Genomic DNA, 48,796 nt, shown 5'->3' on the forward strand with positions numbered 1-48,796 from the left:
CCGCATCTCGCAGGCACCGGGCGAGCGTGACCGCGTCCTCGCAGGCCAAGGAGACTCCTTGTCCCGAGGCGGGCGAGACCGCGTGCGCCGCGTCGCCCACGATCACCATCGGTCCTCGGCTCCAGGTCGGGACGGCCGGGAGGTCGTACTGGTTGCTCAGCTTGAACTCCGCACTCGCTTCGACGATGGCGGCACCGGGGGTGCGATCGACCGCCAGCAGGGCTACCAGCCGCTCACGGAGCCCAGGCGCCCGCAGTTCCCCAGGTGACAGTTCGGCCTTGCTCGGCGGATTGGCGAACCACCAGATCTCGCCGTCCGGGCTGACCGTGTAGCCGAAGAAACAACGCTTGCCCCAGACCATCACGTACGAACCGGGCTCAGCGTCCAGCTCAACTCCCCGGGCGAACCCGCCGGTGTTCCCGAGTCCCGTGTAGCGCGGACCCGGATTGGCCGGATCGATCACCTTTCGGGTCACGGAATGAACGCCGTCTGCTCCCACCAGTACGTCGCCTTCGGCGGTCGTCCCGTCGGCGAACTCGACGACTACCCCACCGCCCGCCACGGGTCGAGCGCCGGTCAGGCGCTTGCCGTGCTCGATCCGGATACCGCGCCGTACGGTCTCCGCGGCCAACCCTCGATACAGGTCGGACCGCCTGATCGTGTGCGTCACCAGTCCGTCGTCGAGGACCGGGCCCATCGCCATCGCACCGAGCTTCTTTCCGGTACCGCTGAAGAAGCTCATCCGGCCGGACGGGAAGCCCGCGTCCAGGACCACCTGGTGCGCGTCGACCACCCGGAGTGCGGCCAGCCCGTTGACGGCGACGCCGAGGTAGATGCCGTGCTCGAGGCCGGCGCTTTCCTGGTAAGCCTCGTAGACAACCGGGTCGAGTCCGGCCTTCTGAGCCGCCAGCGCGACGACTGTGCCGGCCACCCCGGCACCCATGATCAGTACGCGCACTCGGCAGTCTCCGCTCTCGACGATCCCTGCGGAAAGTCTGCGGTCGGAGTGGACTTGGGTACAGATACGTGATCACCTTCTGCACTGTGAAGATCTCATGCGGCCGTTGGGTGACGGACGGCATGAAGGGGGCCTCGTGATCCGCGTTCTGCTGGCCGATGACATGAAGCTCTTCCGGGCCGCGCTCAAGAACCTGCTCGAGAAGCACGACGACTTCGAAGTGGTCGCCGAGGTGTACTGCGGCGACCAGATCGTGCCCATTGCGCTCGAACTGCGGCCGGACGTCGCTGTGATCGACATCGAGATGCCCGGCCAGGACGGACTGGCCGCTGCTGCTGCGCTCCGCGTGCAGTTACCCAGTTGCCGGACGCTGATCCTGACGGCGTTCGGCAGCCCCGCGAACCTGCGCCGGGCGCTGAGTTCCCAGGCCGGCGGTTTCCTCAGCAAGGACGTCTCGCCCGAGGCGCTCGCGGAGGCGATCCGGCAGGTCGCGGCCGGCATCCGGGTGGTGGATCCGAAGGTTGCCGCCGCGGCGCTCACGCTCCCGCCGAACCCGCTGACTCCCCGCGAGGTCGAGGTGCTTCGGTTGGCCGCCGGCGGGGCGGAGGCGAAGCAGATCGCGGTCGACCTGTTCCTCTCGACCGCCACTGTCCGCAACTACCTGAGTTCGATCGCCGCCAAGCTCAACGCGCGCACCCAGGTGGACGCTGTCCGGATCGCCACCGACGCGGGCTGGATCTGACCGAGGAGCTCGGCCGCCGGAATTCTGTGGGCGGGCGCACGTAGGCTGGTCCGCATGCCATCCCCGCGTGTCGCGGAACCGCTCTTGGGAGCCCTCCCGACGGTCTCGCTGAACCTCCCCCGCAAGGCCCCGGTGTTCGCCGAGGAGACCCACACCCAGCTGGTCCGCCGGGCCCGGAAGATGCACAAAGTGCTCACCGACACCTACCCGGACGCCCACTGCGAGCTGGACTTCACCACCCCGCTCGAGTTGCTGGTGGCCACCATCCTGTCGGCCCAGACCACCGACGTCACGGTGAACAAGGTGACTCCTACCCTGTTCGCGAAGTACCCGTCAGCGAGCGCGTACGCCGAGGCCGACCGCGACGAGATGGAAGCGATCCTGAAGCCGACCGGCTTCTTCCGGGCCAAGACCAACAGCGTGATGAAGCTTGGTCAGGCCCTCGTCGACGAGTACGACGGTGTCGTGCCGGGCAAGCTGACCGAGCTGGTGAAGCTCCCGGGCACCGGCCGCAAGACCGCGAACGTCGTCCTCGGTAACGCGTTCGGCGTCCCCGGGATCACCGTCGACACGCACTTCGGCCGTCTGGTCCGCCGGTTCGGCTGGACCGCGGAGGAGGATCCGGTCAAGGTCGAGCACATCATCGGCGACCTGTTCCCGAAGAAGGACTGGACGATGCTGTCGCACCGGCTGATCTTCCACGGCCGCCGTCGCTGCCACGCGAAGAAGCCGGCCTGCGGCGCCTGTCCGATCGCCCAGTGGTGCCCGTCGTTCGGGACCGGCCCGACCGATCCCGAGGTCGCCGCGAAGCTGGTGAAGGTCCCGGCGTGAACCACCCAGCAGGATCGCGTACGACGTCCCGCCACCGGCTACTGGTGTGGGGCGTGGCGCTCGCGGTCCTGCTGACTGCCTGCGGCACCGAGAAACCGGCCGCCGCCCCGTCGGGCAGCCCGAGCTCGGCCGCAGGTGCGGGAAAGCTACCCGACTGTCCGTCCACTCCGTCGAAACCGCCGACGACGGGTGCCCTGCCCGACGTCAGCCTGCGCTGCCTGGGTAGCGGTCCGGACGTCCGGCTCGCCGACCTGCGGGGTCCGCTGGTGATCAACGTCTGGGCGCAGTGGTGCGGTCCGTGCCGCGACGAGGCGCCGTACCTGGCCGCGCTGGCGAAGTCGGGGAAGATCAAGATGCTCGGCATCGACTACGACGACCCGCGGCCGGAGCTGGCGGTGAAGTTCGCGACCGACGAGGGTCTGGCGTATCCGCATGTCGTCGATCAGGACAAGGCGATCCAGCGGGCGTTGAAGGTCGCCGGTCCGCCGCTGACCGCGTTCGTCGACAAGGACGGCGCGGTCGCTTTCGTGCATCGCGGCGTACTCACGTCGCCGCAGCAGCTCAACCAGCTGGTGAAGGACAAGCTGGGGGTGACGCCGTGATGGATGTGGAGATCCCGGCGTGGCTGAAGCCGTTGGCGAAGGCGTCCGACAACGTCGACCCGAATCAGCTGTCCCGATTCCTGCCGCCGGACGATCCCTCGGTCCGGAAGTCCGCCGTACTGATCTTGCTTGCTGATGGCAACGATGGGCCGGAGGTGCTGCTGACCGAGCGGGCCTGGACGTTGCGCAAGCACGCCGGGCAGATGGCGTTCCCCGGTGGCGGCGCCGATCCGGAGGACGGGACCGGTGACGACGGTCTGGTCCGGACCGCATTGCGGGAGGCCGAGGAGGAGACCGGGCTCGACCCGGCCGGCGTCGTACCGTTCGCGATCTGGCCGGCGCTCTGGGTGCCGGTGAGCAACTTCGGTGTGTCGCCGGTGCTGGCCTGGTGGCGGGAGCCGTCACCGGTCGCGGTGGTCGACCCGGCCGAGGTCGCGTCGGTGCACGAGGTGCCGATCAGCGCGCTCGCCGACCCGGCGAACCGGATCAGCTGCCTGCACCCGAGCGGGTTCACCGGCCCGGCGTTCACCATCGGCGACCTCTATATCTGGGGTTTCACCGCCGGTTTGCTGGATAAATTGCTCCTGCTCGGTGGATGGCAGCGCGACTGGGACCCCTCGGTCGTCGTACCGTTGCCCGACCGGCTGGTCGAGGCGGCCTGGCGGAGCGAGGGGCGGCGGCCGGAGGACGTGCGGCGGCTGACCGCCATCGAGCACGACCTCGGCCAGGCGCAAGGTGACAAGTCGGAAGGCACGGAATGAGCTGGCTCGACTGGGCAGTGCTGGGTACTGCGGCATTGGTGGCGATCTCGGGGTACGTCGAGGGCTTCGTGCTCGGGGCCTGCGCCACCGTCGGCCTGCTCGGTGGTGCCGCGATCGGCGTCTGGGGAGTGCCCCGGATCCTGGATCATTTCTCACCGAGCGTGACGGTGTCGTTCGCCGCGCTGGTGCTCGTGGTGGGGCTGGCCGCGCTCGGGCGAATGCTCGGGGCGATGGTCGGCACCAAGGTGCGCAATCGGCTGTCCTGGAAGCCGATCCGGTTCCTGGACGCGCTCGGCGGCGCTGCGCTGGCGGCCGCTTCTGTGCTGATCGTCGCCTGGGTGCTCGGCGTCGCGGTGAGCGGCGCGCGGATCCCGAGCGTGACGTCGGCCGTCCGCGGTTCGCAGGTGCTCGCGAAGGTCGACGACGTCCTGCCGAACAGCGCGGACCGGGCGCTGCAGTCGTTCAACGATGTGGTCAACACCGACCTGTTCCCGCGGTTCCTCGACCCGTTCGTGCCGGAGCGGATCCGCGAGGTCCAGCCGCCGGACAGCGCGATCGCCCGGCAGCAGTCGGTGCGTTTGGCGTACACCCGGATCGCGAAGGTCACCGGGGTCGCCAATTGCTCGCGCGGTCTCGAAGGCAGCGGGTTCGTGTACGCACCGCAGCGCGTGATGACGAATGCGCACGTCGTCGCCGGCGTCAGTTCGCCGCAGGTCGAGCTGAACGGGCAGAAGTACGACGCCAAGGTGGTCGTGTTCGACCCCGAGACCGACATCGCGGTGCTGTACGTGCCGAAGCTGAAACTGGCCCCGCTGACCTTCGACTTCGCCGGTAAGGCGGACGATTCGGCGGTTGTGCTCGGCTACCCGGAGAACGGCCCGTTCGACTCCGAGCCGGCCCGGATCCGCTCCGAGGAACGGCTCCGCGGCCCGGACATCTACGGCGACAAGACGGTCACTCGCGACGCGTTCTCGATCTGGGCCTCGGTCCGCCCCGGCAACTCCGGCGGCCCGCTGCTCTCGCCCAAGGGCACGGTGTACGGCGTTGTCTTCGCGGCCTCCGTCGAGGACAACCGCACCGGCTACGTCCTGACCGCTCAGCAAGTCTCCGACGACGCCCGCGACGGCACCACCGCCACCCAGGATGTCTCCACCCAGTCCTGCACCTGATGCAACATCCCGACGCCGTCGTCGCATTGAGGGAGTGTGACGATGACGACGGAAGCGCTCTCGTTCGACGAGCTCGTGCGGGCGAACGAGCGCCGGCTGCTGAGGCTCGGGCTGATGCTGTCCGGCAGCGCGCACACCGCGGAGGACCTGGTCCAGACCGTCCTCGCCCGGGCTCATCGCAAGTGGGCGCGGATCGTCGAGGTCGAGAGTCCCGAGGCCTATCTGCGGACGATGGTGGTCAACGAGTTCCTCGGCTGGCGCCGGCTGCTGAAGAACCGCGAAGTACCGCTCGCCGAGCCGATCGAGCAGCCGGCCGACGAGGACATCGGCGGCCGCCAGGCGCAACGCGACGCCGCCTGGCGCCTACTCGCCCAACTGCCGCGCAAACAACGCGCTGTCCTGGTCCTGCGGTACTACGAGGACCTCGCCGACAGCGAGATCGCCGAGCTGCTCGGCGTCGCACCTGCCACGGTCCGGTCGAACGCCGCCCGCGCCCTGGCGGCCTTACGAGACACCCTGTCTGCCGAGGAGACCCTGAGATGACCAGGCTGACCGACGACGAGCTCGGCGAGCTCCTCCGCGAAACCTTTACCGGCCAAGAAGAACTGATCGACAAATTGCCCGAGGCAACCAAACGCCGGAGTCGGGTCCCGGTCCTGCTGGCGGCGGCCGCCGTACTCGCGGTCCTCGCCGGAGTCCTGTACGGCGTCCACCGCGTCGGCGCACCGGACCCGGTCGAGCCCGCCGGGACCGCGACCGCACCTGACCACACCGGCCGCGACGCAGAGATCTGGGCGGCCGCCATCGAGACGATCGTCCGGAAGAACGTGCCGAAAAGCGGCTGGACGACGGCGCTTGTGATGGATCTGTCCGACGTCGGGAAGCACCATCTGCGCAAGGGACCGCCGATGTCCCCGCCTCAGCGCCGGCTGATGGCCGCGACTGTGGACCCGACGATCCGGCTCGGGTTCCGCGGTGAGTTCTCGCCGGCCAGTGTGACGTGTCCCAACCATCGAACGGTCGTCCTCCAGGTCAGCGATGTGCTCGAGAAGAGCGGTCACCTGGAGGTGAACGTGGCCATCTTCTACGGCTGCACCCAGACGGACACGGCGAGATACCGAGTCGAGCCCAAGGGCCAGGATTGGGTCGTCACCGCGACGTTGGGTCGGTGGGCGAACTGACGGCGTGCAGCCAGTCCACCACCAGGCTGTTGAAGAGGTCCGGCGCTTCCTCGTGGGGGAAGTGGCCGGCGGGGGTGATGAGTTCGTGGCGGAGGGGGGCCGTGACCAGGCGGGGTGGGGTGGTCGCGGTGGGGGACACGGCCGCGTCCTGGGCTCCGTTGACCTGCAGGACGGGTACGGCGACCGGCGTACGCATCCTCGCTGAGTACTTGCGGCCGTCCGGGCGCAACCGGGATCGGGCGAACCAGCGGTGGTACTCGAGGGCACAGTGCGGCGCCGGCCAGACCTGGAGCGCGGCTCGGTAGCGCCGTGACGCCTCGGCGTCCGGGAAGGTCCCGCCCGGCGCGGCCCAGGCGCGAAGCAAGCGCTCAATGTGGATCCCGTCGTGAGCGAGCAGCCGGCGCTCCGGCAGGATCGGCAACTGGAACCACGCGCTCCGCGTCAACGCCTTCGTCTGCCCGGACCGAGTCAGCAGCAACGGGTGCGGCGCCGACACGGCTGCTAGTCCGCGGACCTGCCGCGGCGCCAATACGGCGGCCGACCAGCCGATGAACCCACCCCATCCGTGCCCGACGATCACTGCGTCCGTCGAACCGAGCGACCGAATCACGCCCGAGACATCGGCCGCCGCCGTGTATGGGTCATAACCACGCGGCGTCTTGTCGCTGGCGCCGTACCCGCGCAGGTCCATCGCCACCGCGCGGTACCCGGCGGCTGCGATCACCGGCAACTGGTGCCGCCAGGCCCACCAGAACTCGGGAAAGCCGTGCAGGAACAGGACGAGTGGGTCGTCCGCCGCGCCACACTCCGCGACGTGGAACCGGGCCCCGTTGGCCGCCACCAGTGAGTGCGACCAGGGGCCGTCGACCAGCAGGTCGACGACACCCGCCGGGCTCAGCGCCGTACGCCCGGCTCAGGCAGCGCCTCGTGATGCTCGTCGCCCCTGCCGAGCGCCTTGAGCGTCTCCTTCGAGGTCTCGATCGTCCGGGTCGGAGCCTTCGCACTCTTCAGCGCCCGCATCCCGATGAACACCAGGATCGCGCCGATCAGCAGGAACGCGCCGGCCACGATCAGGAACGCGATGGCCGGGTGCAGGCCGGCCGCGGTCAGTCCGTACGCCGCGGAGATGCACAGCAAAATGACCGCGAGCAGCGCCAGGAAGCCGGCCGCCGCGAACATCCCGGCTCCGGTCCCGGCCGCGATCGCGGTCTTCTTCAGCTCGGTCTTGGCGAGCTCGACCTCGCTCCGGACCAGGCTGGACAGTTCCTTGCTGGCATTCGCGACGAGCTGGCCGACCGTGGGCTCGTCCCCGTTCTGCCCCATCGACATCGCAACTCCTTCCGTCCGCTCTGACACTACCGTCCGTACCGGCGGGTCAATCGGTGTACGCGCGGTTTCGGCGAGCCAGCAGGAGTGCGGCGATCAACGCGGCGAGCACCGAGGCGACCAGGACCGCCGCCTTCGCGCGCTCGACCTGGGCCTCGTCCGACCCGAACGCGAGCTGCGCGATCAGCAGTGCGACGGTGAATCCGATGCCGGCCAGCACGGACACCGCGCCGACGTCCCGCCAGGCCAGATCGGAGTTCAACTCGGCCCGGGTAAAGCGCGCGGTCAGCCACGATCCACCGAACACGCCGACGGACTTGCCGAGCAGTAGTCCGGCCGCGATGCCGATCGCGACCGGATCCGTCAGCATCTGACGGATAGCGCTCCCGCTCAGCGTCACCCCGGCGGCGAACAACGCGAACACGGGTACGGCGACACCCGCCGACCACGGCCGCAACCGGTGCTCGATCCGCTCGGCCGGAGCATGGTCCTCACCTGGATCCGCGACCACCCGGGTGACCAGCCCGAGGGCGACACCGGCGATCGTCGCGTGGATCCCCGACTCGTGCATGAACCACCACGCACCGATCGCGATCGGCACGTAGAGGAACGGCGTACGTACACGCAGCCGCTGCAGCACGTACCAGGCGGCGATCAGGGCGATCGCGGCGAGCAGATAGAGCAGGTTGAACCCGTGCGAGAAGAACACCGCGATGACCAGGATCGCGCCGAAGTCGTCGACCACCGCGAGCGTCAGCAGGAACGCCCGCAGCGCGCTCGGCAGCGACGACCCGACGATCGCGAGTACGGCGAGCGCGAACGCGATGTCCGTCGCGGTCGGCACCGCCCAGCCGCGCGGCCTCCCGTCGTCGGTCGCCAGGTTGGTGATCAGGTAGATGATTGCCGGGAGCACCATTCCGGCGATCGCGGCGACCACCGGTACGACTGCTTCGTTGAGCTTCGACAGCGTGCCGACGACCAGCTCCCGCTTCAGCTCGACACCGGCCAGGTAGAAGAACAGCGCCAGCGCGCCGTCCGAGGCCCAGGCCTCGACGCTCAGCGGGCCGAGCGACGCCTCACGCAGGTGGTGGTACGCGTCCTGCCACGGCGAGTTCGCCCAGACCAGCGCGACGACGGTGGCCGCGAGCAACAACAGACCGCCGGTCGTCTCCGCCCGCAGCGTGTCGGCGAGGAACGCCCGTTCGCGCCCGAGGATGCGGGGGAACGCGCGCTTCTTCTGCCGAATCCGAGGGTGCTGGCTCATGTCGGCCCTTCGTTTCGGGGTCGGTCGGACGGACGCCGACCAGACTTCCCGGCACACCCAGTAGCGGATTCTACCTGGTGATCGCTGCGGCGAGGCCTTCGAAATCGGGTACGACGAGGTCCGGCGCGAGGAATGCCTTCGGATACGGCGTGTTCCGCCGATCGATGTAGAACCCCTGCAGTCCGGCCCGGCGGGCACCGTCGATGTCCCACGGATGGACCGCGGCCAGCCCCATCCGATCGACGGGCACTCCGCACACCTCAGCGGCGTACCGGTAGGCGTCGGGGTGCGGCTTCCAGCGCTGCGGCGTCGACACATCGAGCCGGTTCTCGAGGAACGGCATGATCCCTGCGTCGGTGAAGACCTTCTCGGACATCGCTACCGAGCCGTTGGTCAGCGTGACGATGCGCACGCCGGCCTCATGGACGCGCCGGAGCCCTGGTTCGACATCGGGATGCAGGGACAGTCGGGTGAACCCGGACAGCACGGTCGCGATCTTCTCGTCGCTCGGCTCGATCCCGGCGGCGACGAGTTGCGCCTCCAGGAGTTCGCGCGCCAGTTCGCGGAAATCGGCGTACGCACCGGCCGCGGTCAGCGCCAGCCCGTCCCGCAGCGTCGCCGCGAACCACGCATCGAGGCTGTGCCGAGGCAGTCCCACCGCCTCGAAATCGTCCCGCAGAGACTCCATGTCCGTGAGCGTCTCGTTGACGTCGAGCAGCAGTACGTCGATCATCACGACTCCTCATATCTTGGATCAGTCGTTCCAAGATATGATGCTGGGTATGCCGGATGTCAAACACTTCGACGAGGCCGAGGCACTCGCCACCGTCGAGCAGTTGTTCTGGCGCCGCGGGAGTGCGGCGACCGGGATCCAGGACGTGGTCGCGGCGACCGGGCTGAGCCGGTCGAGCCTCTACAACGCGTTCGGCGGCAAGGACGACCTGTATGCGGCGGCGGCCCGGCGGTACCTCGAGCACCGGTCCCGGCCGATGTTCGACCAGTTGGCCGCGGACGGGCGGGGGATGGCGGCGGTGGCCGCGTTCTTCGACCGGTTGCTGCGGCTGCGGTTGTCGGGCGAGTACGCCGGCTGGGGTTGCATGATGTCGAACGCGAACGCCGAGAACCCGCCGGACGCCGTACGGGCGGTCCTCGCCGAGCATCACGCCGTACTGCGGGATTCATTGGCCGCCGCGCTGAAGGTTGCTCAGAGCAACGAGGAGCTGCGTTCCGGGGTCGAGGTCGAGGGTGCGGCGGAGATGCTGACCCTGCTCGCGTACGCGGTGAACCTGCGCTCGCGGTCGGGCGCGACGCGGGCGCAGTTGCGGTCCGCGATCACCGCGGCACTGGCTGCGCTGGCTAGCTGATCCAGACTCGCGGATCCGGTCCCTTCGGGACGATGCCGGTCGGGTTGATGTTGTCGTGCGTGACGTAGTAGTGCCGCTTGATCTGGTCGAAGTCGACCGTGTCGCCGAATCCCGGGAGCTGGTACAGCCGGCGCGCGTACGCCCAGAGGTTGGGGAACTCGGTCAGCTTCTGCCGGTTGGCCTTGAAGTGCCCGTGGTACACCGCGTCGAAGCGGACCAGCGTCGTGAACAGCCGGATGTCCACCTCACGAAGCGTGTCGCCGAGCAGGTACTCACGGTCTGCGAGGCGCTCCTCGAGTACGTCGAGCCTCGCGAACAGGGCGTCGTACGCCTCCTCGTAGGCCTCCTGGCTGGTCGCGAAGCCGCAGCGGTAGACGCCGTTGTTCACGTCGCGGTAGATCTCGTCGATCAGTTGGTCCATCTCGGCGCGGTCGGCCGGGATCAACTGCGGTGCGCCGGGCTTGTGGAAGTCGGTCCACTCGGTGGAGAGGTCGAGCGTGATCTGCGGGTAGTCGTTGGTGACCACCTCGCCGGTCAGCGTGTCGACGATCGCGGGCACGGTCACGCGTCCGTCGTACGCCGGATCGGTGCGCAGGTACGCCTCGGAGAGGAAGCTGATGCCGAGCACCGGATCGCGGCCGTCCGGGTCGAGGGTGAACCGCCAGCCGCGCTCGTCGCGGATCGGGTCGACGATCGCCAGGCTGATCGCGTCCTCCAGACCGAGCAGCCGGCGCACGATGACGGACCGGTGCGCCCACGGGCAGGCCAGGCTCACCACCAGCCGGTACCGCCCCGGCTCGACCGGCCAACGGCCCTGGTCGTCCGGACCCTCGCCGGGCGCCGAACTCGAGTCCCGGCTGATCCGGCCGGTGAATCGGTTGCCCTGCCGCTTCCACTCGCCGGCCGTCGACGTCTCCTGCACGAACTGTCCGGGGGTCATAACGATAAAACTACCTCCGCTGACAATTGGCTGAGCCTGTGGATCGTCACTGGCCGTAAGGCGGCAACGGACGTTACAGTCGGGCTGACAAGGTCGTTCGTGACGATGCGGTCGCGGGCGCCTTGCGCGGTAAGAAACACCGCGGCCCGCGTTCCCCGGCAACCGGTTTGCCGGGCAGATTCCCAGGGATACTGACCTCATGGCCCGCCCACGGAACAACCCAGGCGACCTCGCCGAGCTCCCCACCGAGCTGCGGACGGATCGTCCGAAGGGTGACCAGATTCGCGAGATTCTGGAGAACCTCACCCGCTCGCTGGCCGTCGGCACCGTGCTGCCGTCCGAGCGCGTCCTCGCCGAGCGCTTCGGCGTGGCGCGGATGACGGTGCGTCAGGAAGTGGACCGGGTCGTGGCCGAGGGCCTGGCCAACCGGCGCCCGGGCGGCGGCACCTTCGTCGCCGAGCCGCGCCCGTCCCGGATGCTGGCGTCGTCGTTCAGCCAGGACATGATCAACCGCGGCATCCACCCCGGCGCCAAGGTGCTCGAGCACCGCGTCGGCGCCGCCGACGAGGACCTCGCCCGCGAGCTCGAGGAACCGATCGGCACCCCCGTCCTGCACCTGGTCCGCCTCCGCACCGCCGACGGCGACCCGATGGCGATCGAACGCACCACCCTCTCCCTGCAGCGCTACCCCGGCCTCGACGAGATCGACTTCGCCGAGAAGTCGCTGTACGCCGAGCTCTCCACCCGGTACGGCGTAACCCTGGGCATGGTCTCCGCCTCCATCGTCGCCGCCCCACCCGAGCCCGGCGACGCCGAACTCCTCGAGATCGACAAGTCCACCCCCTGCCTGATCATCACCTCGGCCCCTCGAACGGCCGCCGACCAGGTGATCGAATTCGGCCGCTCCATCTACCGCTCAGACCGCTACGACATAACCGTCGCCTACCGCGCCACCTGAGCGTTTGCTGGGGCTACACGTTCAGGCTGCGTAGGACGTTGGGGGTTTGGCCTCGGTCTGAGAGGCGGGTGACGACTTCTACGGTGAGGGCTTGGAGGAGCATGGCGCCGATCATGGTGGAGGTGGCGCCGGTGGGTTCGGGGGTGTTGGGGACGGTGATCATGGCGTCGCCGGGTACGCCGCAGTTGTCGATGACGACGTCTGCCGTTTCGAAGAGGCGTTGGCCGCTGGGGGCGCGGGATGTGGTCGACGAAGAGTGCGCCATCGACGTCAGAGCGATCACCTGCGCGCCCCGTTCGCGGGCGCCGAGGGCGAACTCGACGGGTACGGCGTTCCGGCCGGAGTTCGATGCGATCAGTACGACATCGCCGGACTCCAGCTGATTGATCTCCAGCAGGACCGAGGCCAGTCCGGGGAGCCGCTCGAGGAGCGAGCTCTTTTGCAAGCCCTCGTGGAGCATGAGTCCTGGTTCGAGGATCGCGCGTACGTCGGCCAGTCCGCCGGCGCGCCCGTACACCTCCTCGGCCAGCGCGTGGCTGTGTCCGGTCCCGAACACCCAGAACCGCTTCCCGCCGGCGAGCGCATCCGCGACCAACCCCGCCGCCACCCGGATCGCTCCCAGTTGCGTCTCGGCCGCCTGGTGCGCGACTGCCAACGCCTTCCCCAAGTACTCCTCAGCCCCAGCCATGCCAGAAACCTATCGCCCGGCCGCCGTACGCCGCGAGACACCCATCTAGACCACTACCCCTGACATGCACGGGATCGCTTTGCGGAACATTTCTGCCAGCAGGTGCGAATTTGTTTCCGCAAAGAGCGCCTAGGCGACCACTCCGATCGCCGCGCGATGGTGGGCCGGGTGGTCTACCTCGTCGACGAGGGCGATCGCGAGGTCGGCGTACGAAATCACCTCATGAGCATCCGCCGGCGCGACCCGGTACGTACCTTTCCGGGCGGGATCGGCGTGATCGAAGTCCCCGGTCGGCGCGATCGAGACCCAGTCGAGCGACGAGGCCGCGAATACCTCCAGCGCCGCTTGATGCGCCAGGAAGAACGACCGGTACTCCGACGGATAGCCCTCGGTGTCCATCAGCAAGGTCCCATCGGCGGTCGGCAGGATCGATGCCAGTCCGACCCACACCAGCCGGTTCACGCCGGCCTTCGACAAGCCGTCGACCAGCGCCCGCGCCGCCGCCGGGAAGAACACGGCCGGGTCGGTCCCGCCGTCGTACACCGCCGCGACCACCGCGTCCTGACCGCTCGCCAGCTCGGCGATCCGATCCGCATCAGTCACGTCCCCGACGACCAACTCGCCGCCCGCCGTACGTGCGACCTGGATGACCTCGTGACCGCGAGTCAGTGCTTCCGACACCGCCGCGCGGCCGGCTCGGCCGTGGGCTCCGATTATCAGGATCTTGCTCACTGCAACCTCCTTGGAATGGGTATGGCGACGGTAGGAGGGAGCGTGGTTACCGATTGGATACCGTGGTGGGTATGGAGGCGCTCCGAGCGGATATGTTCGAGGAGATCTGCCCGTCGTCGCTGCTGCCGTTCCGGATCGGCGGCGACAAGTGGGCGGGCATGGTGCTGCGCTGTCTGGAGGACGGTCCACGCCGGTACTCCGAGTTGCGGGTGCCGCTGGCCCGGATCAGTCCGAAGATGCTGACCCAGTCGCTGCGGTCGCTGGAGCGAGACGGGTTCATCCGGCGGACGGAGTACGCCGAGCCGGTACGGCGGGTCACGTACGAGCTGACCGGCCTCGGCCGCAGCCTGCTCGAACCGCTGCGGACATTCTGCAGCTGGGCCGAGGAGCACTGGGACGAGCTCCTGGATGCGCGCGAATCGTAGGTCGCACCAACGTTGCTGTCGGCGACAGAACCGGCGACGAGGACCCGTGACCGCTTAGACTGCGCGAGTGGACGAGCAGACACCGACCGCCCTGACTCAGTTGCCGAGCTGGTTGCTGACCCAGAGCGCGGCCCAGGCGCAACGAATCGTCACCGAGCGGTTCGCCGCCGGAGGTGCGCGTACGTACCACTTCCGGTTGCTGGCGACGCTGGTCGAGTTCGGGCCGGCCAGTCAGGCGGCACTCGGGCGGCGCAGCTCCATCGACCGGAGCGATGTGGTTGCCGCGCTCAACGAACTGGAGAGCGACGGGTACGTCGAACGGAGCCCGGACCCGGCCGATGCCCGCCGCAACATCATCACGATCACGACCGCCGGGAAGCGGCAGCACAAGCGGCTGACGAACCTGGTCGGCAAGGCGCAGGAGGAGATCTTCGCGCCGCTGTCGGCTACGGACCGTGCCCGCCTGGCGACGATCCTCGGCAAGCTACTGACCTACCACCAGGAGCAGTAGACCGGGCCAGAGCTGTAGGCCGGGTCGGAACAGTAGGCCGGGTCAGATCGGCAGCTGGGCGCGGGCGGCCCGCTGGGTACGGCGGACGCGCAGTTCGCGGGCGTGGACGCGGCGGCGGGCGGCCCGGGAGATCTTCCGGCCTTCTTCGGCCAGTGGCGTCGGCGTCTGGGCGGTCGGCTGCATCGGGTTCACATGAGGTCCGATGCACGGTCCACACGGATGGTTCCGTCGTACGACGGATTGTCTGTCCGCCGGACCCGGAATCCGCCCTGTTCGGCGCAGATTCGAAACGACTCGGCGATACCCCGGTTCCGTGGCAGGGTGAGCGTTGGTAGAAAGGTAGCCGGGCGCTCCAGCGCGCCGAAGCCAGCGATGAGGAGTCGTCGACGTGACGAATGCAGAGCCACCCCAGGCCGGAGCCCAGCCAGAGTCAGAGTCAGGGGCCCAGTCAGAGGCACTGTCGAACCTGATGCACGAGGAGCGCCGATTCGATCCGCCCGCCGAGCTCGCGGCGAACGCGAACCTCAAGGCCGACGCCTACGACCGCGCCGCGGCCGACTTCGAGGGGTTCTGGGCCGAGCAGGCGAAGCGGCTGACCTGGGCCGTCGAGCCGACCGAGACGCTCGACTGGAGCAATGCCCCGTTCGCCAAGTGGTACGCCGACGGCAAGCTGAACGCGGCGTACAACTGTGTGGACCGGCACGTCGAGAACGGTCTCGGCGACAAGGTCGCGTACTACTTCGAGGGTGAGCCCGGCGACACCCGCGAGATCACGTACGCCCAGCTCAAGGACGAGGTCAGCAAGGCCGCCAACGCGCTGCTCGAGCTGAACGTCAAGCCCGGTGACATCGTCGCGATCTACATGCCGATGATCCCCGAGACCGTGGTCGCGATGCTCGCCTGCGCCCGGATCGGTGCCCCGCACACGGTGATCTTCGGCGGCTTCTCGGCCGAGGCGCTGAAGGACCGGATCCTGGACTGCGACGCCCGCGTCGTGATCACCTCCGACGGCGGTTACCGCCGCGGTGCGCCGGCCGCGCTGAAGCCGGCTGTGGACGCCGCGCTGGTGGACTGCCCCGACGTGCGCAACGTGCTCGTCGTGAAGCGCACCGGCCAGGAGACCGAGATGGCCGACGGCCGCGACCTCTGGTGGGAGGACTTCGTCGGCAAGCAGTCGACCGAGCACACGCCGGAGGCGTTCGACGCCGAGCACCCGCTGTACGTGATGTACACGTCGGGCAGCACGGGCAAGCCGAAGGGCATCCTGCACACCACCGGCGGCTATCTCGTCGGTACGTCGTACACGCAGTGGGGCGTCTTCGACCTCAAGCCGGACACCGACGTCTACTGGACCGCCGCCGACATCGGCTGGGTCACCGGACACAGCTACATCGTGTACGGCGCCCTTGCGAACGCGACCACCTCGGTCCTGTACGAAGGCACTCCGGACACCCCGCACCAGGGTCGCTGGTGGGAGATCGTGCAGAAGTACAAGGTGTCGATCCTGTACTGCGCGCCGACCGCGATCCGCACGTTCATGAAGTGGGGTAAGGAGATCCCGGAGAAGTTCGACCTGTCGACGCTCCGGGTGATCGGGTCGGTCGGCGAGCCGATCAACCCGGAGGCCTACATCTGGTACCGGGAGAACATCGGCGGGAACAAGGCGCCGGTCGTCGACACCTGGTGGCAGACCGAGACCGGCATGCACATGATCTCGCCGCTGCCGGGCGTGACGTCCGGCAAGCCGGGTGCCGCGATGAAGGCGATCCCGGGTGTCAGCGTGGATGTCGTCGACGACGCGGGCAAGTCGGTGCCGGACGGCTCCGGCGGTTACCTGGTGATCACCAAGCCCTGGCCGGCGATGCTGCGCACGCTGTGGGGTGACGACCAGCGCTTCAAGGACACGTACTGGTCGCGCTGGCCGGGCGTGTACTTCGCGGGCGACGGTGCCAAGAAGGACGAGGACGGCGACATCTGGCTGCTCGGCCGGGTCGACGACGTGATGAACGTGTCGGGTCACCGGTTGTCGACGACCGAGATCGAGTCCGCGCTGGTGTCGCACCCGAAGGTGGCCGAGGCCGCTGTCGTCGGCGCCTCCGACCCGACCACCGGGCAGGCGATCGCGGCGTTCGTGATCCTGCGGTCCGAGGCCGGCGACGGCGGACCGGACGTCGTACAGGAGCTTCGCAACCACGTCGCGAAGGAGATCGGCCCGATCGCGAAGCCGCGCCAGATCATGGTCGTCTCGGAGCTCCCGAAAACCCGGTCGGGCAAGATCATGCGCCGCCTCCTCCGGGACGTCGCCGAGAACCGCGAGGTCGGTGATGTCACCACCCTCGCCGACTCCACCGTGATGGATCTGATCAAGACCAACCTGGAAGCAGGCAAGTCCGAGGACTGACCCGCGTCCTGAACAGAAGGCCTCCGGAGGTGTGCTCCGGGGGCCTTCTGCTGTTCCGGGCGGAAACTGCACAGAAGTCTTTGCAAACAGCTCTTTGCAAAGATATGTTGTGGTTATGGCTTCGTCCGCGATCACTCCGTCCGCCGGTGGGCTCCGCGCGCTGTCGCACCCGACCCGGCTGAAAATGCTGATGCTGCTCCGGCTCGAGGGGCCGGCGACGGCGACCCAGTTGGCGCAGCAGCTCAAGCTCAACACCGGTGCTGCGTCGTACCACCTGCGGCAGTTGGCCGAGCACGGCTTCATCGCCGAGGACACCGAGCGGGGCGACGCCCGGGACCGTTGGTGGAAGGCGGCGCACGAGAGCACTCGGGCCGATCTCAGGTCCCGTACGACCGAGGAGGAGGCGGAGAGCGCCGAGGCTTACCTGCATACCGTCGCGCTGCTGTACACCGAGACGCTGATGCAGCACGTCGAGGAACGCCGGTACCTCCCCGAGCAGTGGCAGGACGCGAGCACGATCAGCGACTGGCACCTGCGGCTGACGCCGAAGCGCGCCGAGCAGCTGACCGACGCGCTGGCGAAGGTGATCGAAGACTGGCACGAGGAAGGCGACGACGGCGAGGACACAGCCGGCAGTGGCTATTTCGTGGTCAACCTGAACGCGTTCCCACGCCCGGGCACCGTCGTCCTCGAGGGAGAGGACGAATGAGCACCCCGGACACCCGCCTCGCCGATCAGCCCGCCGGACAGTCGGGCGCCGGGCGGCGGGTCCCGCTCTACGGTTGGCTGACTGCGCAGGCGATCTCGCTGCTCGGCACTCGGGTTTCGATGATCGCGATTCCGTGGCTGGTGCTGACCACCACCGGATCCCCGACGCGGACCGGACTCGTCGCGTTCGCCGAGATCACCCCGATGGTGCTGCTGAAGGCGTTCGGCGGGCCGTTGGTCGACCGGGTCGGGCCGCGCCGGATGGCGATCACCGCTGACATGCTTTCGTTCCTCGTCGTCGGGCTCATCCCGCTGCTGCATCACACGGGTGCACTCACGTTCCCGATCCTGCTCGTCCTGGTCGCGGCCGCCGGCGCACTTCGTGGTCCGGGTGACGCGGCAACCACGGCTCTGATCCCGGCCCTCGTCGAGCGGGCCGACGTACCGTACGAGCGGGCGACCGGCCTCTCCTCAGCTATCGAACGCGGCGCGACAATGATCGGCGCTGCCATCGCGGGCGGCCTGGTCGCCACCGTCGGCGCCGCGAACGCCGTCGCCGTCGACGCGGTCTCGTTCGCAGTGTGCGCCGTCGTACTCGTCTTCACGACACGCAGCCTGACGGACCAAGTCCGCGGCCTGACGGACCAGGTCCGCAGCCGGCCGGAGGCGGTCGAGCCAGTCGCCGCCGAGTCGTTCGACGCGGTCGAGGCGGTCGCCGCCGGACCGCGGTCGCCCGACGGTGAGCGCTCGTCGTATGTTGCGGAGTTGCGGGATGGGTGGCGGTTCCTTCGTGGTGACGCCGTACTGATGAGCTTGTGCGTGATGGTGGCTGTGACCAACCTGCTCGACATGGCGTGGTCCGGGGTTCTGCTGCCGGTCTGGGCGCGTGACTCCGGCGCGGGGGTTGGCGCGGTCGGCTTGGTCTTCGCGGTCTGGGGCGGCGCGTCGATGCTCGGCTCGGTCGTGGCTGCGGCGTACGGGACCCGCCTGCCACGGTTCGCGACGTACCTGGTCGCCTTCCTGATCACCGGTCTGCCGAGATTCATCCTGTTCGCGGTGGGCGCCCCGGTGTGGGCGATCCTCGCGATGTGCGTGATCGGCGGAGTCTCGTCCGGCTTCCTGAACCCCGTGCTGGGCGCCGTGCAGTTCGAGCGCATCCCGCGCGCGATGGTCGGCCGCGTCACGGCTCTGACGAGCTCCCTGGCCTGGTCACTGATGCCACTGGGCGCGGTCCTGGGTGGCGTGCTGGTCAGCGGCATCGGCCTGGCCCCGGCGCACCTGGTAGTCGGCTTCGCCTACTTCGCCGCAACCATGGCCCCGGCCCTCATCCCCAGCTTCCGCGGCATGAACCGCCAAACCCGCACCCCCGAATCAGTACCCGCCTAGTCGAGGAACGACGGCAGTGACTCGAGGGTCGTGACGCCGGCCGGCGGGAACTCGTACTGCGGACCGATCGGTCCTTCCTCGGCCCTGCGGAGATAGCGGTTGATGAATTGCTGGGTGTTATCAAGGACGGTCGCGCACTGAGCAGGCGTCAACTGTCCGTCGCGGACCGCGTCGGCCAGCTCGTCCAGATCCAAGAGTTGATAGCGATCCACCGCAGGCGGGATCAGGAAGTCGACGTACACGTCATGGACGACGAGGCCCGCGTCGGTGTGCTCGATCTCGACCAGGTCGACGTACCACCAACCTTCGATCGCACCCTCGAAGACCGCGGGCTTGGTCAGCTGGACACCCTCGTCGAGCAGCAGGTAACTGCGATCAACGGTCGGCCGCCCGGCCACCTGGTACCTCGGCAGAATCCGCACGTCATAAGCGACAACCTCCCCGATCTGCCGTCCGGGACACCACTGCCCACTGCGGTGAAGTACCTGAACTTTCTCGGTGGCGGCCATGCCCGCAGGTTATAAGGTCGTGCACCCGGCGGGGGCTTACCTTCGTACCCATGACGGCTGTGCTTGCGATCATTCATGCCGGGCTGGCCGCTGCGTGGGTTGGCGGGATGGCCTACTCGTTGTTCGTGGTTCAGCCCAAGTTGAAGCGGTACTTCGGGGCGGATCAGGATGGTCGCGAGCAGCTGACCGCAGTGATTGCCTCAGGCAACCGGTGGAAGGTGATCGGGCTGATCGGCGCGATCGCGGTCACCGGCTTGGCGATGCTGGCGATCGACAGCGATCACTGGTGGATCCATGCGGTCAAAGGTGTTCTGTTGCTGATCGCGAGCGGCATCTTCTGGTACGTCTCCTGGCGGCACTGGCCGCAGCGGGTCTTCGCGACCGCGGCCGAACTCCCGGCGCTTCAGCGCAGGTTGATCATCCTCGCCACGACGATGCTCGGTCTCGCCGGACTGGCGTTCGCGCTCGGCGTTGTCGCCGTACACCTCTGAGCTTGAGAGGTTGCTCACGGAAGCGAGCGCTTGTGTCACTCTCCGCGAGAAATACATTGGAGTGGAATGTATCTCGGGAGAGGAGACCGTATGTGTGGCATCACCGGGTGGGTGGCCTACCGGCATGACCTCGACGAGGAGCGCGAGGTCGTCGATGCGATGACCGAGACGATGTCCTGCCGCGGACCGGATGCGAGAGGGACCTGGTACGCGCGGCACGTCGCGCTCGGGCATCGCAGACTCGCGGTCATCGACCTTCCGGGCGGCGAGCAGCCGATGACGACCGAGGTCGAGCACGACGGGCGGACGGTCACCCTCGGGATGGTCTACAGCGGTGAGGTCTACAACTACACCGAGCTGCGTGATGAGCTTCGCCGCCGCGGGCATTCGTTCACGACCGACTCGGACACCGAGGTCGTACTGCGCGCGTATCTCGAGTGGGGTACGGCGTTCGCCGAACGGCTGAACGGGATGTACGCGCTGGCCATCTGGGACCCGCGGACCGAGACCCTGGTGATGGTCCGCGACCGGATGGGCATCAAGCCGTTCTTCTACTACCCGACCGCGGACGGGGTGCTGTTCGGCTCAGAACCGAAGGCGATCCTGGCGAATCCCGCCGTACCGGCCGTTGTCGAGGCGGACGGGCTGCGGGAGCTGTTCACGATGTCGAAGACGCCCGGCAGGTCGTTGTGGGCCGGGATGTTCGAGGTCGAGCCGGGCACCGTCGTGACGGTCGATCGGGCCGGCGTGCACCGCAGTACGTACTGGCGGCTCGAGACCAAGCAGCACGTCGACGACCGGGGTACGTCGATCGCGCACATCCGCGAGCTGCTCGACGACATCACCCGCCGGCAGCTGGTGGCCGACGTACCGCGGTGTGTTCTGTTGTCCGGTGGGCTCGACTCCAGCGCGATCACCGCGCTCGCGGCCGGTCAGCTGGCGGAGGACGGCCGGAAGGTCCGCAGCTTCTCGGTCGACTTCGTCGGCCAGGAAGAGAACTTCCAGCCGTCCGAGCTCCGCGGTACGCCGGACACGCCGTACGTGCACGACGTCGCCGACCTGGTGCACTCGCAGCACTCGGACATCGTGCTGGACAACGCGACCCTCACCGATCCGGAGATCCGGCGGAAGGTGGTCCGGGCGAACGACGCGCCGCTCGGCGGTGACATCTTCAACTCGCTGTACCTGCTGTTCTCGGCGATCCGGGAGCAGTCGACCGTCGCGTTGTCGGGCGAGTCGGCGGACGAAGTGTTCGGCGGGTACCTGTGGTTCCACGACGCCGAGGTGCGGAACCGGGCGATGTTCCCGTGGATCGCGTACATGGCGTCGCGTCGGCAGACCGGGCAGGTCCACGTGCTCCGCAAGGAGATCCTGAAGCGGCTCGATCTCGGCGGTCACCTGCGCGAGCAGTACGCCGCGGCCGTGAGCGAGGTCGAGCGGCTCGAGGGGGAGTCCGACGAGGAGTGGGCGATGCGGAAGGTCTGCTATCTCCACCTGACCCGGATGGTGCGGATCCTGCTCGACCGCAAGGACCGGATGAGCATGGCGGTCGGGCTGGAGGTCCGGGTCCCGTTCTGCGACCACCGGCTGGTCGAGTACGTCTACAACACGCCGTGGTCGCTGAAGACGTTCGACGGGTACGAGAAGAGTCTGTTGCGGGCGGCGACCCGCGACGTACTGCCCCAGTCGGTGGTGGATCGGCGCAAGTCGCCGTACCCGCAGACGCAGGATCCGGCGTACGTCGAGGCGCTGGCAGATCAGGTCCGTGGTCTGCTCGCCGACCGCCATCCGGTCTTCGAACTGGTCGATCGGAAGGGCGTCGAGCGGCTGACGGAACGGCGCGTCGTCAGCTGGAACAGACCCTGTCGCTGGCGACCTGGCTGGACCTGTATCACCCCGATATCAGAGTTCCGCGGTAGGCGATGTTTGGTGCCCTGTGCCAGGATGGCGCTTCCCGACGGAGGTGATCACCTTGGCGCAGGAGGCATTGCAACTCCTGGTCAGCATGCACCGGATCGTCAGGCATCTGCGCCGGAGCAGGACCACGACGCTCCTGCACCCGACGCAGTTCCTGGCGCTGATGCTGATCGCCGACGAGCAACCGATCCGGATCGGCGAGATCGCCGCGCGGGTCCCGTGCTCCCAGCCCACCGCGACCACGACGGTCGCGACGCTTGAGCAGGCAGGCTTGGTACGCCGGGAGCCGGACCCGGTCGATGGCCGGGCCACTGCCGTCGTCCTTACCGAGGCCGGCGCGTCCACCGTCGAGGCGTCTGGCCGCCAGGCCGCCGACGAACTCGCCATCCTCCTCAGCCGCCTCGACGAACCCGACCGGGCTCTGGTCCTCAAGGCCGGCGAAGCTCTGTCCCGCATTACTGACGGCCTCTAACTCAGTCCGGGTACGACGGTCACGGTGTACGGCGGTGTTCCCGGGGCGACGTCGAGTTGGCTGTTGACCCACAGGAGCCGGCCGTGGTCGCGGGCGATCGTCGTCGGTGTCGCGCCTGCTGCACCGGGGCTGGAGTCCGCGATCAGGGTCGCCTTTGTGAGGTCGTGGTTCAGGACCGCTAGCCTGGTGACGTACTTGCCGCCGCCGGCGTTGTAGACGGCGTACAGCTTGTGTCCTTCGAGCAGGTAGCCGTCGCCGGACAGGATGCCGTTGGACACGTCCAGGACGCGGACTTCCTTGGTACGTAGGTCGATTCGGTACGTGACGTCCTGGCCCTGCTCGCCGACCAGGAGGACGCGGCCGTCGGTCACGATGCCGTTGAGGTAGTACGGCGTGGGCTGGATCTGGGCGCGGGTGATCCAGGGTTCGAGCTCGCCGAGACCGTCGTGGGTGAGCGGTGCTCGCCAGATCTGGTTGTGGGTCGAGTCGGTGACGTAGACGGCGTCGCGGGTGATCGTGAAATCGTTCAGATACGAGCCGTCCGCGGCCTTTCGGACAGCGAGTAGTCGGCCGCGAGCGTCGTACAGGAAGAGCTTGGAGGTGTTCGCGCCGGCGATGAGGACGCGGCCCCAGCGGTCGACGTGGATGCCTGTCGCGGAGGTGCGGCCATCGCTTCCGGCGGGAAGAAATTGGCTGAGGCGGGATGAGTGGGTGGTGCCGCGGTAGACGGCGCCGGTGCCGACGCTCGTGACGTACATCGTGCCGCTGGGCGTCACCGCGATCCCCTCGAGGGTCTCGCCGGGGGTGGTCGAGACGACGTACTGCGTCGGTCGATGGACGGCTCCGGCCTCTGCGACTGCCGGTGTCGTGGCTAGGACCAGGGCGGTGAGGACTGCCAGACGTTTCATCGGGTCAGGTTGCGAGGGTGCGACTTCCTATCGCGACGGGATTCGGCCTGGACCGAAGAGGTCTGCCGGGATGAGCTCCCAGCCGTCACAATCGAGAGATGATCCGGGTCCATTTCACCGCGGCAGACCTCGGCCGGGTCACGTTCCGCACCGAACCGCAGCCGCTCTGGGAGGCGGTGCTCGCGGCCCGCGCGCTGGGTGCCCGATCGATGTCGCCGGTTGCCCGGCGTTGGCGGCGTACGGCGGCACCTCGGGTGCAGGGCTCGATGCGCCCACTGTTCAAATTGATCTCGCCGACCGGGATGTTCCCGGACTTCCTGCTCCCGGAGACGTCGGGGGACGGACTCGACCCGGCAATCGAGGCGCTGATGGACACGCCGGCCGAGGTCATCCGCGCCGAACTCGAGCCATGGCTACCGCCCGGGATCGACCGCTACATGCAAGGCCTCCTCGACGGCCGCGCCGGATCCCGGCGTGCGCTGGGCGTCGCGGTCCGCGATTTCCACCAGCAGGTCCTGATCCCGTCGTCGGCCGAACTCAACAGCCGCTACGGCGCAGACCTAGGAATCCGCACCCACGCCCTCCTCCACGGCGGCCTCGACACCCTCCTCTCCGCCCTACACCCCGACATAACCTGGGCCACCCCAACCCTCACCACCCACGGCCCCCTCGATCTCCCTCAGGTTGATATCCAGCTAGGCGGTCGCGGACTGGAGCTCTATCCGTCACCCCTGACCTCCAGCTGTCTGTTCCTGGATGTCCCGGACCGTCGCCCTGTCCTCGTCTACCCCTCCGCCGAACTCCCCACCGCCGACCCAGCCGCCACCACCGACTCCGAGACCGCGGATGCCCTGGCGGACCTGCTCGGCCGCACGAGAGCCGCCGTACTCCGAGCCCTCACCCACCCCGCCACCACAACCCAACTAGCCCGCCGCGTAGGCATCTCCCTCGCCTCCACCTCCGACCACACCCGAGTCCTCCGCGCCGCCGGCCTAATCACCACCCACCGAACCCAAGGCACCGCCCTCCACTCCCTAACCCCCACAGCCCACCCCTTCCTAACCAGGGCATCCGGGGGCATCCCGGGGCAGATCGCAAATTCACGCCGCACCACCAAAGAATCCGGCTACAGTTGATCTTGCCGAGGGACAGGAGTCCCCCGGAAGTGAACCCGGCAGCCCTCCGGACGGTGGACGAGCCGGGTTTCGCGCTGTCAGAGCTCCCTCAACTGACAGAACGGCGCGACCGCCGCCTTCCAAGCGCCTCCTCGGATCCAACTCCAGGCGATGGCGTCCGGGATCCAGAGCAGCGGGTCCGACTTGGCGACGAGCACATCCCAGCGCAACGATTCGTGACAGCCGAAACGCCGTGCGGCCTCGCGGAGGCAGCGGCGGTCGTGCTCGTACGTCGACTCGTCCCGCTCGACTACAAGCCGCTCGGCGGAGTCCGCACTGTCCCGGACGATGGCCTCGAGGCAGCGTCGACGAGCCCCGTGAGTGTTCTGAGCGACGACGTAGATGTCGACCAGCAGGTGAAAGTCGGTCAAGAGTTTGAGGATCCGCTTGCGTCGCTGCACGCTCTCGTTGCGGAAGTGCAGACGTTCCTGGCCTGGTAGCAGAAGTCCTCTCAGTGCCTTGCGATGAACGGCGACCTCGCCCGCTGGGCAGCGTGCGGCAGCCATCAGAAAGCCCTTGGATTTGATCTCGTCGACGAATACGTGGATTGGCATTTCCCCGCCTTGTTGGGTGGCAAGGGTCGAGCTTCACACGTGCGAGGACTGGGTGGCGGGTGTGACGCCGGGGCAGATCGGGGCAGTGTGGGGCAGATCAGGAAGAGCGTCAGACGCCCGTAAAACAAGGGGTTATGGTGGTGTTGCCGTGGGACTGGAGTCTTGCGGAAGTTGGCTGGGTAGCTCACCGGACGGTGGACGAGCTTGGTCCGCGAATGGCGGAGCCGCCGGAGGGGTGAGTCCTCCGGCGGCTCCGTTGTTGTTAGTTGCGGTTGATGGTGAAGGTGCTGGTGGTGTTGTGGATGTCTTCGGCGTTGTTGGTGAGGGTTAGGTTGTTGAAGGTTACGGAGCCTACGGCTGGGCCTTGGCCGGGTTCGGGGAGTTCGTTGGCCCAGAGGCCGAAGCCGGACTTGGCGTCGAAGGCGTCGCCGGATTTGCGGGCTCCGGAGATCGTCGTGTTGGTGAAGACGGTGTCCGCGACCGGGAACTGCGGCTGGCCGCCGACGTAGTTGGTCTGGAACATGATTCCGCTGTACGTCGGATCGACCACATCGAGATCATTCACGCGAATCCCCTGGAAGATCTTCGAGGCCGAGAAGATCCACACCGCGGGGAAGGCCTGGTTGCCCCAGAAATGCCCACCGGACCGCACCACCGAAGCATTCTCGAAGACCGTCGGCGGTGTCGCCCCGAATCCGTTCATCGGAATGCCGAAGTCCAGGGAACTGATGGTGATCCCGGGATAGGTGAGCATGTCCGCGGCGTACAGGTTGCGGAAGATGTTGTTCGTCCCGCCGTACACCGCGAAGCCGGCGGCCCGCCAGGTCAGCGCGGCCGACAGGTTCTCGAAGACGTTGTCCCGGACTTCTCCACCACCGTTGTCGGTGGCGTTGAAGAGCGCGAAACTGTCGTCGCCGGTGGACCGGGCGTCGTTGTTGCTGACCGTGTTGCCGGACGAGCCGTTGGTCATGTTGATGCCGTCGGCAAACGTGTCGCGGATCCGCGAGTTCTTGATCGTCGACGTGTCGGTGTTGGAACCCCAGTACATGCAGACCATGTGCTCGACCCAGATGTTGTCGATGGTCATGTTCGCCGTACCCGAGAAGTCGAAGACCTTCCCAGGACCGTCGATTCGCGAGGTGTAGTTGCCGAAGTACGCGAACCCGCTGAACGTCGATCCGTTCGCCGACGCCTCGGACCGGAATCCGATGTCGGTGTTGTCCTGCGTGGTCGGCGCGTGGAACCGGGTGAACCAAGGTCCGGCGCCGACGATCTTGATCGCCTTGCCGTACACCTGGAACTTCGACGACGTGTCGTAGTCACCGGCCGGCAGGTAGACACCCTGCAGCGTGCTGTCCTGCCGCACCTTGTCGAGCGCGTTCTGCACGTCCTGCTGGCTGAACCCGGCCGGCGTGACGAATCCCGTGCCAGGGTTGGCGATCGGCGTCGCCGCTTCGGTGTCAACGAAGTCGATCGTGTAGGTCAGGCTGTTCGACGGATCCTTCTGCAGCCGGATCTTGGTCCCGGCCGGGTAGGTCTGGTCGAGCATCAGGTTGGCCTCGTCGTAGATGTGCCGCGCGGGTCCCGACCCCGGCGAGTTGTTCGGCGAGGCTTCCGCGCCGTACAGCCAGGCGTACTTCGAGGTCAGCGGCAACGTCTTGGCGAAGGTGCCGTTGACGTACACGCTGATCGACGAGGTCTGGCCGTCGCCGCCCGACGCGTCCGGCATCGAGAACCGGGTGACGAGCGTGTTCGTGCTGGCCCGCGTGGTGAACTCGACGTACGAGCCGTTGGAGCCGAGCGTGACCGCGCGACGTCCGGACGCCTCACCGGCCAGGTCGCCGATGGTGCGGTTCGGACCGATGACGGATGCACCGCCGCCGACCGCGGCGTCCTCGGCCTCCTGGTGGTCGTACGGCATGTTCGCGCCGCGGCCCACGAAGAACGGCCGTTCACTGGTGTTGTTGGTCCGCTTCACCGGCAGCTCGTTCGTGTCGTCCGCGAGGACAACCTTCACGGAGTAGCGGCCGTTGGCAGCCGTCCAGTTGCCGAGAGCAACAGCCGGAGTCGTCGCACCGGCGGCGATCGACCCGTTGTAGCTACCGGTTAGCGTCGTGACCACGGACGATCCGTTCAGAACCGTGAGCGTGATCCCGTGCGCACCAGACGCCGAGGCGACACTGCCCTGGTTCTTGATCGCGACCGAGAAGGCGACCGAGTTACCGGCCGACGGGTTGCCCGGCGTCCAGTTCACCGCCGACGCGATCAGGTCCGAGCTCGCCACCGGTGTCACCACGAGAGGCCCGGAAGCGTTCGCGCTGTTGTTGCCGTCGTTCTGCTCGATCACCGAGTTGGCCTCGTCGACCTTCGCGCTGAGCGTGTAGCTGCCCGCGTCCCGGGCACCGATGGACGCGCTGACTGTCGTCGACGCGCCGGCTGCGAGTGCGCCGACAGGCGCCGTACCGACCTTGGTGGCACCGAGGTAGAAGTTGACGTCGGTCGCCGTGGAGGCCGCCGTACCGCCGTTGTTGACTGTCGCGCGGACCGTGATTGTGTCGGTCTCGACCGGTGCGGTCGGGGTCCAGGACACGTTCGAGAGCGTGAGGTCCGGGTTCGGCGCCGGTACTCCGAGCACCTGCAGCTCGGCGACCTGTCCGGCCGGTGCACCGGTGTTCCCGGTGAAGTTCAGCCGTACGTCGGCCACCCGCGCGCTGACCGGGATCGTCACGCTGTTGCCGCTCGACGGGTTGAAGTCGTAGCCGGCCGACGGAACGATCGTGGTGAAGGTCGAGGAGCTCTGCTCCCGGCCGAGGATCGAGAACGTCTGCGTCCGCGGTCCCCAGGCCGCGTCCGGGTTGAGCCGGATCACGATCGAGCTGAGGTCTGCGTTCGCGCCGAGTTGCGTGGTCAGCGTGGCCGGGTTGGCGTTGCCCTCCCAGTACGTCGTCACGTCGTCGTCGTTCGCGTTGGCCGGCACGTAGGTGAACGTGTACCCGGACGCGGTGATCGGCTTGTGCAGTGCGAGGTTGCTGCCCGGGCCGCCGCTGCCGTTCCGGGTGACCGTGTTGCTGTTCGGCGATTGGTTGCCAGCAGCATCCTTCGCGCGGACGAAGTACGCCACGGACACGTTGGCCGACTGGTTGTCGGTGTACGTGAGCACGTTGCCGGCCACGCTGGTCCGGAGCTGTCCGTTCGCGTAGACGTCGTACCCGGTGACCCCGACGTTGTCGGTCGAAGCGCTCCAGGTGAGTTTGATCTGCCCGGCGCCGGGCTCGGTGAAGGCCAGGTTGCCCGGGGCGGTGGGAGCCTGACCGTCACCGGTCGCCGGCCCGTAGACCTCGAGCTCGGACAGTTGCCCAGCCGGCCAGCCGGTGTTTGCAGTGATCCGGACCCGGACGTACCGCATGGTGGCGGTGCCGTAGTTGACGGTCACGGTGTTGTTCGGCGGGCTGAATGTGCGTGCCGCGGAAGCAGACAGGTCGGTGAAGTTCTGCCCGTCGGTGCTGCCCTGGACCGCGAGGGTCTGGTCGCGGGCGCCCCAGTTGGCGGTCGGCAGCTTGAGGACGACCTGGTTGGTCGCGACCGAGGAGCCGAGGTCGACCTGGACCCACTGCGGGAACGCGTTGTTCGCGCTCTCCCAGTAGCTGCCCTGGTTGCCGTCGGTCACGTTCGACGCGGCGTAGTTCTGGGTGCTGCTACTGGCCGAGGCGGTCTTGCCGGCGGCGAGGTTGGTTCCGGCGAGTACGGCGGCCGACGCGGTGCCGGCCCCCGTCGGGTGGATGAGTGGGCTCGCTGCGAGCGCCAGGCTCGCAGCGAGCAAGGCGACCGGCAGCCGCCATTTCGGGATACGCATGGCCTCTCCTGGTGGGCGGGTGATGAGGAGGCAGGGGTAGCAAGCGCCACGCGAAGGTCCGGAACTTTCTCTACTTTGCTCATTTCTTGCGCGACGCTGGCTCATTGTTACGGCACGACTACGCGAGCGTCAACGGTTCATGACGCAGAAAGGGCCGACTCGCGGTCTGCGAGCCGGCCCTTCGGGAGTTGCGTCAGTGCTTGCCGGGACCCTCCGCGCCCGCGCCGGTGAGCGCGCGAACCGAGAGCTCGTTGTAGCGGGTCTCGCTCGACCGGTCCCGGCCGAGGAACGTGCCGAGGACGCCGAACAGGAAGCCCAGCGGGATCGACACGATGCCCGGGTTCGACAGCGGGAACCAGGCGAAGTCGGCGCCGGTGATCATCGACGTCGGCTTGCCGGACACCACCGGCGAGAACACCACGAGTACGACGGCCGAGATCAGCCCGCCGTAGATGCTCCAGACCGCGCCGGAGGTGTTGAACCGCCTCCAGAACAGGTTGAACAGCAGCGCCGGCAGGTTCGCCGAGGCGGCGACCGCGAAGGCCAGCGCGACCAGGAACGCGATGTTCAGCTTCTGCGCCGGGATGGCCAAGGCGATCGCGACCGCGCCGATCCCGATGGCCGCGAACCGGGCCACCCGCAGCTCGCTCTTCTCGCTCGGCTTGGTCTTGGCGATGACGTTCGCGTACAGGTCGTGCGCGAACGACGACGCCGAGGTCAGCGTCAGACCGGCCACCACCGCGAGGATCGTCGCGAAGGCGACCGCCGCGATCAGCGCGAGCAGGATCGCTCCGCCGACCGACCCGGCCCCGCCGCCGACGGACTCCGCCAGCAGCGGCGACGCCACATTGCCCTTCGACTCAGCCACCGCCGAACCCTTGCCGGTGTTCAGCAGTGCAGCCGCACCGAACCCGAGCGCCAGCGTCATCAGGTAGAACACGCCGATCAGCCCGATCGCCCACTGCACCGATCGCCGAGCGGATCGCGAGTCCGGCACGGTGTAGAAGCGGATCAGGATGTGCGGCAGACCCGCCGTACCGAGGACGAGCGCGAGGCCGAGGGACAGGAAGTCGATCTGGCCGGTGAGGTCCTTGCCGTACAGCAGGCCGGGCTGCAGGAACGACTCGCCGTGGCCGGACTTCGTCGCCGCCGAGCCGAGCAGGTCGGAGATGTTGAAGTGGAACTTCAGCAGCACCAGGAAGGTGATCACGACCGTGCCGGCCATCAGCAGCACGGCCTTGACGATCTGCACCCAGGTGGTGCCTCTCATGCCGCCGACCGTCACGTAGACGATCATCAGCGCGCCGACCAGGATGATGACGGCCGCCTTCACGCCCTCGCTCTTCACCCCGAGCAGCAGGCCGACGAGCGATCCGGCGCCGACCATCTGGGCCAGCAGGTAGAAGATCGAGACCACGATCGTGGAGGTCGCGGCCGCGGTCCGGACCGGCCGCTGCTTCATCCGGAACGCGAGCTGGTCCGCCATCGTGAACCGGCCCGAGTTCCGCAGCAGCTCGGCGACCAGCAGCAGCGCCACCAGCCAGGCCACCAGGAACCCGATCGAGTACAGGAAGCCGTCGTACCCGTAGAGGGCGATCTGGCCGGAGATACCGAGGAACGACGCCGCGGACATGTAGTCACCGGCAACCGCCAGGCCGTTCTGCGCGCCGGTGAACGAGCGCCCGCCGGCGTAGTAGTCGGCCGCGGTCTTGTTCTGCCGGGACGCCCACCAGGTGATGTACAGCGTGACGGCAACGACCGCGGTGAACAGCGAGATGGTCAGCGCCCGGTTGCCGGGCTCAGTCGCGAGCGGGATCAGAAGCGTGTTCACCGGCGGCGCTCCCTCTTGTACTTCGCGTTCAGGCCGTGGGCCAGCGGATCGAGCCTCCGGTTGGCGAACCGGCCGTACACGGCGGCGATCACGAACGTGGACACGAACTGCAGCAGGCCGAAGATCAGCGCCACGTTGATGTGGCTGCCGCCCAATCGGTGACTCATGAAGCCGCGGGCCCAGTTGTTGCAGGCGACGTACGCCAGGTACCACGCCATGAAGGCGATCGTCCACGGTACGACGAAGTTCTTGTACCGCCGTTTGAGCTCGGTGAAGTCGGCCGCGTCGTGCACCGCCTCATAGGCGCGGGCGTCTCGCTCGCGCACCACTTCCTGGTCCATGAGTTCCCCTTTTTTGGACTAGAACCAGGTGCACGTTAGCCGGAAGTCGCCTGTTTGTGACCCTTAGGGCGTGTCCGACACTCCAGCGCCTACTGCGCGGCACTCGGCACGGCACCTCGCCGCACGGGTGCAAAGGCCACGATGCTCCGCATCGAGACCTTCGCCCCCGCACGCCGATGCACCGCACCGAGCACCTGCTCGCTACGGCGCTGGAGTGTCGGACACGCCCTACCGCAACCAAAACGTTTCTAGAGATGCGGTGCTACCGGCGCGTCGAGGGTACGGCGGTAGTTGGCGAACTCGCTCGGGTGAGCCCGGAAGCAGTCGGTGAAGTACGGCATCCGCAACGCCTCCGGCGGCCGGGCGGTGTGCTCGTAGATCAGCTCGATCTGGTCCAGGACCTGGTCACGCCGGGTGTCCTTGAGTACGGCGACCCGCGAGTGCGACTGGGCCAACTGCCGTAGGCCCTCCCGATTCAGGTCGTGCCAGTGCCGGAACCGGGACGACTCGGGCGGTGTGAACAGGTTCGACTGGTCGAGGATCGGCACCGGGTCGAACCGGTCGCTGCCACGGACGTCGTCGCCCTGGATCACCTGGAAGATCCGGCGCACCCAGGGGACCACGGTGTCCGCGTTGTTCCAGAGCAGGCCCAGTACGCCGTCAGGCCGCAGTACCCGGGCGATCTCCGGCAGGGCCCGGGCGTGGTCGAACCAGTGGAACGCCTGCCCGACGATGACCGCGTCGACCGAGGCGTGCGCCAGCGGAATCGACTCCGCGGCGCCGACCATCGTGTCGATCCCGGAACGGCGCCGGCAGACCTCGAGCATCTCCTGCGACGGGTCGACCGCGATCACGTCATGGCCGAGCCCGGCCGCGACCGCGGCGAGCTTGCCGGTGCCGGCGCCCAGATCGAGGACCTGCAGCCCGCGGCCCGGTCCGAGGATCCAGCTCAGCGCCTCGACCGGGAACGTCGGCCGGCCCAGGTCGTACGCGCCCGCGACGGCGCCGAACGACTTCGCCCGCGCGGCATCAGCGCCGTTCACCGGGGCGTCGCCGGACTCCGCAGCTGGATCATTGGTGGTCATCACGGTAAATCATGCCTTAGTACCCCGTGAGCGGACCGTTACTCGCCGAGCTTCTTCTGCTCGATGTGCGCGTTGAGCGTGGCCAGCTCCGGATGCGCGTCCAGGATCGCGACCAGCTCGGCGCAACCGAGCCGGGTCGCGTCGTACTCCTCGATCAGGGCGTCGAGCAACTTCCAGTCGTCCGCGGTGTCCAGCGTGAGCCGGTACTGCGCTGCGTTTTTGGAATGTGGGCCGCCGGACCACGGGAGGTTCAGCAGCCGCATCTCGCCGGACCGGTTCTGGTGCAGATACGGCGTCACGTGCTCCCGGTCCGCCTTGAGCGTGGCCTTCGCCTCCGCGTCGTACAACCGGGCGGTGGAGAAGATCTCGAAGTCCATGCCGCGCGGGTAGGTGCGCTCCAGGCAGTTCGAGATGTAGAGGTCGGGGTCGTTCTCGGCCCGCCACCGATCGACGCCCGCGGCAACGATCTCCGGGTCGATCAGCGGGCAGTCCGACGTCACCCGGACGATCGCGTCCAGCTCGTGCTCGCGGGCAGCCCCGGCGAACCGGCTGAGTACGTCGTCCTCGCTGCCGCGGAAGACCGGGATGCCGTCCTCCTTGCAGACCTGCACGACGAGGTCGTCGTGGAAGTTCGTCGTGGTCGCGACGATCACCGGCAGGCCGGTGCGGCTCAGCCGGTCGAGATGGTGCTCGAGGTACGAACGGCCGGCGACACTCAGCAGCACCTTGGCCGGCAACCTCGTGCTGGTCACCCGGACCTGGGTGATGATGCCAATCTTCAGCTGTTCCATCGGAACATCTCCCGGATCTCGGCCGGACCTGCGACGTGGTCGACGCCTAGCTCGGTATCGGTGAACTCACGGGCGACCGCGAGCGGGACGTACGGCTGGTCCAGCTCCGGCCACAGCCGCTTGATCCGCGCCTGGCCGCCGAACGACGGGTGCTCGTTCTCCAGCACCATGGGATCACCGTAAACCCCGGGCTGCAGCCCGAGCGAGGCGCCGTACAGGACCGCGGAGCTGAGCCGGTTGGAGGCGACCCGCTCGTGCTTGCGCAGTTCGCGGAGCTGTTTGACCAGGAACTTCTCGTCGGTCTTGCGCCAATGCAGGCCGCGGTAGCCGTGCGTGATGACCCGGAAGCCGGCGCCGGCGTAGACCTTGCGGATGGCCGGCTGCTGGTACTCGTTCCAGTACAGGCAGACGGTCACCGGGCCGGTCTCGTGCTCGTTGATCGAGGCAACGATCCGGCCGTGGTCGCCGAGCACGTGCTGGCCTTCCCAGCCGTGGAACGGGTAGAAAATGGTGCCCTTGGCCCGTTTCGCCGGTGTCGCGAGCTCCGGGTGCACCTTGAGCAAGTACAGCCAGACCGACCCGATCACCGAATAGTTGCGCAGGCCGAGTGCATGGCCACGCCGGCGAACGCTGTCGGACCAGACGAACTTGGGCATCCCGGGCGCGAAGTTCGTGCCGTGTGCGAACCCGTCCAGGATGTTCCACCCGTGCTGGAGGTAGCCCCAGATCCGCGGTGGTTTCGAGAGTCCGGCGTACGTCGCCATGATGTTGGCGTGCCCGTAGAAGTGGTTGGCGTGGTGCATCAGCGACGTACCTTCCGCAGGACTCGTTTGAGTCGGCGGCGGATGACGCGGGCCGGGTTGAGGACGCCGTGGCCGACGCGGTACGGGAGCGAACGGCGGATGCCGCTGACCGTGCCCTCGAAGAGAATCGCGCGGGCGCTGGCGTGGGCCAGCTCGTCGGCGAGGCGGGCGACGGTGGTCAGCTGCTCGGCGCTGCCGCGCGGGCGGACCACCTCGTCCGGCCTGAACTCCTGCTCCGGCACGGTGATCCCGGCCATCGACGCGAGCCGTGCCGTCAGTGCGTGCGGGTCGGCGGCCGCGGGCCATGGTTGCCGCGAGCCACTTTCCAGCGCCCGCTTGGCGAACCGCGCCAGGTGCTCGACGACATCCAGCTCCTGCTCCGCCCCGAACAGCCGGTACGACGACCCGTCGAGAATCACGTTGTCCGGCGAACCAGCGCCACCGGTCCCCAGCCAGGCCACGTAGTCAGGGATGATCCGCCGAAGCGTCGCCTGATCGTCCGAGCGCAGGGCTGCCAACAGGTACTCCTCGAGGAGTACGCCGTTCCCGGTCGGGACACTGCCCTCGGGCAGCACCTCGGGTGAGTCGGTGCCGATGACGAAGTACCAAGCCGGCGCCAGCTCGAAGGCCATCCCCGCTTCGGCGGCGTCCAGGACCAAGCGGTAGGGATCCATCAGCACGGGACCGTCGTTGCGTGCGGCAACAGCTCGTGCGGCGACAACGCCCGCGAAACCGTCGACGGTGCTCAGCGCAACATCCGCCTGCACAAGTGAGGGGAAGACCGCATAGGTGGCACCGAGACCGACGTTTCGGAGGGCGGTGTGGAGGGGCTTGAGACCGGTCGGCGCGCGGTCCGTGACAGCGCGGCCCCAGTCCTCGTCGCGCGGAAGAGCTGCGGTGATGTCCGGCTGGATCAGGCGCTGGAAGCCGAAAGCGTTCTCGGCGCCGAGTAGGAGACGGCCGCCTGGCGCGAGGCGGCTGTAGAGACTGTCGAGTGCCTCGGACCAGGTGAAGTCCGCCGTGTCCGGCCCGACGAGTCGATCGATGCCGTCCAGCGCGACCACCACGTCGTACGTCTCGTCCACCGCGAAGCGGTCGAGGGATCCGCAGATGACCTGGCCTTTGGTGTCGTGCAGGAGTTCGGCGAGCTCTTCGGCGTCCGGGGCGGAGCGCAGGAGCAGGTCCACCGACGTCACCCGGTCGGCGACAGCGGTGACGACATCGACGGCGTGCGGGCCGGCGATCAGGACGGAGTCCTCCGGGTGGACGGTGGCGGCCAGGAGTGCGATCGCGGCGGGTCCGGCAGCCGCGGGGCGGGCGTCGCCCGGGTGCAGATCCGACCAGTTCAGCATCTCTCCGCCGATCAGATTCGATCGGGTCACGTCCATTACGTTAGCCAACCAGTCTCAGTAGGGTCTCGATCACCCGGTCGGCGTCACTGTCGGTGAGGTCCGGGAAGAGCGGGAGGGACAGTTCTTCGGCGTAGAACTGTTCGGCGTTCGGGCAGAGGCCGCGTTTGTAGCCCTGGCGTGCGAAGACCGGATGCCAGTAGACGGGGATGTAGTTGACCTGCACCCCGATGCCGGCGGCTCGCAGGCCTTCGAAGACCTCGCGCCGGCGGCCGCCGAGGATGCGGATCGGGTACAGGTGCCACATCGGATCGACGCCGTCTCGCTGCACCGGCGTACGCAGGCCGTCGACCCCGGCGAACGCCGCGTTGTAGCGCGCAGTGATCTCGGCCCGGCGTCGTTTGAACTCCGCCATCCGAGTCAGCTGGGACAGACCGAGCGCCGCACCGAGATCGGTCAGCCGGTAGTTGACGCCGTACTCGTGCACCTCTTGGTGCCACGGTCCCTCGTCGGCGAGCTCGAACCTCGAAGGATCGCGGACCAACCCGATGAAGTGAAACTCGTGCGCGCGCTGTGCGATCGCAAGGTCCTTGCAGACGACCGCGCCGCCCTCGCCGGTGGTCAGATTCTTGGTCGGGAAGAACGACATCGTGGTCACGTCCGCGAGATCCCCGACCGGCCGTCCGTCCGCCGTACCGCCGACCGAGTGGGCCGCGTCGGCCAGCGTCCGGGCGCCGACCCGGTCGGCGAGCGGTTGCAGTACGTCGTACTCCGCTGCCTGGCCGGCGTAGTCGACGGCGGCGATCACCTTCGTCCGCTCGGTCATCACCGCCTCGACCGCGGCCGGGTCGATCAGCGCGGTGTCCTCGTCAACGTCCGCGAACACGACCGTCGCCCCGAGGATCGCAGCGCAGGAAGCCGTTGCGACAAAGGTCATCGGCGTGGTGACGATCTCGTCACCGGGGCCGACTCCGAGCGCGGCGTACGCGATGTGCAAGGCGGCGGTGCCCGACGTACAACTGACCGCGCGGTGCCCGCCCGCCAACTCCGAGATCGCATTCTCGAACGCGGTGACCGCAGGCCCGGTGGTCAGCCAGTCACCCCGCAGTACGGCGGTGACCGCCTCGATGTCCTGCTCGGAGATGGATTGGCGTCCGTACGGCAGCACGGTCAGACGTCGCTCTCGAGGATCTTGCGGATCTCCTCGATCGAGTACCACTGGTCGTTGGTGTCGGACGCGTAGTGGAAGTTCTCCGCGACCGGCTGACCGCCGGCCGGCGGCTGGTAGCCCCAGGAGGCCAGGTCGGGCTGCAGGACGAACCGGTTGCCGAGGGACAGCGCGCGGCGGCCTTCCTCCGGGCTGATCATCTCCTCGTGCAGCTTCTCGCCCGGGCGCAGGCCGACGTCGTGCATGGTCGCGCCGGGTGCGATCGCCTCGGCCAGGTCGGTGACCTTCATCGACGCGATCCGCGGCACGTACAGCTCGCCGCCGGTCATCAGGTCGAACGAGTCGACCACGAACTCGACCGCCTCCGGCAACGTGATCAGGAACCGGGTGCAGCGCAGGTCGGTGATCGGCAGCGACTGGCCGGCCGCGTGCAGCGCGCGGAACTTCGGGATGATCGAGCCCCGGCTGCCCATCACGTTGCCGTACCGGACGACGCTGAACCGGGTGTCGTACGCCGCCGCGTAGTGGTTGCCGTTGATGAACAACTTGTCCGCGGTCAGCTTGGTCGCGCCGTACAGGTTGATCGGGCTGGACGCCTTGTCGGTGGACAGCGCGACGACTCGCTTCACACCGCAGTCGATGGCTGCCTCGATGACGTTCTGCGAGCCGATCACGTTGGTCTGGACGAACTCCCACGGGTTGTACTCACCGCTGTCGACCTGCTTCAGCGCGGCCGCGTGGACGACGTAGTCGACCCGGTGCATGGCCCGCAGCAGCCGGGAGCGGTCGCGGACGTCGCCGAGGAAGAACCGCAGCCGCGGGTCGTCGCCGAACAGCTGGCGGACCTCCCACTGCTTCAGCTCATCGCGGCTGAAGACGATCAGCCGGCGCGGATTCAGCTGATCCAGCGCATGCCGTACGAACGTCCGCCCGAACGACCCGGTGCCGCCGGTGACGAGGATGTCGGAGCCGGTGAGGATTGACACTCGAGCGGAACCCTTCTGACGGACAGTTCCGAACTGCACACACGCGGTACGGACCTCGAAACAATAGCTGCCCCGTGAGCGGACTCTTCAATCCACTGTCTCAACGCGGCGTGATCAAACGTACGCTCTGGGGCGTGAAGCGTGTTGGGGTGCGATGTGACGTGGGGCCGGCCCGGGGGATCGGGCACGTGATGCGCTGCCTGGCGCTGGCCGAGGAGGTACGGCGGCGCGACGTCGAGCTGGTCTTCGTCTGCGACGCGCACGCCGTGCCGTGGGCGGCCGGCCAGATCGCGGCTCGCGGCATCGCCGTACATCCCGCGGTCTGGACACCTGCTGAACACGTCGAGGTCTTCGAGCGGCTCGACCTCGACGCGGTCGTCTTCGACTCCTACGACCTGGATGCAGCGGTCTACTCGGCCGTCCGGGCAGCCGGTCTGCAGACGCTCGCGATCGTCGACGGCGACTTCCGGGGTGCCGAGGCGGATGTGCTGGTCGACCAGAACCTCGCTGCCGAGCTCGACGAGCCGGAGCTGCCGCCGGACTCGGTCCGCCTGGCGGGTCTGCCGTACGTGATGATTCGCGACGAGATCCTCGATCACCGTCCGACGGAGCCGCCTGCTGCGTGGCAGACCGCCGTACCCAAGGTGTTCGCGTTCTTCGGCGGTACGGACGCCTTCGGTGCCGGTCCGCACGTCGCGCGTGCTCTGGCCGCGACCGGGCTGCCATTCGAAGCCACTGTGGTCGCGCCGGGACCCGACCTCGCCACACAGATCGCGGCAGTCGAACTGCAACCGCATCAGCAGCTGCAGGTCATCGGACCGACCGACAAGCTCGCCGCCGAGGTCCGTGCTGCCGACCTGACCATCAGTGCGTCGGGAACGTCGACGTGGGAACTGCTCTGCCTAGGCGCGACGACGGGGCTCGTGTGTGTGGTCGACAACCAGGTCATGGGCTACGAGCGCGCCGTCGGCACCGGCGCCGCGGCCGGCCTCGGCTTGCTGAGCGAGCTGACCGTCGATCCCTCGTCTGCGGTCCCGACCCTCAAGCGACTGCTCACCGATCCGGATGAGCGCGTCTCGCTGGCGCGAGCCGGCTGGGAGTTGGTCGACGGCAGGGGGCGCGAGCGAGTCGCCGACGCCCTCCTCCAGCTCATCTGATCTCGTAGATCGTCGCGTCCATCGTGGCGTGGCGGAGGCGGACGAAGTTGCGGAGGGCCGGTGAGACGGTGCCGGCGCGGTTGTCGGCGTACAGCCAGCGCACTCCGGCCTTGCGGAGGCGCTCGATTGCCGCGAGGGATGGAGCCTTGAAGGCCGTGTCGTTGGCGGCGAGCTTCGCGCTGTCCCAGTACGGGATGAGGCTCGGGTTGCCACCACTCGTGAGGGCGATCCGGTTGGCCTGGTTGGAGTACGACCAGCCCTCGATCAGGACCGGTCGCTCGGACAGGGCGGCTAGCCAGAAGTGCCGACTGTCGCAGACGCCGGCGCTCTGGATGATGCAGTGTGCGTTGGTCGCGATCAGGTCGCCGGGCGCGGTGTTTCGCCGGAGCCACTGTGCCGCGCCTGCCTCCGCTGCCGTCGCGCCGCCGCGGAACGGATGGGCGAAGACCAGGTTCGACGCCTTGACGGAGATGAACGCCTGCAAGGGCACCAGCGTCGCGCCGATCATGCACGCCGCCACGGCTCCACCGAGCAGCGCCACGAAGAAGCTGCCCGGTCGCCGCGCCAGCTTCCAGACCACGGCCACCAGCAGCCCAACCGCCACCACGGCACCGACCGTCCACAGCCAGGGACCCTTGATGCCACGTAGGTCGGCTGACTGCCATCGAGCGATCGCCATCGCCACCAGACCGAGCAGCCCTGCCGATCCCACCAGCACGACAGCTCGCCGATCGCCGAGTCGCCCGACCAGATTGGCCAGTCCGACCGCCGCGAGTACGGCGATGACCGGGAACGACGTACGCAGGAAATAGAGCTGACTGACCCCAGACTGCGTCGTCAGCAACGTGCCCAGCAATCCCGCGACCGCGACGCCGGCCAGGAACACCGCACCGGTGTCGCGCCACCTCCGGCCGAGGAAGAACAGCCCGGACGCGGCCAGTGTCCAACTCAGCAAGGTCGTTGCCCCCGACAACAACTGTGCGTGCGGATTCGACACCAGCATCGGGTACGGCGCCAACTGGACGAACGTCTCGAACGGCTTGATCTCCGTCCCCCACGTACTGCCGCCGAAGATCGTGATCAACGCGGCCACGAACACCGCCAGCGACAACAGCCCGCCGTAGAACGCAGGCCGCGTACTCCGCCGTGCCAAGCCCAACTGCAGAAACGCGAACGCGAACCCGACTCCCACAACCGGCAGGATCGTCGACTTCGACCCAGCCGCGACCAGCGCGAGCAGGACCAGCAACACCCACCGGCTACGTGGTCTGCCATCAGATCGCAACAGATCCACCGCCACCACGCAGAGCGCCAGCGCGATCAGTACGCCGAGGTTCTGCGTCGGACTCAGGTACGCCGCCACCGCGGTGGACACTCCGCCCAGTCCGGCGCCGGCCAACGGCTGGACGGCCCCACCGAGCCCAGCGATGAACACAGCGAGCGGCCCGGCCCAGGTAGCACCCGACTCCGCCGTCCGCGCCAATCTGGTAGCCAGCGCGAACACCAGTCCGCACCCCGCGAGGAACAGCGGCAGCCAGCTCAGTGAGTGGATCAGATCGGTCAGATCGATCCGCGTACCCCACTGCGTCGCAGCCGTCGCCTGGTGGAAGAACGTGTGGTACTTCATCGGCTCGCCACCGAGCCAGAACGTCGAGATCGGTACGTCGTACTTCGCACTCGCGGCCAGCGCCTGCTGGAACGCCAGGTCCGGGTAAGCCCGCAGCGGATCGGTGTACGCCGGCAGGAACTGCCCCGGGCCACGCCGGTACACGATCAGCAGCACGACCGCGGTCGAGGCCGCGAGCAACCAAGCCTGCAGTGGTCGCAACGGCTGCTCGACCCGCCGCCAGACTCGCGCCCGGGCGTCACTGTCCACGAACGCGACCACCAGCACCACCGGCGCCCACACCCACGACCAGGCCTGCAGACCGATCGACGCAGCGGCCAGGTAGACCACAACCTGCCCCGCCGTCCCGACTGCGAACCCAGCGGACAGGTCCTCCACCAGATTGCGCCCGTACCCGCCGATCAGCCGCCACAGCGCGAACCCGGGCAGCGCGACCACGACCCCGGTGAACAGCACGAACCGGACCAGCTCGAAGAGCGTCGCATGCAACGCGAGCAGGACGACCGCCAGCAGCACGACCGAGAGCCCGGCGACCAACCCGGAAAGAGTGGGCCCCGCAGTACGCGGCCCCCGCCGCCTCGCTCTCGCGCGCATGTCGTAACACTAATGTGAAATCCGTCGCGCCACGAATGCAACATGTCACTACCAGTGAGACCCCGGAGCGTATCTCCGGCCGCACGCCTGGTAACACCGTCGCCACAGTGATGCTTTAAGCTCGTCGGCCTATGAGTTGGTACGACGCGCTCGAGGCCGGTGAACTCACCGTGCGCCCGTCCGTGGATGCGGCGAAGCGGTTCGGAGTTTCCATCGACCGGATGTCCGTGTCCGCCTCTGCCGGTACGCCGCTGGCCGAAGTGCTGACCGCGGTCGAAAGATCGACCGCCGACGTCGTCGTACTGCGCTACCCGGCCCGCGAGACCACCTGGTTCGCCGCGCTGGCGAGCGGCCCGCGGCAGGCGCTACTGGCGGACACCGTCATGTACTGGTCGCTGCCGACCGGCAAGGGTCGTCGTCCCGCGCCACTGGCCGGATTCAGCACCCAGCTCGAGCCGGAGGTCGACGACGATCTCGTGGACGACCTGGTCGCGGACGTCTTCGGCGACTCCGGCAACCACTACTGCGCCAACCCGATCTTCGACCGGACCCTCGCCCTGGCCGGTCGGCAGGAGTGGGCGCGACGACGGATCGCTGAGGCGGGTGCCGTCGTACTGCGTGGTCCGGACCGGAGGGTGCTCGCGCTGGCGGCGATCGAACAGCAGCGCTCGTGGACCGAGATCCAGCTCGCCGGCGTCGTACCGGCCGAGCAGGGGCGTGGACGGTACGGCCACCTGCTGGCCGCGGTCGAGGACGCGTGCACGAGCCGGCGGCTGGTCGTCTCGACGCAGGCCCACCAGACCGGAATTCAGCGGATCTGGGCGCGGTACGGGTTCGAACCCGTGCATAACCTCCTGACGGTCCACCTCGTTGCCGCTACGTAAGACGTACGAGTGTGCTGGGGGCCCACTAGTAGCTGACCGCGAGGAGGGAACACCGTAGTGACGCCGCGGTTGAGCGTGGTGGTGCCCTTCTACGGCGTCGGCGAGTATCTCGGAGACTGCCTGGAATCGATCGCCGCACAGGCCTGGACCGATTTCGAGGCGATCCTGGTCGACGACGGCTCCCCGGACGACAGTGCTGTCGTCGCGAAGCAGTTCTGTGCCCGGGACCAACGGTTCCGGTTGATCCAGCAGGACAACGCCGGGCCTGGTCCGGCTCGGGACGCGGGCATCCGCGAGGCGACGGGTGAGTACCTGGCGTTCGTCGACGGCGACGACCTGGTCTCGCGGTACGGGTTCGCGGCCCTGGTCCGGACCCTGGACCGAACCGGTTCAGACTTCGCCGGCGGCAACGCACGGCGGTTCAACAACAGCTTCGGCGTACGGCCGTCGTGGCTGCACAAGCAGCCGTTCGCCCGGGTCCGGCACGCGACGCACGTGACGGAGTTCCCCGATCTCGTGCTGGACCGGATGCTCTGGAACAAGGTGTACCGCCGGTCGTTCTGGACCGAGTACGGCTACACCTTCCCGCCGATCCGGTACGAGGACTACCCGGTCGCGCTCAAGGCGCACCTGGACGCGGTGACCGTAGACACGATCACGCAGGCCGTCTACTACTGGCGCGAGCGCGAGTCCGGCGAGTCGATCACCCAGCAGAAGTTCCAGCTCGGCAACATCCGCGACCGGGTCACCTCGGCCGGGATGGTGATCGACCTGGTCGAGGACGCCGTACCGGTCGTTCGCCGGCGGACCCACGCACACCTGGCCCAGATCGACGTACTCACGCTGATGTCCGCGTTCGGCACGGTCCCGGTCGAGGAAGAGCAGCACTTGGTCGACCTGTCCCGCGAGCTGCTCGATCGGCTCGACGGCGACGTACTGGCGGCCACCCACCGGTACGACCGCATCCAGCACGCTGCCCTCCGCGCGGGTGATGTCGACCTGCTCCGTCGGCTTGCGGACTTCCGCAACTCCGGTGGACTCCGCGGCGGCGCCCGGGCCGTTCCGCGCGGCAAGCGGTCGCGGCAGCTCGACAACAACTACCCCGGTCAGGGTGAGGGCATCGTATCGCGGGCGCTGTACCGGCTCCGCGACCAGGACCTGACGCTCGCGACGAGTGTGCGCGGGGTGGTCTGGGTCGACGGCAAGCTGTCGGTCAAGGGCACCGCGGAGATCCGCCATCTGGAGACAGAGCGGGCGTCGGGTCTGCAGATCGCGCTGGTCGTCGACGACACGTCGCATCCCCTCGAGGTACGCCGGTACGACGCTTTGGACCTGCACGGAGACAAGTCGCTGGTCGGATTCGAAGTACTGCTGGACCGGGAGCTACTCAGTCAATGCACGGGCGCTCCTGCGCATTTCGAAGTACGGATGCGGTCGGGGCGGCGGGATCGCAAGGGCATGCTCGGTGGTCAAGGGCCGGGGAGTCCCGGTTGGGCGCCTGGTGCGTGGATCGACGAGGACAGGTGGATCCAGCCTGGGCCGGGTAAGTACGGGTGGTTCTCGTTGCGGTTGCTGACCGATCCGTGCCGGTTGACCGCCGTCGAGCAGACCGACGACGAGCTGGTGCTGCGCGGGCGGGCGTCGTTCGACGAGCCGGAGTTGTTCCTCAGCCGGCCGGTTGTCGGTGGTGAGGAAGAGGTGCCGCTGGAGGTCGACGGGCGTGACTTCACCGCCCGCCTGCCGATCCGGGACATCGTCGCCGCGGCGAATCACGACGATCCCTTCGGCCAGCGGACGACGCGCGTGTTCCGGGTCCGCGGTCCCGAGCAGCAGCAGCGGGTGCTGCTGTGGACGGCCGGCGATGCGGCCGTATCCCGGGCCGTTGACGATCGGGTTGTCACGCTGACCCGATCGACCGGTGGGTACGTGAACCTGCACGAGTCGCCGATCCGGACCACCGCGACCCGGTCTGTTGCTGATGGCAACTTGTTGGTGGTGTGCGGTTCGGAGGGCGAAGACGTCAGCTTCAGTTGGCGGCGGTACCTGGCCGATTCCGACGACCACCTCGACGTGGCCTGCCGTCGTACCCTGTCCGCCGACGGGTGGTCGGCGGTGGTCGAGGTGGACTCGCTGATCCCGGTGACCGCGGTGAAGATCTCGGTCGATCCGCTGGCCGCGCTCGCCGACTGGATCCTGTTCGCGACCTCGGTCGACGGCGTCGCGCACGCCGTACAGTGCGAGCCGTTCCTCTGCAGCCGGTTGCCGTTAGCAATCACCCAGGGCGCGCATGCGCTCGCCGTCCGACCACATGCCGGCACTCTGCACGTGGAGGTGCGCTGATGCATCATCACAACCATTACTACGGTCAAACCCACATCCTCTCGCGGTACGCCGGGTTCGACTTCGACCACCCGCCGCGGCTGCGGGGATACCTGCAGCACGGCTGGAACATCGGCTGCGGCTGGAACCCGGTGCACGAGTTCTACGACGGCGCCTGGCGGTTCACCTGGAGCGATGCGCCGCGGCGTCGCGGGCACGCGCTCGGCCGGCGGAACTACCACAGCATCGGCGCGCCGTTCCTCTACCTGATGGAGCTGGAGGAGGAGAAGGAGCCGGTCGAGCGCGAGGGCACGCTCTGGTTCCTGTTCCACGGGTGGGAGGGCGGCAAGATCCACGGCGACCACCAGCGGCTGGTCGACGAGATCCGCGAGACCGAGCCCGGTCCGGTCACGTTCAGCCTGTACTACACGGAGTACGACCGTCCCGAGGTGCGCGGGTTCTACGAGGACGCCGGCTTCCGGGTGGTGTCGTTCGGACGACGCGGCTTCTCCTACGAGGGGACCGATCGGCGCTTCCTGTTCAAGCAGCTCGCCGAGATGCGCAAGCACAAGCGGGTCGCGGCCAACCGGCTGTCGACCGCGGTCTTCTACGGCATCGCGGCCGGCTGCGAACCGGCGGTGTACGGCGACCCAATGGAGATGGACGGCGAGAACCCGTTGTTCGGCGGTCAGAGCCGGATCGAGCGGCTGTGGCCGGAGATGCTCGGTCCGTCGATCGACCTGGAGGCCGCGCGAGCGACCACGGACCTCGAGCTCGGGAAGCCCTGGATGATGCCGGCCGCGGAACTGCGAAGCCTGTTCGATTGGAGAGAGCGTGTCTGAGTTGGCTTCTGGGGTCCAGGTGGTCCGCGGCGAGATGCAGCCGTGGTCCGATCAGGCCACGCCACATCCTGCCCTGGCGGCACTGCTGACCGACGTCGTCCCGGCCAACCGGCGGACGCTGATCCTCGGGCCGCACGCGCCACAGCAGATCGAGTCGGTACTGGCGCACTCCGCCGACGTGACGATCCTGGTTCGGTCGGTCGCGGACGCACAGCAGCTTGGTGAGGACTTCGGTCCGTGTCTGCAGGTGATCGCCGGTGCGCTGGACGGTCTGCAGGGCGAGCCGTACGACGTGATCATCGCGACGGACGGGCTCGACCGGGTGCTCGGGTACGACAGCTCGGATCTGTCCTGGACCGAGCGTTTGGGCGCGCTGGCTGGACTGGCCGCGCCGGATGCGGTTGTCGTTCTCGCGCTGGAGAACGAGTTCTCCTTGCTGAACCTCCTCGACAGCCGTCCTGCGGACGAGCGCCACGGGGATGACGAGTGGCGTCCGTTGCACGATGACCCGACTCGTCCGGTCTCTGTCGACCAGTTGAAGGCTGCGTTGCCTTGGCGGGCCGAGGTGTACGCCGACTTTGGATCGCGCACCTTCGTCCGGGCCGACGTTGCCGCTGCGGCGCGGCCGGGTGAACTGCCGACCCGCCTGGCCACGGCTGCGTTGGAGAGTGTCGACGTACCGCTGCTCTCGCCTGCGGCTGAAGGCGTGGATTCTGCTTGCCGTGCTGGGCTTTTGGGCTCGATCCCCACTGGCTGGGTTGCGATTGCCGGCGCCGGTGCGACCCGCGACGTCTATACCCAAACCGGCGAGGCGGTGCTCACGGCGGACCAGAACTTGACCGGCTGGGATGTCACGATCACTGGCGATGCCACACCTGCTTTCGATCCCGCAGTCGTCCCCACCACGGTCCCGTCGGGTGTCTCGGTTGAGACCGTGCTCTTCCGCCTCGCTGCTGCTGAGGATGTGCCTGCCTTCCGCAAGTTGGCCGCGGACCTCGGCGAGTGGGCGACGACGTCGCGCGTGATCCTTCGTTGGGACGACGTGATCTTCGACGGTGAATCCTTCGCGTACGGCGTTTCGCCGTGGGTGACCGAGGAGCCGGTCGATAAGGAAGATCTCCTGGCAGCGGCTTGGTCCCGATTCCAGGACCGGCTGATCGGCCAGCACCGGCGGCACCCGTGGCCGCCGTGGATGCTCGGCGACGACCTCGTCTCCGCGTGGCTCGGCATGTCCGGGATCGAGCCGCCCGAGCAGCTCCAGGCCACCTCGCCCGACACCGCCCCGGCCGCCGCCGTACAGGTTGCCCGCGGCAAGGAGTTGGCCGCCGCGCTGGGTGTTCTGCTCGAGACTCGCACGGACACCGTCGACGTACGCACGGCGTTGGCGGAGGCGGAAGAGGCCAAGCAGGAGCTGTTCGAGCTGAAGGGGCACGTCTACGGCCTCGAGCGCACGCTCGGCTTCCGCAACAAGGCGATGAAGACGCGCGAGAACCGGATCCGCGAGCTGCGCGGCCAGCTGCAGCGGCTGACCACCGCGCACGAGCGGATCCGCGGATCCCGTACGTACGCCGTCTCGCGAGTCATCTTCCACGCGGCCCAGGTCCGCAAGCCGAAGACCGTTGCCCGTAAGGTCGCCCGCCGGATCCGGAAGCGATGAAACCGCCGCGCCTGAGTGTGGTGGTGCCGTTCTACAACGTCGGCGCATACATCGGGGACTGCCTCGACTCGATCCGGCGGCAGACCTGGACCGATTTCGAAGCGATCCTGGTCGACGACGGTTCGCCGGACGACAGTGCTGTGGTGGCGAAGGAGTTCTGCGCGCGCGATCCACGGTTCCGGATCGTCGAGCAGGACAACGCCGGGCTCGGTCCGGCGCGCAACACTGGTCTCGAACAGGCGTCGGGGGAGTACGTCACGTTCGTCGACAGCGATGACCTGGTCACCCGGCACGGGTTCGGGCTGCTGATCAAGGCGCTCGACCAGACCGGCTCGGACTTCGCCGGCGGCAACGCGCGGCGGTTCAACAACAGTTACGGCGTACGGCCGTCGTGGTTGCATGGGCAGACGTTCACGGTCGATCGGCTCGCGACGCACATCTCGGAGACACCGCAGCTGGTGCTGGACCGGATGGTGTGGAACAAGGTGTACCGGCGCTCGTTCTGGGACGAATACGGCTACCGCTTCCCGGCGATCCGGTACGAGGACTACCCGGTCACCCTCAAGGCGCACCTCGACGCGGTCACCGTCGACACGATCGCTGCGCCGGTCTACTACTGGCGCGAGCGCGAGTCGGGTGACTCGATCACTCAGCAGAAGTTCCAGCTCGCGAACATCCGCGACCGTGTCGTCTCGGCCGGCCTCGTACTCGACGAGATCGAGGACGCGATGCCGGAGATCCGGCACCGGGTCCACGCGCACTTCCGCCAGATCGACCTGCACGCGATCCTGTCGGCCTTCGGCACGGTTCCGCCGGAAGAAGAGCAGCATCTGGTCGAGCTCAGCACCGAACTGCTCGACCGGCTGGATGACGCCGTACTCGCTACCTCGCCGCGTCTCGCTCAGTTGCAGTTCGACGCCGTCCGAGCGGGCGACGCTGAGCTGTTGCGCATGATCGCCGTCGATCCCGCTGCTGTTGAGGAACAGTTGCCGATCGCAAAGACTGACCTCACGCTGGCGACCAGCGTGCGTGAGGTTGCCTGGATCGACGGTGAGCTGTCGGTACGGGGTACCGCCGAGATCCGGCATCTGCAATCGAAGCCGTCGAGTCTCCGGATCGGTCTCGTGATCGCGGGCCGGCATTACAGCCTTCCGGTACGGCGGTATCCGGCGACGGATCTCCGCGGCTCGCAGAGTTTGGTCGGGTTCGAGGCTCGCGTCAGCAAGGAACTGCTCGCTAAGTGTCCGGCTGGTCCGTCGCACTTCGACGTACGGCTGCGGGTCGGGGGGATCCGGCGGCGGGACCTGCTGCGTGGACAGAAGGCGGGAAGCCCGGGATGGCCTGCGGGGAGGTGGCTCGACGGGACCAGTTGGATTCAGCCTGGTCCGGGTAAGGACGGGGCGTTCGCCGTACGGCGGTTGTCCGATCCGTGCCGGTTGACCTCGGTCGAGCAGACGCCGGACGCGTTGGTGCTGCACGGGCGGTCGTCGTTTGACGATCCGACGTTGTTCGTCAGCCGGCCGTTGTCCGGTGGTGAGGTCGCGTTGCCGCTCGAGGTGCACGGCCGAGACTTCACCGCGCGGCTGCCGATCCGGCCGATCCTCGAGGAGATCAACCCGGACGATCCGTTCAGCCAGCGCACGACGCGCGCCTTTCGGATGCGTGGGCCGGAAGGCCAGGAGCAGGTGCTGCTGTGGACTGCGGGCGAGCGGTTGGTCTCACACGCCGAGGGCGGTCGGGTCGTGATGCTGACCCGGTCGACGGGCGGCTACGTCAACCTGCACGAGTCCCCGATCCGGATGACCGCGACCGCAGCCGTTGCCGCTGGCAACATGTTGGTCGTGCGCGGCCCGGACTGGGGCGACGTCTCCTTCAGTTGGCGGCGGTACCTGCCCGACTCCGACGACCACGTCGACGTCCCATGCCGCCGTACCGTCTCAGACGACGGCTGGGCAGCCGTGGTCGAGATGGCCGCACTGGAGCCGGCCGACTGGATCCTCTTTGCCACCGCGCTCGACGGCACCACCCACGCCGTCCAATGCGAGCCCTTCCTCTCCACCCGCCTACCCCTGACAATCACCCGCAACCCCCACACCCTCGCCATCCGCCCCCGAGCCGGCACCCTCCACCTCGAAGTCACCTAGGCGAGTCCGTCGCCCCCGCCGCCTCCGCGCAGACCCCGAAGGACGTGCCGGACGGCGTACTGGCGCAGCTCGGTTCGGACGTTTGAGGGGTCAACCCCTGAGTCGGCCGGTTGCGGAACCAGATTCTGGGCGGCCAACCGTCCAACTCGGGGGTTGACCCCCGAGACGAACGGCGGGGATCGGGGGAGTCGCCGGCGGGACGGAGCCAGGTGGATGGCCATCGTGGCGGCCGGATGCGAACCTGCGTCACTCACCAACCCCGCCCTCAGCTCCCCACCGAGCCCGCCCGAGCGCGACCCCCACGGCTACGCGGACCTTGATGAGTGACCCAGGTCCGCCCACGGGGCGATCCGGCCGCCCGCGCCGTCCATCTCGGCGCAGCCCAGCGCCGC

General features: G+C 68.1%; 46 protein-coding genes (1 of these 46 only partly in view). 24 read left to right on the plus strand and 22 right to left on the minus strand.

The window, feature by feature from the left end:
* Positions 1–958, minus strand: the 5' portion of a protein-coding gene (locus EV650_RS26050; RefSeq protein WP_202874911.1) for an FAD-dependent oxidoreductase. Its footprint begins 218 nt before the window's first position; the window shows 958 of its 1,176 coding nt (coding positions 1–958); it begins with the start codon at positions 956–958; the stop codon falls past the left edge of the window.
* 136 nt (positions 959–1,094) lie between these two features.
* Here EV650_RS26050 and EV650_RS26055 point away from each other — a divergent pair, with 136 nt between their 5' ends.
* The 7 genes from EV650_RS26055 to EV650_RS26085 are packed head-to-tail and all read left to right on the plus strand — an operon-like array spanning position 1,095 to position 6,244.
* The gene (locus EV650_RS26055) at positions 1,095–1,700 is read left to right on the plus strand and encodes a response regulator transcription factor (protein WP_134121623.1); all 606 of its coding nucleotides are present in this window, start codon (positions 1,095–1,097) and stop codon (positions 1,698–1,700) included.
* A gap of 54 nt (positions 1,701–1,754) precedes the next feature.
* Positions 1,755–2,531 carry an endonuclease III gene (gene nth / locus EV650_RS26060; protein WP_134121624.1) on the plus strand — a complete coding sequence of 259 codons (777 nt, stop codon included), beginning with the start codon at positions 1,755–1,757 and terminating at the stop codon, positions 2,529–2,531.
* Complete coding sequence (locus tag EV650_RS26065) at positions 2,528–3,133, plus strand: TlpA family protein disulfide reductase (protein ID WP_238174454.1); 606 nt, start codon at positions 2,528–2,530, stop codon at positions 3,131–3,133. Before nth ends, EV650_RS26065 begins: the two co-directional genes overlap by 4 nt.
* On the plus strand, positions 3,133–3,894 hold the full coding sequence (locus EV650_RS26070) for an NUDIX hydrolase (RefSeq protein WP_134122684.1): 762 nt from the start codon (positions 3,133–3,135) through the stop codon (positions 3,892–3,894). Before EV650_RS26065 ends, EV650_RS26070 begins: the two co-directional genes overlap by 1 nt.
* A complete protein-coding gene (locus EV650_RS26075) occupies positions 3,891–5,063 on the plus strand; it encodes a MarP family serine protease (protein WP_134121625.1) in 1,173 nt (390 codons plus the stop codon). Before EV650_RS26070 ends, EV650_RS26075 begins: the two co-directional genes overlap by 4 nt.
* 42 nt (positions 5,064–5,105) lie before the next feature.
* The gene (locus EV650_RS26080) at positions 5,106–5,606 is read left to right on the plus strand and encodes a SigE family RNA polymerase sigma factor (protein ID WP_134121626.1); all 501 of its coding nucleotides are present in this window, start codon (positions 5,106–5,108) and stop codon (positions 5,604–5,606) included.
* Positions 5,603–6,244 (plus strand): hypothetical protein, encoded by a 642-nt coding sequence (locus tag EV650_RS26085; RefSeq protein ID WP_134121627.1) that lies wholly within the window; start codon positions 5,603–5,605, stop codon positions 6,242–6,244. The genes EV650_RS26080 and EV650_RS26085 overlap by 4 nt, the downstream gene beginning before the upstream one ends.
* On the opposite strand, the gene EV650_RS26090 is transcribed toward EV650_RS26085, so the two are convergent.
* From EV650_RS26090 to EV650_RS26105, 4 genes are all read right to left on the minus strand, one after another.
* Complete coding sequence (locus EV650_RS26090) at positions 6,213–7,085, minus strand: alpha/beta fold hydrolase (protein WP_134121628.1); 873 nt, start codon at positions 7,083–7,085, stop codon at positions 6,213–6,215. The genes EV650_RS26085 and EV650_RS26090 overlap by 32 nt on opposite strands.
* A 53-nt stretch (positions 7,086–7,138) precedes the next feature.
* Entirely contained in the window at positions 7,139–7,573 is a 435-nt protein-coding gene (locus EV650_RS26095) for a phage holin family protein (protein ID WP_134121629.1), read from the minus strand.
* A gap of 46 nt (positions 7,574–7,619) precedes the next feature.
* A complete protein-coding gene (gene nhaA, locus EV650_RS26100) occupies positions 7,620–8,834 on the minus strand; it encodes a Na+/H+ antiporter NhaA (RefSeq protein WP_134121630.1) in 1,215 nt (404 codons plus the stop codon).
* Positions 8,835–8,904: 70 nt separating this feature from the next.
* The gene (locus EV650_RS26105; RefSeq protein ID WP_134121631.1) at positions 8,905–9,567 is read right to left on the minus strand and encodes a haloacid dehalogenase type II; all 663 of its coding nucleotides are present in this window, start codon (positions 9,565–9,567) and stop codon (positions 8,905–8,907) included.
* 49 nt (positions 9,568–9,616) lie between these two features.
* On the opposite strand from EV650_RS26105, the gene EV650_RS26110 reads away from it, so the two are divergent.
* Positions 9,617–10,198 (plus strand): TetR/AcrR family transcriptional regulator, encoded by a 582-nt coding sequence (locus EV650_RS26110; protein WP_134121632.1) that lies wholly within the window; start codon positions 9,617–9,619, stop codon positions 10,196–10,198.
* On the opposite strand, the gene EV650_RS26115 is transcribed toward EV650_RS26110, so the two are convergent.
* The gene (locus tag EV650_RS26115; protein WP_134121633.1) at positions 10,191–11,138 is read right to left on the minus strand and encodes a glutathione S-transferase family protein; all 948 of its coding nucleotides are present in this window, start codon (positions 11,136–11,138) and stop codon (positions 10,191–10,193) included. The two genes, EV650_RS26110 and EV650_RS26115, sit on opposite strands and share 8 nt — an antisense overlap.
* A 199-nt stretch (positions 11,139–11,337) precedes the next feature.
* Between EV650_RS26115 and EV650_RS26120 the strand changes: the two genes are divergently transcribed.
* On the plus strand, positions 11,338–12,096 hold the full coding sequence (locus EV650_RS26120) for a GntR family transcriptional regulator (RefSeq protein WP_134121634.1): 759 nt from the start codon (positions 11,338–11,340) through the stop codon (positions 12,094–12,096).
* A gap of 13 nt (positions 12,097–12,109) precedes the next feature.
* Here EV650_RS26120 and EV650_RS26125 read toward each other — a convergent pair whose 3' ends face one another.
* Positions 12,110–12,784 (minus strand): SIS domain-containing protein, encoded by a 675-nt coding sequence (locus tag EV650_RS26125; RefSeq protein ID WP_134121635.1) that lies wholly within the window; start codon positions 12,782–12,784, stop codon positions 12,110–12,112.
* Between the two features lie 129 nt (positions 12,785–12,913).
* Entirely contained in the window at positions 12,914–13,516 is a 603-nt protein-coding gene (locus EV650_RS26130; protein ID WP_134121636.1) for an NAD(P)-dependent oxidoreductase, read from the minus strand.
* A 71-nt stretch (positions 13,517–13,587) separates the two neighbouring features.
* Here EV650_RS26130 and EV650_RS26135 point away from each other — a divergent pair, with 71 nt between their 5' ends.
* The gene (locus EV650_RS26135) at positions 13,588–13,941 is read left to right on the plus strand and encodes a winged helix-turn-helix transcriptional regulator (protein ID WP_134121637.1); all 354 of its coding nucleotides are present in this window, start codon (positions 13,588–13,590) and stop codon (positions 13,939–13,941) included.
* Positions 13,942–14,008: 67 nt separating this feature from the next.
* Complete coding sequence (locus EV650_RS26140) at positions 14,009–14,452, plus strand: MarR family winged helix-turn-helix transcriptional regulator (protein ID WP_134121638.1); 444 nt, start codon at positions 14,009–14,011, stop codon at positions 14,450–14,452.
* A gap of 42 nt (positions 14,453–14,494) precedes the next feature.
* Here the strand turns inward: EV650_RS26140 and EV650_RS40455 are convergent, their stop codons facing one another.
* Complete coding sequence (locus tag EV650_RS40455) at positions 14,495–14,635, minus strand: hypothetical protein (RefSeq protein ID WP_166678273.1); 141 nt, start codon at positions 14,633–14,635, stop codon at positions 14,495–14,497.
* A gap of 286 nt (positions 14,636–14,921) precedes the next feature.
* Between EV650_RS40455 and acs the strand changes: the two genes are divergently transcribed.
* The 3 genes from acs to EV650_RS26155 all read left to right on the plus strand — a co-directional run bounded on the left by acs (position 14,922) and on the right by EV650_RS26155 (position 18,947).
* Positions 14,922–16,853 carry an acetate--CoA ligase gene (gene acs, locus EV650_RS26145; RefSeq protein ID WP_134121639.1) on the plus strand — a complete coding sequence of 644 codons (1,932 nt, stop codon included), beginning with the start codon at positions 14,922–14,924 and terminating at the stop codon, positions 16,851–16,853.
* 115 nt (positions 16,854–16,968) lie between these two features.
* A complete protein-coding gene (locus EV650_RS26150) occupies positions 16,969–17,562 on the plus strand; it encodes a winged helix-turn-helix domain-containing protein (RefSeq protein ID WP_134121640.1) in 594 nt (197 codons plus the stop codon).
* Complete coding sequence (locus tag EV650_RS26155) at positions 17,559–18,947, plus strand: MFS transporter (protein WP_134121641.1); 1,389 nt, start codon at positions 17,559–17,561, stop codon at positions 18,945–18,947. Before EV650_RS26150 ends, EV650_RS26155 begins: the two co-directional genes overlap by 4 nt.
* Here the strand turns inward: EV650_RS26155 and EV650_RS26160 are convergent.
* Positions 18,944–19,456: a DUF402 domain-containing protein gene (locus EV650_RS26160; RefSeq protein ID WP_134121642.1), complete on the minus strand. Its 513-nt coding sequence runs from the start codon at positions 19,454–19,456 to the stop codon at positions 18,944–18,946. The genes EV650_RS26155 and EV650_RS26160 overlap by 4 nt on opposite strands.
* A 50-nt stretch (positions 19,457–19,506) precedes the next feature.
* Here EV650_RS26160 and EV650_RS26165 point away from each other — a divergent pair, with 50 nt between their 5' ends.
* From EV650_RS26165 to EV650_RS26175, 3 genes are all read left to right on the plus strand, one after another.
* Positions 19,507–19,947 carry a hypothetical protein gene (locus tag EV650_RS26165; RefSeq protein WP_134121643.1) on the plus strand — a complete coding sequence of 147 codons (441 nt, stop codon included), beginning with the start codon at positions 19,507–19,509 and terminating at the stop codon, positions 19,945–19,947.
* A 90-nt stretch (positions 19,948–20,037) separates the two neighbouring features.
* Positions 20,038–22,125: an asparagine synthase (glutamine-hydrolyzing) gene (gene asnB / locus EV650_RS41155; protein WP_238174455.1), complete on the plus strand. Its 2,088-nt coding sequence runs from the start codon at positions 20,038–20,040 to the stop codon at positions 22,123–22,125.
* Positions 22,028–22,336 (plus strand): MarR family winged helix-turn-helix transcriptional regulator, encoded by a 309-nt coding sequence (locus EV650_RS26175; RefSeq protein ID WP_238174456.1) that lies wholly within the window; start codon positions 22,028–22,030, stop codon positions 22,334–22,336. The genes asnB and EV650_RS26175 overlap by 98 nt, the downstream gene beginning before the upstream one ends.
* Here the strand turns inward: EV650_RS26175 and EV650_RS26180 are convergent.
* Positions 22,333–23,244, minus strand: a complete 912-nt coding sequence (locus tag EV650_RS26180) for an SMP-30/gluconolactonase/LRE family protein (RefSeq protein WP_134121644.1) — start codon at positions 23,242–23,244, stop codon at positions 22,333–22,335. The genes EV650_RS26175 and EV650_RS26180 overlap by 4 nt on opposite strands.
* A 98-nt stretch (positions 23,245–23,342) precedes the next feature.
* Between EV650_RS26180 and EV650_RS26185 the strand changes: the two genes are divergently transcribed.
* Complete coding sequence (locus EV650_RS26185) at positions 23,343–24,380, plus strand: ArsR/SmtB family transcription factor (RefSeq protein ID WP_134121645.1); 1,038 nt, start codon at positions 23,343–23,345, stop codon at positions 24,378–24,380.
* Between the two features lie 77 nt (positions 24,381–24,457).
* On the opposite strand, the gene EV650_RS26190 is transcribed toward EV650_RS26185, so the two are convergent.
* The 10 genes from EV650_RS26190 to pseB form a co-directional block, all read right to left on the minus strand.
* The gene (locus EV650_RS26190) at positions 24,458–24,973 is read right to left on the minus strand and encodes a hypothetical protein (protein WP_134121646.1); all 516 of its coding nucleotides are present in this window, start codon (positions 24,971–24,973) and stop codon (positions 24,458–24,460) included.
* A gap of 262 nt (positions 24,974–25,235) precedes the next feature.
* On the minus strand, positions 25,236–28,826 hold the full coding sequence (locus EV650_RS26195) for a discoidin domain-containing protein (RefSeq protein WP_134121647.1): 3,591 nt from the start codon (positions 28,824–28,826) through the stop codon (positions 25,236–25,238).
* Positions 28,827–29,019: 193 nt separating this feature from the next.
* A complete protein-coding gene (locus EV650_RS26200; protein WP_134121648.1) occupies positions 29,020–30,657 on the minus strand; it encodes a monocarboxylic acid transporter in 1,638 nt (545 codons plus the stop codon).
* Positions 30,654–30,998, minus strand: a complete 345-nt coding sequence (locus EV650_RS26205; RefSeq protein WP_134121649.1) for a DUF485 domain-containing protein — start codon at positions 30,996–30,998, stop codon at positions 30,654–30,656. Before EV650_RS26205 ends, EV650_RS26200 begins: the two co-directional genes overlap by 4 nt.
* Before the next feature lie 248 nt (positions 30,999–31,246).
* Positions 31,247–32,083, minus strand: a complete 837-nt coding sequence (locus EV650_RS26210) for a class I SAM-dependent methyltransferase (RefSeq protein ID WP_134121650.1) — start codon at positions 32,081–32,083, stop codon at positions 31,247–31,249.
* 38 nt (positions 32,084–32,121) lie between these two features.
* On the minus strand, positions 32,122–32,874 hold the full coding sequence (locus tag EV650_RS26215; protein WP_238174457.1) for a cytidylyltransferase domain-containing protein: 753 nt from the start codon (positions 32,872–32,874) through the stop codon (positions 32,122–32,124).
* On the minus strand, positions 32,862–33,677 hold the full coding sequence (locus tag EV650_RS26220; RefSeq protein WP_134121651.1) for a hypothetical protein: 816 nt from the start codon (positions 33,675–33,677) through the stop codon (positions 32,862–32,864). Before EV650_RS26220 ends, EV650_RS26215 begins: the two co-directional genes overlap by 13 nt.
* Entirely contained in the window at positions 33,677–35,059 is a 1,383-nt protein-coding gene (locus tag EV650_RS26225) for a hypothetical protein (protein ID WP_238174458.1), read from the minus strand. The genes EV650_RS26220 and EV650_RS26225 overlap by 1 nt, the downstream gene beginning before the upstream one ends.
* A gap of 10 nt (positions 35,060–35,069) precedes the next feature.
* Complete coding sequence (gene pseC, locus EV650_RS26230) at positions 35,070–36,194, minus strand: UDP-4-amino-4,6-dideoxy-N-acetyl-beta-L-altrosamine transaminase (RefSeq protein ID WP_134121652.1); 1,125 nt, start codon at positions 36,192–36,194, stop codon at positions 35,070–35,072.
* A gap of 2 nt (positions 36,195–36,196) precedes the next feature.
* Complete coding sequence (pseB, locus tag EV650_RS26235) at positions 36,197–37,180, minus strand: UDP-N-acetylglucosamine 4,6-dehydratase (inverting) (protein ID WP_134121653.1); 984 nt, start codon at positions 37,178–37,180, stop codon at positions 36,197–36,199.
* Between the two features lie 134 nt (positions 37,181–37,314).
* Between pseB and EV650_RS26240 the strand changes: the two genes are divergently transcribed.
* Positions 37,315–38,337, plus strand: a complete 1,023-nt coding sequence (locus EV650_RS26240; protein WP_134121654.1) for a PseG/SpsG family protein — start codon at positions 37,315–37,317, stop codon at positions 38,335–38,337.
* Here the strand turns inward: EV650_RS26240 and EV650_RS26245 are convergent.
* On the minus strand, positions 38,330–40,558 hold the full coding sequence (locus EV650_RS26245; protein WP_134121655.1) for a hypothetical protein: 2,229 nt from the start codon (positions 40,556–40,558) through the stop codon (positions 38,330–38,332). The genes EV650_RS26240 and EV650_RS26245 overlap by 8 nt on opposite strands.
* Before the next feature lie 131 nt (positions 40,559–40,689).
* Between EV650_RS26245 and EV650_RS26250 the strand changes: the two genes are divergently transcribed.
* Genes EV650_RS26250 through EV650_RS26270 form a run of 5 tightly spaced genes read left to right on the plus strand, consistent with a single transcriptional unit; the run spans position 40,690 to position 48,404 of the window.
* Positions 40,690–41,442: a GNAT family N-acetyltransferase gene (locus EV650_RS26250; protein WP_134121656.1), complete on the plus strand. Its 753-nt coding sequence runs from the start codon at positions 40,690–40,692 to the stop codon at positions 41,440–41,442.
* A gap of 57 nt (positions 41,443–41,499) precedes the next feature.
* Entirely contained in the window at positions 41,500–43,782 is a 2,283-nt protein-coding gene (locus EV650_RS26255) for a glycosyltransferase family 2 protein (RefSeq protein WP_134121657.1), read from the plus strand.
* Entirely contained in the window at positions 43,782–44,603 is an 822-nt protein-coding gene (locus EV650_RS26260; protein ID WP_134121658.1) for a DNA replication complex GINS family protein, read from the plus strand. The genes EV650_RS26255 and EV650_RS26260 overlap by 1 nt, the downstream gene beginning before the upstream one ends.
* On the plus strand, positions 44,596–46,260 hold the full coding sequence (locus tag EV650_RS26265) for a hypothetical protein (RefSeq protein WP_134121659.1): 1,665 nt from the start codon (positions 44,596–44,598) through the stop codon (positions 46,258–46,260). The genes EV650_RS26260 and EV650_RS26265 overlap by 8 nt, the downstream gene beginning before the upstream one ends.
* A complete protein-coding gene (locus EV650_RS26270; protein WP_134121660.1) occupies positions 46,257–48,404 on the plus strand; it encodes a glycosyltransferase family 2 protein in 2,148 nt (715 codons plus the stop codon). Before EV650_RS26265 ends, EV650_RS26270 begins: the two co-directional genes overlap by 4 nt.
* Positions 48,405–48,796: the final 392 nt, after the last annotated feature.

This window comes from Kribbella kalugense, assembly GCF_004365875.1.
Taxonomy (GTDB): domain Bacteria; phylum Actinomycetota; class Actinomycetes; order Propionibacteriales; family Kribbellaceae; genus Kribbella; species Kribbella kalugense.

What these genes read in the sequence shown, in the direction of transcription:
- nth (WP_134121624.1), top strand. Translation starts at nt 1,755, where the DNA reads ATGCCATCCCCGCGTGTCGCGGAACCGCTCTTGGGAGCCCTCCCGACG.
- EV650_RS26070 (WP_134122684.1), top strand. Translation starts at nt 3,133, where the DNA reads ATGGATGTGGAGATCCCGGCGTGGCTGAAGCCGTTGGCGAAGGCGTCC.
- EV650_RS26075 (WP_134121625.1), top strand. Translation starts at nt 3,891, where the DNA reads ATGAGCTGGCTCGACTGGGCAGTGCTGGGTACTGCGGCATTGGTGGCG.
- EV650_RS26080 (WP_134121626.1), top strand. Translation starts at nt 5,106, where the DNA reads ATGACGACGGAAGCGCTCTCGTTCGACGAGCTCGTGCGGGCGAACGAG.
- EV650_RS26085 (WP_134121627.1), top strand. Translation starts at nt 5,603, where the DNA reads ATGACCAGGCTGACCGACGACGAGCTCGGCGAGCTCCTCCGCGAAACC.
- EV650_RS26095 (WP_134121629.1), bottom strand. Translation starts at nt 7,573, where the DNA reads ATGTCGATGGGGCAGAACGGGGACGAGCCCACGGTCGGCCAGCTCGTC.
- nhaA (WP_134121630.1), bottom strand. Translation starts at nt 8,834, where the DNA reads ATGAGCCAGCACCCTCGGATTCGGCAGAAGAAGCGCGCGTTCCCCCGC.
- EV650_RS26105 (WP_134121631.1), bottom strand. Translation starts at nt 9,567, where the DNA reads ATGATCGACGTACTGCTGCTCGACGTCAACGAGACGCTCACGGACATG.
- EV650_RS26110 (WP_134121632.1), top strand. Translation starts at nt 9,617, where the DNA reads ATGCCGGATGTCAAACACTTCGACGAGGCCGAGGCACTCGCCACCGTC.
- EV650_RS26115 (WP_134121633.1), bottom strand. Translation starts at nt 11,138, where the DNA reads ATGACCCCCGGACAGTTCGTGCAGGAGACGTCGACGGCCGGCGAGTGG.
- EV650_RS26120 (WP_134121634.1), top strand. Translation starts at nt 11,338, where the DNA reads ATGGCCCGCCCACGGAACAACCCAGGCGACCTCGCCGAGCTCCCCACC.
- EV650_RS26125 (WP_134121635.1), bottom strand. Translation starts at nt 12,784, where the DNA reads ATGGCTGGGGCTGAGGAGTACTTGGGGAAGGCGTTGGCAGTCGCGCAC.
- EV650_RS26135 (WP_134121637.1), top strand. Translation starts at nt 13,588, where the DNA reads ATGGAGGCGCTCCGAGCGGATATGTTCGAGGAGATCTGCCCGTCGTCG.
- EV650_RS40455 (WP_166678273.1), bottom strand. Translation starts at nt 14,635, where the DNA reads ATGCAGCCGACCGCCCAGACGCCGACGCCACTGGCCGAAGAAGGCCGG.
- acs (WP_134121639.1), top strand. Translation starts at nt 14,922, where the DNA reads ATGCACGAGGAGCGCCGATTCGATCCGCCCGCCGAGCTCGCGGCGAAC.
- EV650_RS26150 (WP_134121640.1), top strand. Translation starts at nt 16,969, where the DNA reads ATGGCTTCGTCCGCGATCACTCCGTCCGCCGGTGGGCTCCGCGCGCTG.
- EV650_RS26155 (WP_134121641.1), top strand. Translation starts at nt 17,559, where the DNA reads ATGAGCACCCCGGACACCCGCCTCGCCGATCAGCCCGCCGGACAGTCG.
- EV650_RS26160 (WP_134121642.1), bottom strand. Translation starts at nt 19,456, where the DNA reads ATGGCCGCCACCGAGAAAGTTCAGGTACTTCACCGCAGTGGGCAGTGG.
- EV650_RS26165 (WP_134121643.1), top strand. Translation starts at nt 19,507, where the DNA reads ATGACGGCTGTGCTTGCGATCATTCATGCCGGGCTGGCCGCTGCGTGG.
- asnB (WP_238174455.1), top strand. Translation starts at nt 20,038, where the DNA reads ATGTGTGGCATCACCGGGTGGGTGGCCTACCGGCATGACCTCGACGAG.
- EV650_RS26175 (WP_238174456.1), top strand. Translation starts at nt 22,028, where the DNA reads ATGCTGATCGCCGACGAGCAACCGATCCGGATCGGCGAGATCGCCGCG.
- EV650_RS26180 (WP_134121644.1), bottom strand. Translation starts at nt 23,244, where the DNA reads ATGAAACGTCTGGCAGTCCTCACCGCCCTGGTCCTAGCCACGACACCG.
- EV650_RS26185 (WP_134121645.1), top strand. Translation starts at nt 23,343, where the DNA reads ATGATCCGGGTCCATTTCACCGCGGCAGACCTCGGCCGGGTCACGTTC.
- EV650_RS26190 (WP_134121646.1), bottom strand. Translation starts at nt 24,973, where the DNA reads ATGCCAATCCACGTATTCGTCGACGAGATCAAATCCAAGGGCTTTCTG.
- EV650_RS26195 (WP_134121647.1), bottom strand. Translation starts at nt 28,826, where the DNA reads ATGCGTATCCCGAAATGGCGGCTGCCGGTCGCCTTGCTCGCTGCGAGC.
- EV650_RS26205 (WP_134121649.1), bottom strand. Translation starts at nt 30,998, where the DNA reads ATGGACCAGGAAGTGGTGCGCGAGCGAGACGCCCGCGCCTATGAGGCG.
- EV650_RS26210 (WP_134121650.1), bottom strand. Translation starts at nt 32,083, where the DNA reads ATGACCACCAATGATCCAGCTGCGGAGTCCGGCGACGCCCCGGTGAAC.
- EV650_RS26215 (WP_238174457.1), bottom strand. Translation starts at nt 32,874, where the DNA reads ATGGAACAGCTGAAGATTGGCATCATCACCCAGGTCCGGGTGACCAGC.
- EV650_RS26220 (WP_134121651.1), bottom strand. Translation starts at nt 33,677, where the DNA reads ATGCACCACGCCAACCACTTCTACGGGCACGCCAACATCATGGCGACG.
- EV650_RS26245 (WP_134121655.1), bottom strand. Translation starts at nt 40,558, where the DNA reads ATGCGCGCGAGAGCGAGGCGGCGGGGGCCGCGTACTGCGGGGCCCACT.
- EV650_RS26250 (WP_134121656.1), top strand. Translation starts at nt 40,690, where the DNA reads ATGAGTTGGTACGACGCGCTCGAGGCCGGTGAACTCACCGTGCGCCCG.
- EV650_RS26260 (WP_134121658.1), top strand. Translation starts at nt 43,782, where the DNA reads ATGCATCATCACAACCATTACTACGGTCAAACCCACATCCTCTCGCGG.
- EV650_RS26270 (WP_134121660.1), top strand. Translation starts at nt 46,257, where the DNA reads ATGAAACCGCCGCGCCTGAGTGTGGTGGTGCCGTTCTACAACGTCGGC.